Raw genomic sequence first — 55,536 nt, 5'->3', positions numbered from 1 at the left:
TACCGCACGGCGTTCTCCACGAGGTTCTCGACCACGCGCGCCAGCTCGTCGGGCTCGCCCAGCACCGGGAAGGCCCCCGCCCCCGCGAAGGTCACGGCGACGCCCCGCTCGGCGGCGAGCGGGGCCTGCATCTCGACCATCTGGCGGGCGAGGCTCCCGAAATCGACCGGCTTCGTCGGCGGCATGTGCTCGCGCAGCTCGATGCGCGAGAGCGAGAGCAGGTCGTCGATCAGCCGTGTCATGCGCTGGGCCTGGGCGCGCATGATGTCGAGGAAGCGCTCGCGGGCGGGCGCGTCGTTGCGGGCGGGCCCCTGCAGGGTCTCGATGAAGCCGAGCAGCGAGGCCAGCGGCGTGCGCAGCTCGTGGCTCGCGTTGGCGACGAAATCGACCCGCATCGCCTCCAGGCGCCGGGCCGCGGTGAGGTCGCGCAGGAACAGGACCACGTTCGGCCCCGACCCGTCCGGCATGGCGAGCGCGCCGACCTGCACCTCGAAGGCGCGCTCGGTCGGCACGCGGGTGGCGTAGGCGACCTTGAGGGGCTCGCCCGTGCGCAGAACCTCCTCGATGCCGTCGAGCACGTCGGGCGCGCGCAGGCCGAAGGAGAGCGGGTGGCGCAGGCGCATGGCCGGCAGCAGGGCGCGCGCCGCCGGGTTCGCCTCGATCACCACCGCGCGGCGGTCCACGAGGATGACCGGATCGGGCACGTGGGCGAGCAGCGCCTCGGCGATGACGTGGCGCTCGGCGCTCGGGCGCAGCGGCTCCGGCACGGTGGCGCTCCGGCGTCGCGCGCCCGCGAGGCCGCCGAGGCAGGCCGCCGCTAGGGCCGCCAGGACGAGGGAGCCGTCGAGGGCGCCGACGAGCCAGGCGGCCGCCAGCGTCAGGCCGGCGGCGAGCGCGGCGCCGGTCCAGGCGGCTTGGGAGACGGCGTCGCGGCCCATCTCACCCGGCCCGCACCGGCTAGCGGCCGCCCAGGCGGCGCTTCGCCTCGAAGGCGCCGAGCATCAGCAGGGCGACGCCGAAGGGCACGAGGTAGTAGCAGACCCGGAACAGGAGGAGCGAGCCGAGGACTTGGTCGCGCGGCAGGCTGGAGAGGGCGACCAAGATGGTCGATTCGAACACGCCCGCGCCCCCCGGCACGTTCGAGGCGATGCCGAGCATCGCGGCCAGCACGTAGATCGCCAGGAAGGTGGTGAAGCCGATGGTGAGCCCGTCCGGCAGCAGCACGTAGAGCACGGCCGCCGCCGCGCAGACGTCGCCGATCCCCACGATCATCTGGCCGATCGACACCGAGGCGCCGGGCAGTTCGAGCCGCCAGTGCCTCACGGTCACGCTGCGGCGCTTGGCCGAGACCCAGGCGAGGTAGCCGAGCACGGCGGCCAAAGCCGCCAGCCCCACGCCCTGGTTGATCCGGATCGACGTGAAGGCGAGCCCCGCGAGCTGGCCCGCCTCGATCACGAGGCTGAGGCCCAGCACCACGCCCATGCCGAGCCAGAAGGTGAAGCCCGCGATCACCGTGAGCGCGGCGATCTTGGCGGCGTTGAGCCCGTGGCGGGCGTAGATCCAGTAGCGGATCGTGCCCGCTGTGAAGAGCGCGAAGCCCAGCGTGAAGCTCACCGCGTAGCTCGTGAACGAGGCGAGCGCGGTGATCCCGTAGGGCACGCTCACCCGGAGCTGGCGTAGGGCCAGCGCGTCGTAGCCGGTGAGGAAGAGGTAGCTCACGAAGACGAAGCCGAAGGCGATGGCGAACTGCGTGCCCGTCTTCTCCGCCATCGCGGCGTGCAGGTCGGCCCAGGTGATGTCCTGCGCGAGGTGCCAGAGCACCCCGAGCGAGACCACGAAGAGCACGACGCTCGCGACCGTGCCGATCCAGGCGTAGCGGCGGCGGCCGCGCGGGCGCGCGGCCTCCGGCACGCCGGCCCCGCGCGCCGCGGCGTCGGCGTCGATGGCCTCGGCCCCCTCGATCGCCGGGCGATGCTGGCCCTGGACGTTCATGCCGATCGTTGTCCGCCTTCCTCCGGAGCGGCCGCCCGCCTCGCGACGAGACGACGGCGCCGGGCCGGCATCCGCGGACCTGCCCGGAAACCTGCCTGTGTGTCGGGTCCGCGGGCTCGGCCGCGGCTTGTCGCCCGCATGTAGGACCTGCGGCCGCCGATGACCAGCGACGCCGCGCGCCCTCCACGGTCCTGTGCGGCCGCGTCAGGAGGCAGCGATGCCCGCGCGAGATGTCCGCAGGATGACGGCGGCCTCCTCCATCCCCGCCCGGATGCGTTCCGGGACGGCGGGCGCTGTGCAGACGTAGGTCGGGCTCGGATGCGGCACGCCGACCACCGGCAATCCCGGCCGCAGGGCCTCGAACGCGGGACGCGCCTCCCCGGCGAAGCGCCCGGCCAGCACCGCCACCGCGAGGCCGGGCAGGAGGTCGAGGAGGGGGCCAAGGTAGGGTTCGGCCGCGCGCAGCTCCGCCCGGCGCGGGGCGCGGTTGAGCGCGCCGGGGGCGTGGATCACCCAGGGCACGACGTTCCAGATCAGGGTGTCGGCCCGGGGGATGCCGGCCTCGGCGAGGAAGCGGAACAGGTTCGCGGCGGTGCCGGTGGCGCTGTCGCGGGTGACGAAGCCGGTGCGGACGACCGCGGGGCCCGGCGTCTCCAAGAGGAGGAGCATCCGGGCGTTGACGCCGCCGTCGAGCGGATCGGGGTCGGGGACGGGCGCTCGCCGCTCGTCTGCTATGCGCCGGGCGAGCGCGCGGATGGGGGCGATGTGGGGGGCATCCACCAGGGCACGGCGCGCGGCGAGCGCCGCCGGATCGCGCAGGGATTTCGGCTGGTCGGGCGCGAGCCCGGTCATCCGGTCCCGTCGCGCAGCGCCGCGAGGTCCGGCGGCGGCGATCCGGAGAGGCGGAGGCGCTCGCGTCCTTCCTCTTGCGCCAGCCGCGCCTCCAAACCGGCCGGGCCGCCGAACTGGAAGCCGATCTGGCTGGCATAGGCGGCGCAGGCCCGGAGCTTGGCGGCTTCCCCCGCCGCATCGAGCGCGAAGACGATCTCGGGCAGGTCGACGAAGAGCGCGCCCAGGGGCTGCTTCGGCTCGGCCGTCCGCACCGTGTAGGGAAAATCGCGCCACCACAGGACCGGCAGGGCGTAGCCGAGCCCGCGCAGGGCTTCGACCATCCGCACGTGATCGACATGGCCGCCGATCGCCTGCGGGGCGAGGAGGAGGTCCGGCGCGGTCCCGGCGATCAGGTCCGCCAGGGCGGGGGCGAGCGTCTCGGCGATCGCGTCGTCCGCCCGCGGCGCCGCGAACAGCTCCGGCGCCGAGCCGTAGCCTCGGTGCGGCGCCTCGCGGAAGGGCAGGTGCACGGGCGGGGCGATGCCGAGATGGCGTGCGGCTTCCGCGTCCTCGGCCCGGCGTAGCGCCATGTAGTCGATCTCCGGCCCGAGCCCCTTGTCGAGCTGGCAGGCCAGCGCGAAGCCTCGCGGATCGGGCACCGAGGCGGTGAACACCGTCGCCATCACCACCCGCCAGCCGTTCGCTGCGAGCCGGTTCAGCGTCCCGCCGCACGAGAAGGCGGCGTCGTCGAGATGGGGCGAGAGGGCGAGGGCTGTGGGCAAGAGGCGTACGGTCTCGTGCGGTCAGAGCAGGTGCGGCTCGGCGCGGAAGCGGCAGGCCGGATCGTGCGGCAACGCCTCGGCGAAGTCCGTGTGCGGCGCCTCCGCCCGCACCGCGGCGTAGACCTCCATGATCTGCCGGCCGACCGCGCTCCACGAATAGACCCGGCGGCACTCCTCCAGTCCGGCTTGCGCGATGCGGCGGCGGAGCCGCCCGTCCTCCACGATCCGGGTGAGCGCGCGCGCCAGCGCCGGCACGTCGCCGGGGTTCACCAGCAGCCCGTTCTCCTCGTCGCGCAGGCAGTCCGAGACACCGACCGAGTGCGTGGAGACGCAGGCGAGCCCCGCCGCCATCGCCTCGAGAATGGTGTTCGAGAAACCCTCCGCGTAGGTCGGCGAGACGAAGACGTCGGCCGCCCGATAGAGGTCCGGCACCGTGGCGTAGTCGGCGTAGCCGGTGAAGCGGATCGCGTCCTCGGAGAATCCAAGGCGCTGGGCGAGCTCCCGCGACGGATCGACGTCCGGCCCGATGCCGGAGATGGTCGCCGCGAAGCGCGTCCCCTGCTCCCGGAGCAGCGCCAGCGCCTCGATGAAGTCGAGCACGCCTTTCCGGCGGTCGACGCGGCCGTGGTAGAACAGGCGCACCGGCCCCTCATGGGCGGCCGGCAGCCCGTCGCCCGTCCCCTGCGTGAAGCGCGCGGTGTCGACCGCGCCCGGCACGATGGTGAAGCGGGCCGGATCCGAGCCGAGGCGCTCGCAGACCTCCTCCACGAAGGATCGTCCGCCGATCAGCAGGGCGTTGGCGTGGGCCAGGACCTCGCACATCGCGACCCGGTGGGTCTCGCAGCAGGAGCCGACCCAGTGCCCGTCGCCGCCCTGGATCGAGACAACGTTCGGCACGCCGAGGCGCTTGGAGGCGAGGAGCGTCGCCCAGCCGGTCGGGTAGCCGTACTGCGCGTGGAGCACGTCGAAGGGGGCCCGCGCGTGCTCGGCACAGATCGTCCCGACCATCGTGTCGATGTCGCGCTCGAAGTCGCCGCTCTCCTGCTCGCCGAGCTGTTCGAGGCCGATCACGCGCACGCCGGGCACGGACGGGGGCGGGCCGCCGCCGTAGACGCGGGTGCCGAAGGCATCGCCCCGGTACTGCGAGATCATCGTGACGTCGTGGCCGGCCTGGACCAGTTCGCGCAGCAGGTTCTGCGCGTAGACGCTCATGCCGGATATCGCCGGGAAGTAGCGCCGGCTGACGAAGCAGATCCTCATTGCGGGCGGGTCTCCTGCACCGGCAGGTCCGCGCCGGGGCCGCGGCAGGCGCGCAGGTAGGCGAGCGCCTCGGGGATCATCCGGTCGGCCCGGTGGCTCTCGCGGGACAGCTCGACGCAGATCAGTTTCTCGTAGTTCACCGCTTCGAGCGCGTTCAGCACGCCCGGCACGTCCATGTCGCCCTCGCCGAAGGGCAGGTGGACGTGGACGCCGCGGGCCATGTCCTCGATCGCCACGGTGCCGATCCGGTCGGCGAACTCGTGCACGGCGGCTACCGGCTCGCGCTCGCCGGTGACGAGGCAGTGGCCGGTGTCGAGGGCGAGCCTGAGGCCCTCGATCCCCAGGGCGGCGTAGTCATCCAAGGTCTCGATCAGCATGCCGGGCTCGGGTTCGAGACAGGGCACGACGCCCTTGTCCGCGGCGTAGGCCACGACCTCGCGAAGCCCTTCCGAGAGCCAGCGGCGGGCCTCGTCGCGATCGACGCCGGGCTTGGGCACGCCGGCCCAGAACGAGACCGCCTCCGAGTGCAGCATCGCCCCGATATCGATGGCCCGCTTCAGGAAGCCGACGCGGCGGGCGCGGCCCGCGGCGTCGGCCGTCACCAGCGTCGGCTCGTGCTTGGCGGTGGGGTCGAGCAGGAAGCGGGCGCCGGTCTCGATCACCGAGCCGAGTTCGAGGCTCTGCAGGAGGCTGGATACGCGCCCCGCCTCCGCCGCCCAGTTCTCCGCGAACGGGTCGAGGTGGTGGATGTCGAGCGTCAGCGCCACGCCGTCGTAGCCCGCCGCCTTGATCAGCCGCAGGGCGTCGTCGAGCCGGTGGTTGGCGGCCCCGTTGGTGTTGTAGGCGAAGCGCAGGCTCATGCGGCGCGCCCCCTCTGCTCCAGCCGGAAGGGCGCGTGGTGCGATTCCGGCTCGCGGTAGAGCGGGTAGTGGCTGCCCACGATCTCCTCGGCCAGCGCGGTGTCGAAGAGCGGCTGGCCGCCGAAGCGCTCGATCGCCTCCGGCGTGAGACGCACCGGCCGCAGAGTCTCGCTGGCCTCGCCGAAGCGGATGAGCGGGTGCTCGCGCTCGAGGAGCTTGCGGGTGTTGCGCTCGCCGATCCGGTAGTAGCTCATGGTCTCGACCTCGAGCCCCGGCACGATCGCCTTGGCGACGCCGACGCCGCCGCCCGGCGGCGAGCAATCGACGTAGAGCACGTCGAAGCCGGCCTCCTCCAGCCGGTCGCAGGCGATCTTCCCGCGCGCGTGGCCGTCGGCGGCCTGCGTGCTCGGCAGTTCCGAGAAGCGCTTGGTGGAGCGCTCGGAATAGACCGTGCCGGCGAGGACGCCGTGCAGGCCTTCCGGCGGCAGCACGATCCAGTCGAGCATGGCCTTCAGCGCCCGGCTCTCCTCCAGGTCGAGGCTCGGCAGGGCCTTCTGGATGAAGGCGTCGACGTAGCCCGGCGGCGTGACCGTCCGGGCGAAGTCGAGGGGGCCGTGGCCGAAGCTCTTGCGCACGCGCGCCGCCTGGAATTCGAGCAGCGCCTTGCGCAGGGCCCGGTCGCGGTCCGGGTCGCAGGCCTCGCCGCAGGCCGAGAGGGCGATCGGGGCCGGCGCCCGGGCGAGGTCGGTGTCGTAGCCGACCACGTAGAGGTTGGTCAGGCCGAACTGGTCGGTGGCGAATTTCGGCAGGGCCCGGATGCCGAGGCTCTCCAGCCGCGCCAGCATCGCGGCGTTCTCGTCCGAGATCCCGTCCGCGAAGTCGAGCATCACGCCCTGGTCGAGGGCGCGGAACAGGAGGCCGTTGCCGTCGCGCTGCAGCAATTCCAGCACGCCGTGGCCGAGGGCGAAATCGAGGTCGGGGCCCGCGCCGAGGCCGTTGGTGATGAGATTCGTGAAGGGCGTGTAGCCCTCCGACAATTCGAAATAGTCGGTCGCCGCGATGTCGAGGGGCATCAGCACGGTCTCGCCCGTGCCGCGGCGGGTGGCGGGGGTCCATTCGAGCACCGTGCCGCGCCCGACCGGAGAGCCCGCGGGCAGGCAGAGCGTCAGCGGGTCGGCGACGGACCTCTCACCGAACACCCGGACGAGATCATCGTAGCTGCCGCGCTCCTTCTTGCGCGGCATGACGGCGAGCGAGGGCATCAGGTTCTCGGCGATCTCGGCCACCGCGCCGATCAGCGCCTCGTCGTCGGTGGCGCCGTAGCCGATGCCCGAGGGCATCGCGCCGACGAAGAAGGGATCGTCGAGGAAGAGCGAGACGAACCAGACCGGCACGCCGGTGCGGTCGAGGGGCGCGAGGTTGAAGCCGACGACGCGGCCCGGGGGCAGCACGTCGAGATAGGCCCGCACGGGGTCGGGCAGGCGCTCGGGCAGGCCCTCGATCCGGCGCGGGGCGCCGTAGCTGTAGGGCCGCGGCGCCTTGATGCGGGCGTGGCGGGCGCGGGCGTCCTGGTCCTGGTTGCCGGTCGTGGTCATGCATGCACCTCAGGACAAACGTGTTTGGGCTGCTTCACCGCCGCCCCTTTCCCGGGCGCATGGAGCGCGAGCGGAATGCGACCCGGGACCCAGCACGAGAAGGCGCGAAGCGTCCGCCTGCTGCGCCGGGGATGAAGATCGAGCCGCTGCGCGGCACCCCCTGTGCTGGGTCCCGGATCACCTTCCACTGCGTTCCAGGCGTCCGGGACAGGGGGGTGGCTTACGGGGTAGGGTGGGAGGACGTCGGCGCGCATCACGGTTCGAGCCTCCCGCCCCCGCCCCGGTCGCTCGCGTAGGCTCCTACGACGAGCCGCATCGTGTGGAGATCCCGCGCCGCCGCGTAGGCCTCGCGCTCCGCTGGCCGGCGCAGCGCCGAGCCGAAGGCGCGCACCTGCTCGGTGAAGGGCGAGGCGTCCCCGTCGAAGGCCACATCCTCGGGAAGGCCCGATGCACCGTCGATGAACGTGAGGCGGCCGCCGGCCACCTGCCCCATCGTGTTCTCGGCGACCATCTGGCCGCGTGTGCCGACCACCTCCAGGCGGCGGCGCGGCAGCGCGTCCGGGCAATTGTAGGCGACATGCAAGCTCGCCAGCACGCCGCTCTCCGTGCGGCCGATCAGCAGGGCGCCGTCGTCCACGCTGTAATCCTGCGCGCGCGCCTGCGTGAGGGCGGCGATCTCGCGGATCGACTCGTCCAGCAGGAAATCCACGAGGTCGAGACCGTGCGGCGCGAGGTCGATCAGCGCGCCGCCCCCGGCCCGGGCGGGATCGATGCGCCAGTTGTCGTGGCCTTCCTGCGGCGCCCAGTCCCGGTGCAGCCAGCAGGCGTAGACGATGCGCACAGCCGTCACGGTACCGAGGCGCCCGGTCCGAACCGCGTCCCGCATCAGGCGGTGGGCCGGGTGGTGGCGCTGGTCGAAGGCGGTGCCGTAGAAGATGCCGTGGGCCTGGACGGCCGCCGCCATCGCCTCGGCGTCGCTGAGCGAGGCCGCCATCGGTTTCTCGCAGAGGATCGCCTTGCCCGAGGCAGCCAGCGCCTCCACGGCCTCGCGGTGGAGGTGGTTCGGCGTCGCGACGTAGACCGCTTCCACCGCGGGATCGGCGATCAGGCCGGAGAGATCCGCGTAGGCCCGCGCCCCCTCGGCCTCGGCCGCCGCACGGGCCGCCTCGCCGGGATCGCAGACCGCGACCAGCCGGTGCCCGGCCTCGCGGATGCCGGGCGCCATGTAGTCGCGGGCGACCCAGCCGTAACCGACGATGCCCCAGCGGACGGGCTCCATCACCAGCGCTCCGGCAGATCGACGAACTCGCGCCGCCGCACCCGGTCGGATTCCGCCGCCTCCGGCACGCCGGTGAAGCGCAGGCGCTCGGGGCCCTCCGAGTGCGCCGGGTAGGTGACGAGGGGAGCGTACTCGGCCGCGTAGCGCTCCGAGGGCCAGCGGATCGCGAACCCGCCCGCTTCATCCGGCTGGTAGAGGGGGTTGAGGTGGAGCTCGGTGCCGGCCGGCGGCAGGGTCAGCCCGTCGATCACCGCGCGCGGGGCGGGCCGCATGCCGGGCCCGGCCACCACCGAGAAGGCCTCGCAGGCGCGCAGGTCCCCGGGCTCGCGGGGGCCCGGCGCGCGCGCCTCGACCAGCGCCCGCGTCAGCTCGGCGTCGTCGTAGACCAGCGCGTCGGGGAACAGCTCGGCGATGTCCTCGGCGGTGACCGCGCGGCCCGCCGAGAAGCCGGGACTCTCGGCGTTGTGGATGTGGCTGATCGCGAGCCAGCCGTCGTCGCCGGCCGTCTGGCGCAAGGCTTCGAGCAGGCGCGGCTTGTCGTCGAGGAAGTAGAAGGCGTCGTTGCAGACGACGAGGTCGACCGGCGCGCCCGGGATCGGCCAGTGCTCCGAGCCCGCGTCGAAGCAGACGAGCTGCGCCTTGTCGTCGACCACCCAGTGGCGTGCCACCCAGAGCTTGGCGAAGACCACGTCGGCGCCCGCGACCTTGCAGCCGCGCCGCTTCAGCGCGCGCAGGTAGTGGCCGATGCCGCAGGCGAACTCGAAGACGCAGATCGGCTCGTTCCAGTGCGCCTCCAGTAGCGCGAGGCCCGCCAGATAGGTCGGGTCGCTCCAGCGGTGCAGGAAGTAGTCGCCGACCCGGCCCCAGCCGAGGAGCCGTACCGCGTCCCGCAGGGTGGCGGTCGCGCGCGCCTTCACGAGCTGGCGGATCTCGCCCGGGTCGGCGGCCGGGCCGTTCCACCAGTCGTCCTGGTCGGCGAGCAGCGCGGCCAACGCCTCGTCGGGCTCGCCCGCGTCGAGATGGGCGAGCACGCGCTCGATCAGCGCGGCGCGGTTCACGCGCAGGTACGGGATGCCGTCGATGACCGGCCAGCGCGCGCCGGTCTCCTCGTCCGCGAGCGAGTGCGGACGGTCGGCGCGGAGCGGGTTGCCGGTCTCGGGGGAACGCAGAGCGAAGGGGATCATGGACTCAATCTATGCCCCGCACGGGAGACCCGCGACGCCGGGTCCGGAGCGGAGAGGTCCGCCCCGGATCGGTCCCGCGGGTTCCTCCCGATCACGGGATCCGCATATCGGCCAGAACGCGGTCGTGGAAACCCTTCACCGGGCCGGCATGCACGAGTTCCATGTCATCCAGCACCGTCTGCATCGTGAGCGAGGCGGCGTTGAGGTGCTGGGCGATCTGGAGCACGCGGTCGATGCAGTCGGCGGCGTGGAAGGCGCGGCCCTCCGCGGTCGCGTCGTCGGGCAGCACCGCGCGGGCGCGCACGACAGGCTCGCGCAGGGCGGGCTCGAGCGCGTCCAGCGCCCAGCGGGTGGTAGTCTCCATGATCGGCCCGAGATGGTCGCCCAGCAGCATCTCGCCGGTGAAGCCCGCATCCGGCATCGCGGCGTTGTGGAAGTGGTGCGCCATCGCGGCGAGGAACACGGTCGCGGGATCCGCCCGGTAGAAGGGGCTGAGCGCCACGCCGTAGACCGCCACCATCAGGCAGTGCTCGGCGTGGTTCTCGGGCGGCTCCAGGAGGATCCGGGCGCGGCCCGGGCAGGTGACGCCCGCCCGCGGCTGCTGGGCGAGCGCCGCGACGAAGCCCGGCAGCGGGCCCGGCACCACCCCGGTGCGGATCCGCAGCCGCTCGCGCAGGCGCGCGCGCAGCTCCGGGTCGAGCGCCTCCGTCACCGCGTCGAAGCCCGAGACCAGCACCTCCGCCACCGCGGCGTCGGAGAGCCCGGCCGAGGCCAGGAAGGCCGCGTCGAGGTCGCACAGGCGGGTGGCGGCGAGCGCGGTCGCGGTGATGTCGAGGGCGACGTCCTCCGGGCTCGCGCCACCGGTCAGCATGCCCCACCCTTGCGCGAACAGGCGCTCGGCGATGGAGCCGGTGCGGCCCGCGGAGCGGACGCGCTTGAGGTCGTTCAGCTCGACCAAGAGGTCCCGGAGTTCGAGCGGTGCGGCGGGGCCCGGCCGGGCCCCGCCCTCAGTGGCTGCGCGCATCAGTTCACGCCGAGCCAATCGTGCAGCATGCGCTCCTGCTTGCCGAAGGCGTGCTCCGGGCCGTGGCCGTTCTTGACCATCGGGGCCTTGAAGAAGGTCGAGAGCTGCTCCTGCACGCCGCCATCGCCGCGCTTCTTGGCGAGGTCGAGCACGCGGGCGATCTCGATGACGAGCGGAGCGGCCAGGATCGAGTCCTTGCAGAGGAAGTTCACCTTGATCTGCATGCGCTGGCCCATGAAGCCGGTGACGTCGATGTTGTCCCAGGCTTCCTTGTCGTCGCCGCGCGGGCGGTAATAGTGGATGTGCACGAGGTGGTCCTCGACCGGATAGCCGAGGATCGAGTCGAGCACCGTGCCCTTGGTGTTGAGCTTCGACTGCAGCGAGCTCGGGTCGTTCAGCGCCAAGCCGTCGCGGTTGCCCAGGATGTTCGTCGAGAACCAGCCGTCCACGTGCAGCGCGCGGGCCTTCAGCGCCGGGGCCAGAACCGTCTTCATCATGGTCTGGCCGGTCTTGCCGTCCTTGCCGGCGACCGGGACGTTGAGTTCACGCGCGAGTTCCAGCAGCGCCGGCACGTCGGCGGCCACCGAGGGCGTGAAGTTGGCGTAGGGGATGCCGCTCTTGATCGCCGCGTAGGCGTAGAGCATGGCCGGCGAGATCGACTCGTCGCTCGAATCCAGGCCCCGCTCGAACGCCTCGGCCGAGTTCAGGGTCGGGTCGGTGAGGTCGGGCCAGCGCTCGGTCGAGGCGAGGTTGACGACGACCACCTCGTCGAGGTTGCTCTCCTTCTGGAAGCGCCGCAGGTCGTTGGCGATGACCGAGACCGCCTCGCGGTGGTCCTTGGCGACGATGCGGTTCTGGCCGTCGATGTTCTTGCAGAACTTCGCGCTGCCGACCGCCGGCCAGGGCGTGATGCCCTTGAGGACCTGCGCGCCGTTCTCGATGTCCTGCCGGGTGAGGACGCCGTGGCCCGCCGCCGCGGAGGCGAGGTCGTCGCCGTTGAGGTCCCAGCCACCGAAGACGAGGTCCTTGTAGTCGGCCATGCCGGCGACGGAGACGCCGGCGAGCGGCAGCCCGTCGAGGCGGTTCGACCCGGACTTGATCATCTCGATGCCGGCGATGGCGGTGGTGGCGACGGCCCCACCCATGCCAACGAATGCAACGCCGACACGGCGACCGGTCTGCATGCTCATCGGAAGGGTACTTCCTTCATTCTCTGGCGCGGCGGCGTTGCTTCAACACGATCGGGCTGCCGCCGCGGGGCCCTGTAACTGGAGCGTACGGACCTGCTTCCAAGCCCGACTTGGACCTAGATGTGGCGCTGCTTGGCTGAACCGAGCCCGAACACGGCGCCGATTCGACGGAAATCCGAGGACGTAACGCCGCATCCCGGGTGCCACGGGAGGATCACGCCACGATCACGCGAGCGTCCCATTCTGGTCACGTCGGCTGTGGATAGAGCCGCCGCTGAACGAAAGCCCGGCCGAAGAACGCCGCGGCACAAGAAGGACCAGACATGGGGGTTTTCCCGGAGCCGGCGCGCCGCGCCGACGACGTGAGCCGTCTCGTGCCTTGCGAGACCTTTTGTGAGGATCAGGCCGTAGCGTGGCTGCCGCGGGCCGTGCGCGGACAAGAGCGCCGGAGCTTCGCCAACACCCGTTGGAGCGCGACGCTGGTCGCTGCCCTGCTGGCGGGGCTCGTCCTGCCGCAGACCGCCTTCGCGCCGGTCGCCGCGGCGCACGATCGCATCGACCTGAACCCGCGGGCCGCGCAGGCCTTCGAGGCGCGGGCGGCGGCCGAGACGGTGGGGGCTGCCAGTTCCACCGACGAAACGCCCGAGGACGAGACGGGTTCCGAAGGCGACTGGACCGGCGTGCCCCTCCCCGAGCAGGAGCCGGCGACGACCGCGCTGATCGAGAACGACCTCGCCGCGCTGCCGCAGCCGGTGAAGGACGCGCGCGAGGAGAAGATCAAGTTCGGCCCGATGAGCGTGCCGCGCCGGGTGGTGGACACCATCCTGCGGGCCTCCGACGAGGCCGGCGTCGATCCCGTCTACATGATGGCGCTCGCCGACAAGGAATCGAGCTTCGAGACCGACGTGAAGGCCGCGACCTCCTCGGCGCAGGGCCTGTTCCAGTTCGTGACCGCGACATGGCTGGAGATGATCCGCGACTACGGCGCCCGCTACGGGCTCGCCGACGAGGCCGCCGCCGTGCGGGGCCGCGGCGGCGCGATCTCGGTGGCGGACGGCATGCGCCAGCGCGTGCTGGGCCTGCGCAACGACCCCTACATCGCCTGCCTGATGGCGGCCGAGCTGGTGAAGCGCGACCGCGGCCGGATCGAGGCCCGGGTCGGGCGCGAGCTCAGCACGACCGAGCTGTACTTCGCCCACTTCCTCGGCACCGCGAGCGCCGGCCGCTTCCTCAGCCTGTCGAGCGACAGGCCCGAGGCCTCGGCCCAGAAGGCCTTCCGCTCCGCCGCGCGGGCGAACCGCAGCCTGTTCACCGAGAAGGCCGGCCGGGGCCGCCGCGGCCTCAGCGTGGCCGAGGTCTACGAGCGCATCGACGGCATGATGGACAAGCGGCTGAGCCGCTACGAGGGCGTCGCGGCGCTCGCCCGCCAGCCCGAGGCCGCGCCGGAAATCGCGGATGCGGCGCCGGTGCGCGTCGCCGAGCCCGCCGAGACCGGCCGCGTGCAGGTCACCGAGGCGCTGCCGGCGGGGCTGTGAGATCCCCGACGCTCCCCCTCCCCCCTCTGCGGGGGAGGGTCGAGATGCGATCTCAATGCGCCGTCTGCGCACCGCCGCGCTTCACATCCTTCAGGATCAGCGCCAGCGGCACGAGGCAGGCGGTCATCGCGCCGAGCACCCAGAACACGTCGATATAGGCCCAGTACGCCACCTGCGTGGAGAGCTGGCTGCCGATCCAGGCGATGGCCTGGTTCTGCGCGTCCGGCCCCGCCAGGCCGTGCTGCTGGAAGTAGCGCGTCGCCTGGGCCAGGGTCTCCTGGTAGGCCGGGCTCGACGGATCGACGGATTCCACCAGCCGGCTCTGATGGAACTGGCTGCGATAGGCCAGGATGTTCTGGGCGAGCGACACGCCCATCGAGCCGCCCACGTTGCGCGCCACGTTGATGAGCGCCGAGGCCTGATCCGTCCGGTCCTTCGGCAGGCCCTCGTAGGAGGCCGAGGTCACCGAGAGGAAGATCATCGGCAGGCCGATGCCGATATAGATCCGCGACCACGCGAAGAACCAGAACGTGGTGTCGCCGTAGATCCGGGTCAGGTCGTACATCCCGGCCGCCACGATCGCCCCGCCCGTCGCGATCAGCCATTTCGGCTGCACGACGGACGAGAGCCGCCCGACCAGCGCCATCATCGCCACCGTGACGAGGCCGCCGGGGCCCAGCACCAGCCCCGACAGGGTGGCGGTGTAGCCGTAATATTCCTGCGTGATCTGCGGGATGAACTGCGTAGTGGCGATCAGCACCGCGCCGGTGAACAGCATCACCACGAAGCAGGAGCCGAACTGGCGGCTGTTGAGCAGCCGCAGGTCGATGACCGGGTTCTTCCGGGTGAGCAACCACGGGATCATGGCGCAGAACGAGACCACGGTCAGCACGCCGAAGACGTTCATCAGCGTCGAGGTGCCGAACCAGTCCTTGCGCTGGCCCTCGTCGAGGACGACCTCGAGCGAGCCGAGGAAGAGCGCGACCAGCAGGAAGCCGACGAGGTCGAAGCGCACGCCCTTCCGCCGCAAGTCCCGGCGCTCGCGCTTGGCCGCCTCGCTGTCCTCGATCAGCCAGTACATGAGGCCGAGCGCGATCACGCCGATCGGCCCGTTGATCAGGAAGCACCAGTGCCAGGAGGCGTTGTCGGAGAGCCAGCCGCCGAGCGTCGGACCGATCACCGGCGCCACCACGATCGCGACGCCGTAGAGGGCGAAGGCCTGGCCCCGCTTCGCGGGCGGGAAGGAATCCGCCAGGATCGACTGCGCGAGCGGCGCCATGCCGCCGCCGCCGAGCCCCTGGAGCACCCGGAAGAGCAGCAGCGATTCGAGGCTCCAGGCGAAGCCGCACAGGATCGAGGCGAGGGTGAAGAGCGCCACGCTCCACATGAAGAAGGCCTTGCGCCCGTAGCGCTTGGCCAGGAAGCTCGAGGCGATCAGCGTGATGGCGTTGGCCACGAGGTAGCTCGTCACCACCCAGGCCGCCTCGTCGGGCCCGACCGCGAGGCCGCCCGAGATGTAGCGCAGCGCCACGTTGGCGATCGTGGTGTCGAGCACCTCCATGAAGGTGGCGAGCGCCACCACGAGGGCGATCGCCCAGGGGTTGTGGCCCCCCGGCGCCTTGGCCGATCCCTCGGCGGTCGCGCTCACCGCACGTGGGCCTTCGGCACCACCGACATGCCGGGCCCGATCGAGACGTCGGTCGGCCACGCGTCGACCACGATCTTCACGGGGATGCGCTGCGTCACCTTCACGTAGTTGCCGGTGGCGTTCTGCGCCGGGAGCAGGCTGAAGGCGGTGCCCGAGCCCGGCTGCACCGAGTCGATCCGGCCGGTGATCGTCCGGTCCGGATAGGCGTCGATCGTGACGGCGACGGGCTGGCCCGGGCGCATGTCGGTGACCTGGGTCTCCTTGTAGTTGGCGGTGATCCAGATCGCGTCGGGCACGAACATCGCGAGGCTTTGTCCGGCCTGAGCGTACGCACCGACGTCGCCGGTCAGGCGCACGACGCGGCCGGCCTGGGCCGCCGTCACGGTCGTATAGCCGAGGTTGAGCTTGGCCTGGTCGCGCTGGGCTTTGGCCTGGGCGAGCTGCGCCTCGGCGCTGGCGCGCTGGGCCTGGAGCGAGCCGACCTGCTGCCGGGCCGCCACCACGCTCGCCTCGGCGCTCGTCAGCGAGGCCTGGCGCTGCTGCAGGGTCGAGGTCGAGGATTGCGATTGCTGGATCGTGCCGGCGCCGCGCTCGGCGAGCTTCTGATAGCGGGCGGCGTCCTCCTCGGCGAACTTCAGCGCCGCCTGCGCGGTCTCGACCTGTGCCCTGGCCACCTCGATCTGCGCCCGCTGGGCCTCGATCTGCGCATCGACGTTCCGGATCGCGGCCTCGCCCGCCTGCACCTGCGCCTCGGTCTGCGCCAGTGCGACGCGGTAGTCGCGCGGGTCGATCCGGAAGAGCGTGTCGCCGGGTTCCACGTGCTGGTTGTCGGTGACCGGTACGGCCACGACGTAGCCACCGACCTTCGGGGCGATCGTGAAGCTGCGCGCGTCCACGAAGGCGTCGTCGGTGGTCTCGTAGGGATGGAGGTAGATCCGCCAGTAGACGAACGTGGCGACGCCGAGCGCCACGACCGCGAGCCCGCCGAGCACGAACCACCAGGGATGGCGACGCAGCACGCTCGGGCGCCGCGCCTCGGTCTCGTCCGCCTCGTCCTCGGCCGGGTCCGGCGCCTCCGCCCCCTCGCCCTCCGGCACGGCTTCGCGCGCGCCGTCGCCGGGCTTCCGGCCCGTCGGCTGGAGGTCGAGGATGTCGCGTGCGTCCTCCGGCTCGGACCGGCGCGCGAAAGCGTCGGCGGGCGCGGCCTGCCGCTGATCGTCAAGCATCGGTGGTGATTGCCGAAAAGGGACCCGCCCCCTCAGGGACGCGCCGCGTGTGAACCCGCCTCGACAGCGCAAAGGGACGGATGACACCAAAGTTCCATCCCGTGCCTTTGCGTCGCACGGAACGCCGCCCTCCGCTCGGCGTTGCGGCAGGCGTGCGGTCTGCCAGACCGCGACGCGGCCGGAGGACCATGGCATGGCTGGAACGTCCGACGCGTCGGGAGGAACGGGCCCGTCCGGCATTCCCCTCACCGGGCCGGCGCGCCTCGACGCGATGAGCACGGTGCTCGCCCGCAACTGGTGGCTCGTCGCCCTGCGGGGCGTGTTCGCCATCCTGTTCGGGGTCGTCGCCCTCGCGGCGCCCGCCGCCTTCGTGCTCTCGCTCGTGCTGTTCTTCGCGGCCTACATGCTGGTCGATGGGGTCTTCGGCATCGTCGCGGCCGTGCGAGCGGCGCAGCGCCACGAGCGCTGGGGTTTCCTGCTGTTCGAGGGGCTCATCGACATCCTGGTCGGCGTGACCGCCTTCCTGATGCCGGCTGCGGCGGTCTGGGCCTTCGTGCTGCTGGTCTCGATCTGGGCGCTGGTCTCGGGCGGGCTGATGATCGCGGCGGCCTTCCGGCTCCACCTGCATTACGGGCGCTGGTGGCTGGTTCTGGGCGGCGTCGTCTCGCTGTTGTTCGGGCTGGCGCTGCTGATCAATCCGGGCATGTCCGCCCTGGTGCTGACGTGGTGGCTCGGCGGCTACGCGGTGGCTTTCGGGGTGCTGCTCGTGATCCTGGCCTTCCGCCTGCGCGGCCGCCACGAGGCGGCGGGCCGGCCGATGCCGCTCGGGCGGCTCTGAGGCGGGCCGGCGCGCGGTCTTCCCTGCCCCGCAGAGGGAGAGGGAGCGCGCGCCGAGCGAGGGCGGGAGTCCCGGGGCGAGAACCTCGCCCCCATTGCGGCACCCGCCCGGCAACCGGATCCACGGTGAGGCTTTCGCGCCGTAGCGGCGCCCCGCGGGATTCGTCTAGAACGGCCGCGAGACAGCGTGACAGGCGGCACGGCCGCTGGCGGATGCGATGAACCCTCCCGATCCGGAACGCCCGGGCCCCGGCGCGCCGGACCCGCGGGCCGAACCCGACACCCGCGCGGCGGCCCGCGAGGCGGCCTCGGCCGCCCGCAGCCTCGCGCGCCAACTCGGCATCCTCGGCGCCGGCGCCGCCCGCGCGGCTCTCCGCGGCGGTGGCCGGCTCGGGCGCCGCGGCGCCGCGGGCCTCGGCGGCCTCGCTGGGCGCCTGAAGGCCCGACCCTCCTCCGTGGCCGGCGCGTCCCCGGAGGCCGCCCCCGCACCCGAGCGTCCCGCGGCCGCGTCGCGCCGGGCCTTCCGGCCCCGGCGGCGCACCCTCGCCCTGGCGGCCCTCGTCGTCGGGCTCCCGCTCGGCGCCCTGCTGCTCTACGTGCTGGCCGCCTTCCTGACCCTGCCGCCGCTGGGCTCGGTCTCGAACGATCCGGGCAGCCGCGCCCTCACCGTCGAGGCCGACGACGGGCGCGTCTTCGCCACCCGGGGCGCCTTCCGGGGCGAGCGGCTCACTGCAGCCGACCTGCCGCCGACGCTGGCCCAGGCCATCGTCGCCATCGAGGACCGGCGCTTCTACAGCCACTGGGGCGTGGACCTGCGCGGGCTCCTGCGCGCCGCGTGGCGCAACACGACCGGCGGGGGCGTGCGCGAGGGCGGCTCGACCATCACCCAGCAATATGTCCGCCTCACCTCGCTCTCCCAGGAGAAGACGCTCCGGCGCAAGATCCAGGAGGCCTTCCTGGCGCTCCGGGCCGAGAGCGAGATGTCGAAGAGCGACATCCTGGTCGGCTACCTCAACACCGCCTATTTCGGCGCGGGCGCCTACGGGGCCGACGCGGCGGCCCGGCGCTATTTCGGCAAGCCCGCCAAGCAGCTGACCCTGCCGGAGGCCGCGATGCTGGCGGGCCTCGTGCGCGCCCCCTCACAACTCGCCCCCACCCGCAATTTCGGCGGCGCCAAGGAGCGGGCCGACGTGGTGCTCCAGGCCATGGTCGAGACCGGCGCCATCTCCACCAAGGAGGCGGACGCGGCCCGCGCCAAGACCGTGACGCTGCGCACGCCGCCCGAGACGCCGCCGGGCACCAACTACTTCCTCGACATGGTGCAGGCGGACGCCCGGCGCCTCACCGACACGGGCGGCGACCTCACGGTGCGCTCGACCCTGAACCTCGACCTGCAGAGCCTCGCCGAGGGTGTGATCGCCCGCCGCCTCGACGCGGAGGGTGCGAAGAAGAAGGTCTCCCAGGCCGCCCTCGTGGCGCTCTCGCCGCAGGGCGCGATCCTGGCGATGGTCGGCGGGCGCGACTACGAGGACAGCCAGTTCAACCGCGCGGTCCAGGCCAAGCGCCAAGCCGGCTCGCTGTTCAAGCTCTTCGTCTACCTCACCGCCTACGAGCAGGGCCTGAGCCCGGACTCGGTGCTGGTCGACCGCCCGGTCCAGATCGGCGACTGGGAGCCGCAGAATTCCAACAATCGTTTCCGCGGCGCGCTGCCGCTCCGCAGCGCCTTCGCGCTCTCGGTCAACACCATCGCGGCCCAGCTCGGCGACGAGCTCGGCATCCCCGCCGTGATCGCGACCGCGAAATCGCTCGGCGTCACCTCTGATCTGCCGAGCGTGCCGAGCCTCGCGCTGGGCTCGGCCGAGGTGACGCTCCTCGAGATGACCCGCGCCTACGCGGGCGTGCTCGCCAACCGCACGCCGCTGGAGACCTACGCGGTCCACGCGATCCGGGGCGGCCAGCCGCAGCCGATCTACCTGCACCCGGACCAGGCCGCGACCCGGGGGCTGCCCGGTGACAGCCGGACCATGATGCTCGACTCGCTCCAGGCGGTGGTCGATTCCGGCACCGGCAAGGCCGCGAAGGTCCCGGGCCTCGCGGTCGGCGGCAAGACCGGCACGACGCAGGATTACCGCGACGCGTGGTTCATCGGCGTGACGCCCGAGATGGTGGTCGGCATCTGGGTCGGGAACGACGACAACAGCTCCATGAACCGGGTCGGCGGCGGCGATCTGCCGGCCGCGATGTTCCGGGACTTCGTGCAGCGGGCCTCCGCGCAACTCGCCAAGGGCCGCAAGCGCCCCTCGGCCGCCCGCGCGGAGCCGGCACCCGCCCCGGCCCCTACCCCCAATCCTTCGGCCCCGGTTCCGCCCGCCGCGATCCCCGCAGGCGCCGAGGCGCGCGGCGTGCCGGAGGTGATCGACACCGGCACCCTGTCGTTCCGCGGCCGGGTGGTGCGGCTTGCCGGCGTCGAGGGCCAGGGCGGCGCGCTCGCCCGCCAACTCGCCCGCTACCTGCGCCGCCGCGAGGTGAGTTGCGCCGCCGAGGGCGACGGCATGCGCTGCCGCATCGACGGCGACGACCTCGCCGCCCTGATCCTGGCGGCCGGCGGCGCCCGGGCGAGCGAGGACGCGCCGCAGGATCTGCTCGCCGCCGAGGAGCAGGCCCGCTCCGAGCGCGTGGGCCTGTGGGGGCGCGAGCGCTGAAGCGCGCCACAATTCTCCCTCCCCCCTCTGCGGAGGAGGGTGGCACCCGAAGGGTGACGGTCGGGACGAAGTCCCGCAGAGAGGGGAGGGACGCTGCAGGATCAGGCTATGCCCTGCATGAAGCCCGCACCTCTTCCGTGAGCGTGGTTCCCCTCACCCGACCCGGCCTGACGGCCGGCCCATCCTCCCCCGCAGAGGGGGAGGGAGAGTGACGCGGGTACGAAAAAGCCCTCCCCGCCGACGGCGAGGAGGGCCCGTCTCACACGGGGGCCGCCCGAGGCGGCCCCTTCTTTCACATCACGCCGCGATCGCCTGCGCCGACGGCCCGGCCTGCCGCACGTCGGCCTCGACGTGGCTCTCGAAGCGCTTGAAGTTCTCGTCGAACATCGCGACGAGCCGCGCGGCCGTCTCCACGAAGGCGCCCTTGTTGGCCCAGGTCTTCACCGGGGTCAGGATGTGGGGCTCGACGCCCGGCACCGAGACCGGCACCGCGAAGCCGAAATACGGGTCGCGGCGGAACTCGGCCTGGGCGAGCGAGCCGTCGAGCGCCGCACCGAGCAGGCGGCGGGTGACGCGGATCGGCATGCGGCGGCCGGTGCCGACGCCGCCGCCGGTCCAGCCGGTGTTGACGAGCCAGCAATCGACACCGTGCTCCGCGATGAGGTCGCGCAGGAGGTTGCCGTAGGTGCTCGGGTGCCGCGGCATGAAGGGCGCGCCGAAGCAGGTCGAGAAGGTCGCCTCGGGCCCCGTGAGGCCGCGCTCGGTGCCCGCCACCTTCGCGGTGTAGCCCGAGAGGAAGTGGTACATCGCCTCGGCGCCGGTCAGCTTGGCGATCGGGGGCATCACCCCGAAGGCGTCGCAGGTCAGCATCACGATGTTCTTCGGATGCCCGGCCCGGCCCGTGGCGCTCGCGTTCGCGATGAAGTCGAGCGGGTAGGCGCAGCGGGTGTTCTCGGTGAGCGAGGCGTCGTCGAAGTCCGGCACCCGGGTGAGCGGATCGATCACCACGTTCTCCATGACCGTGCCGAAGCGCTCGGTGGTGGCGTAGATCTCGGGCTCGGCGTTGCGCGAGAGCCGGATGGTCTTGGCGTAGCAGCCGCCCTCGAAGTTGAAGATGCCCTCGTTCGACCAGCCGTGCTCGTCGTCGCCGAGAAGCTGACGCGAGGAATCGTTCGACAGCGTGGTCTTGCCGGTGCCGGACAGCCCGAAGAAGATCGCCGAGCCGCCCTCGGCGTCGAGCGCGGCGTTCGCCGAGCAGTGCATGGGCATCACGCCCTTCCCGGGCAGGATGTAGTTGAGATAGGTGAAGACCGACTTCTTCATCTCGCCCGCGTAGGCCGAGCCGCCGATCAGCACGATCTTGCGGGTGAAGTCGATGGCGATGACCGTCTTCGAGCGGCAGCCGTGCCGGGCGGGGTCCGCCTGGAAGCTCGGCAGGTCGATGATCGTCATGTCGGGCACGTAACCCGCGATCTCCGAGCGGTCCGGCCGGATCAGCAGGTTGCGGATGAACAGCGAGTGCCACGCGAACTCGGTGAAGACCCGGGCCTTGACCCGGTGGGCCGGATCGGCACCGCCGTAGAGGTCCTGGGCAAAGAGCTCGCGGCCCTCGGCGTGCTTGAGGAAGTCCTGGTACAGGGTCTCGAACTGCTCCGGCGTGATCGCGCCGTTGTTGTCCCACCAGATCTCGTTCTCGGTGGCGGCGTCGCGCACCACGAACTTGTCCTTGGGCGAGCGGCCCGTATGGCTGCCCGTGGTCGCCACCAGGGCGCCGCCGCGGGCGAGCTGCCCCTCTTTGCGTGACAACGCCTCCTCGTAGAGGCGGGGCGCCTCAAGGTTCCAGTGGACGGCCTTCAGGTCACGGAGGCCGATCGCCTCGGCGCCGTGGCCCGCGTTGAACTCACCGATATTCGTCACGATCGTCTCTCCCGAGCCCCTGTTCGCGCCGTCTCCGCAATCCCGGGACGTACTCCCGGGATTGCTGGGAGCGTCCGTGCGGTCGTTCAGGACCGCCGCACGCTGGTTCTCCGCTCCCGACCCTGCCTTGGTCGGGCGGCGCGGGCCGCCCGGTCAATCCGAACTTTGGGCGTAGGTCCGCCCTGTGGGCTCCCAACGTCCGGAGCGCGGCCGGCAGGTGCCGGGCCGCCGCGCGGGAGTGGAGCCGACCGCCTGTCTGTATCCTGAACGATGGTCGCACGGGCGGGCGCGGGCGCGACGGAACGCCTATATTGTAATCCGGCGCACGACCTTCGCGCCGCCCTTTCGGCCGTCCCCCGGCCCCGCTATGGCGGGCGCGCCGCCTGCCGGAACGGCCCACCCCGACACGAGAGTCCCCGATGCCGCAAGCCGTCGCCGGTCCGGAGATCGAGCGCCTGATCCAGCTTCTCGCCCGGATGCCGGGGCTCGGGCCTCGGTCGGCCCGCCGCGCCGCGCTGCAACTCATCAAGAAGCGCGACACGCTGCTGGGGCCCCTCGCCGACGCCATGCGGGTGGCGGCCGAGCGCATCGTGGTCTGCCACGCCTGCGGCAACGTCGATACCAGCGACCCCTGCACGATCTGCCGCGACGCCGCCCGCGATCCCTCGACGCTCGTGGTGGTGGAGGACGTCTCCGACCTCTGGGCGCTGGAGCGCTCGGGCGCGGTCCAGGCGCGCTACCACGTGCTCGGCGGCGTGCTCTCGGCTCTCGACGGCGTGCGGCCGGAGCACCTCAACATCGCGACCCTGGTCGAGCGGGCGAGCGACCCGGCGGTCAAGGAGGTCATCCTGGCGCTCAACGCCACCGTCGACGGACAGACCACGGCCCACTACGTCACCGAGTCGATCCGCCACCTCGACCTGAAGGTCACCCGCCTCGCCCACGGCGTGCCGGTGGGCGGCGAGCTGGACTACCTGGACGAGGGCACCTTGATGGCGGCGATCCGCAGCCGTACGGCGTTCTGAGGCCGCGCGTCGCTCTCCCTCCCCCGCAGAGGGGGGGAAGGAGAACATCGGCGCCCCTTCATTTGACCGCTCCGGCGCCCCACCCTATTCGAAACGCTTCCTCAGACGCCCGCGCACCGTCCCGATCGAGCCATGGCCATCCTTCCCCTCGTCATCCTGCCGGATCAGCGCCTGCGCCTCGTCTCGGAGCCGGTCGGCACCGTCACCGCCGAGATCCGCAAGATCGCCGACGACATGCTGGAGACGATGTACGACGCCCCCGGGGTCGGGCTGGCCGGGATCCAGGTCGGCGTGCAGAAGCGGATCGTCACCATCGACACCTCGAAGGAGGAGGGCGCGCGCCGCCCGCAGGTCTTCCTCGACCCGGTGATCACCTGGGAATCCGAGGAGACGCGCGGCTACGAGGAGGGCTGCCTGTCGATCCCCGACTACTACGCCGAGGTGACCCGGCCCGACCGGGTGCGGGTGCGCTTCCGCGACCTCGACGGGCGGGAGCAGGAGATCGAGGCCGACGGCCTGCTCGCCACCTGCCTGCAGCACGAGATCGACCACCTCAACGGCGTGCTCTTCATCGACCACATCTCGAAGCTGAAGCGCGACCGGGTGATGAAGAAGTTCGCCAAGGCGGCCAAGCGCGACGCCGCCTGAGAGCCCTGCCATGCGCGTCGTCTTCATGGGCACCCCGGATTTCGCGGTGCCGACGCTGGCGAGGCTGGCCGAGGACGGCCACGCGATCACCGCCGTCTACACCCGCGCGCCGGCCCGGGGCGGGCGGGGCATGGCCGTGCGCCCCTCCCCCGTCCAGGCGCTCGCCGACACGCTCGGCCTGCCGGTGCTGACGCCCGCGAGCCTGAAGGGGCCCGAGGCCGCCGAGACCTTCGCGGCCCACGACGCGGACGTCGCCGTCGTCGTCGCCTACGGCATGCTCCTGCCGCCCGCGATCCTCGCCCTGCCCCGCCACGGCTGCCTCAACCTGCACGGCTCGCTCCTGCCGCGCTGGCGCGGCGCCGCCCCGATCCAGCGCGCCGTGATGGCGGGCGACCCCGAGAGCGGCGTCGGCGTGATGCGCATGGAGGCCGGGCTCGATACCGGCCCTGTGGCGCTCGAGGCGCGGGTGCCGATCACCCCCGGCCTGACCGCGGGTGAATTGCACGACGCGCTGATGCCCCTGGGCGCCGACCTGATGGGACAGGCGCTGCGCCGGCTGGAGGCGGGCGACCTCGCCTTCGCGCCGCAGCCGGAGGCGGGCGTCGTCTACGCCCACAAGATCACCAACGACGAGGCGCGGATCGACTGGTCTCAGCCTGCCGAGGCGGTGGTCCGGCAGGTCAACGGCCTGTCGCCCTTCCCCGGCGCCTTCTTCGAGGCCGATCTCGGCAAGGGTGCGGAGCGCGTGAAGGTGCTGCGGGCGCTGCCCACTTCCGGCTCCGGCGCGCCCGGCACGCTCCTCGACGAGGGCTGCACCGTGGCCTGCGGCACGGGCGCGGTGCGCCTGCTCGAACTGCGCCGGGCCGGCAAGGGCGGGGTCGCGAGCGGCGCGGAGTTCCTGCGCGGGGTTCGGCTGGAGCCCGGCGCGCGGCTCTCCACCTGAGATGCCCCGCTACAAGCTCGTCATCGAGTACGACGGCGCGCCCTTCCGCGGCTGGCAGCGGCAGGCGGAGGACCCCTCCGTGCAGGCGGCCCTCGAAGAGGCTGTGCTGCGCTTCTCGGGCGAGACCGTCCGGCTCACCTGCGCCGGGCGCACCGATGCGGGGGTGCACGCGATCGGGCAGGTGGCGCATCTCGATCTCGCCAGGGACTGGCGCACCGACACCGTGCGGGACGCGCTCAACGCCCATCTCCGGCCGCAACCCGTGGCGGTGCTCTCGGCCGAGATCGTGCCGGAGACCTTCGATGCCCGCCACTCGGCGATCCGGCGGCACTACCGCTACCGCATCCTCAACCGGCGCAGCCCCGCGGCGCTGACCCGCGCCCATGTCTGGCAGGTGCCCTGGGCCCTCGACCCGGAACTGATGCACGCGGCCGCCCAGCGGATGCTCGGCCGCCACGACTTCTCGGCCTTCCGCGCGGCGGAGTGCCAGGCCAACAGCCCCGTGCGCACGCTGGAGCAGCTCGACGTGGCGCGAGTGCGCTTCGGCCTGTTCGACGAGATCGTCGTGGCGACGGCGGCGCGCTCCTTCCTGCACCATCAGGTGCGGGCGATGGTCGGCACGCTGATGCTGGCGGGCTCGCGCCGCCTCTCGGCCGACGACGTCGCCGAGATCCTGGCGACGCGGGCCAAGCACCGCTGCGGCCCGCTGGCCCCGGCCTGCGGGCTCACCTTCGCGGGCGTGGACTACGCCTGATCCGAGCCCGACGCGCCATCCTTTTCCCGGACGCCTGGAACGAAGTGGAAGGTGATCCGGGATCCAGCGAGCAGAGTGCCGCGAAGCGGCTCGATCTTCATTCCCCGTCGCTGCATGCGGACGCTGCGCGTCTCCTTGTGCTGGATCCCGGATCACCCTCCGCTGACGCTCCGGGCGTCCGGGAAAGGGGCGGCGCCATTCCAGCCGGTGCACCGGAGGCGGCCCTCACCGCCTCCGCTTGATCGAGCCCACGGTCTGCATCTGGGCCTGCGCGTCGGCGCGGTCGTCCTCGCTCGCGGCCGCCCAGTTCTTCTCGTAGAGCGTGACGATCCACTCGTCCTTGCGCCCCTGCGCGCCCTCGCGGGCGAGCGCCAGCCACATCAGGCCGCGCACCCGCTGCACCGGCACGCCGCCCATCCCGTTGACCAGGATGTCGCCCAGGAGCGCCTGGGCCGGGTGGTGGCCCTTCTCCGCCGCGAGGTTGAACCAGCGGGCCGCCTGCCGCGCGTCGGCATCGACCCCGGTCCCCTCCAGGTAGAGGCGGGCGAGGTTGTACTGCGCGTTCGGGTCGCCGAAATAGGACGCCGCGTAGTTGAACATGTCGTAGGCCCGCGCCGGGTTCGGGCGCACGTAGGTGCCCTTGATCCCGTCGAGGAAGTAGGCCCCGAGCGCGTTGAAGGCGCTCGCGGTCACGCCCGAGATCTGCGCGTCCGGCGCGTCGTCGGTGCCGGCATCGGCGATGCGCGAGAAGTACTCGAAGGCCTTCAGGTCGTCGTGCGGCACGCCGTCCCCGTCGGCGTACATGCGGCCGAGCTTCCACAGGGCGAGCGCGTGGCCCTGCCCCGCGGCGTATTCGAGCGCGCGCGCGGCGCCTTCCTTGTCGCCCGCGTTGTACTCGCGCACGCCCGCGCGGAGCGCATCCTTGGCCGAGCGGTAGGTCTTCTCGGGCACGGGGGTGCGGGCGGTGGCGTCGAGCGCGCGCGGGGCCGGGACCGAGGCGAGCGTCATCGCGGCCGCGAGCCCGGCGAAGCCGAGGAGGCGCAGGATCTCCGCGCGCGGGTTGGACAGGCCGGGCCGACACGGATCGGCCCCGGCCGGCCGCGCGGGCCAGCTGAGGTCGGACCTAGACGTCCGCATAGGTCTGCGTCTCCTTGGCGCCGCCCGGATGGGTCACGGCGCCGGTCACAGCCGGGCCGACGCCCTGCGCGTATTTCCAGAGATAGCCGGAGGTCGCGGTGTTGGCGCGCGGGGCCCAGGCCTTGCGGCGCTCGGCCAGCTCCGCGTCGGAGAGCGCCACGTCGAGGGTGCCCTGGATCGCGTCGAGCGTGATCAGGTCGCCGTCGCGGATCAGGCCGATCGGCCCGCCGACCGCGGCCTCGGGCCCGACATGGCCCACGCAGAAGCCGCGGGTGGCGCCCGAGAAGCGCCCGTCCGTGATCAGCGCGACCTTGTCGCCCATACCCTGGCCGTAGAGGGCAGCGGTGGTCGAGAGCATCTCGCGCATGCCGGGGCCGCCGCGCGGGCCCTCGTAGCGGATCACCAGGACCTCGCCCTCCTTGTAGGTCCGGCTCTGCACCGCCTGGAAGCAGGCCTCCTCGCCGTCGAAGACGCGGGCCGGGCCGGTGAAGACCTGATGCTCGGCCGGCATGCCCGCGACCTTCACGATCGCGCCCTCGGGGGCGAGGTTGCCCCGCAGGCCCACCACGCCGCCGGTCGGGGTGATCGGGGCGTTGGCCGGGCGGACCACGTCCTGGTCCGGGTTCCAGGCCACCTTCTCGAGGTTCTCCGCGATGGTGCGGCCGGTGACCGTCAGGCAGTCGCCGTGCAGGTAACCGTGGTCGAGGAGCGTCTTCATCAGGAGCGGGATGCCGCCGACCTCAAACATGTCCTTGGCGACGTAGCGCCCGCCGGGCTTGAGGTCGGCGATGTAGGGCGTGCGCCGGAAGATCTCGGCCACGTCGAACAGGGTGAATTCGATGCCGCACTCGTGGGCGATCGCCGGCAGGTGGAGCGCCGCGTTGGTCGAGCCGCCGGAGGCCGCGACGGTGGCGGCGGCGTTCTCCAGCGCCTTGCGGGTGACGATGTCGCGCGGGCGGATGTTCTTGGCGATGAGCTCCATCACCTTCTCGCCGGCCGCGGCGCAGAACTTGTCGCGGATCTCGTAAGGGGCGGGCGCGCCGGCCGAGTAGGGCAGCGCCAGCCCGATCGCCTCGGACACGGTCGCCATGGTGTTGGCCGTGAACTGCGCGCCGCAGGCGCCGGCCGAGGGGCAGGCGACCTGCTCCAATTCGTCCAGGTCCTCCAGGCTCATGTCGCCGACCGCGACCTTGCCGACCGCCTCGAACAGGTCCTGCACGGTGACCGGCCGGCCCCGGAAGGAGCCCGGCAGGATCGAGCCGCCGTAGATGAAGATCGACGGCACGTTGAGGCGCACCATCGCCATCATCATGCCGGGCAGCGACTTGTCGCAGCCGGCCAAGCCCACGAGCGCGTCGTAGGCGTGGCCGCGCATGGTCAGCTCGACCGAGTCCGCGATGACCTCGCGGGACGGCAGCGAGGCGCGCATGCCGGCATGCCCCATGGCGATGCCGTCGGTGACCGTGATGGTGCAGAACTCGCGCGGCGTGCCGTGGGCGGCGGCCACGCCCTTCTTCACGGCCTGGGCCTGGCGCATCAGCGAGATGTTGCAGGGGGCGGCCTCGTTCCAGCATGAGGCGACGCCGACGAGCGGCTGATGGATCTGCTCGCGGGTCAGGCCCATGGCGTAAAGATACGAGCGGTGCGGCGCGCGGTCAGGACCTTCCGTCACGTGCCGGCTCGGCAGCTTCGACTTGTCGTTCACGCGCGCGTCCATGACCCGGGCCCTGTCCGTACTCAGCGACGATTCTCGGATGTGGGGTGCGCGCGGCCGTTCCACATCGCCTTGCGGCGCTGTGCGAAGGGTCGAAACGCTGTCCGGAATCCCTCGTAACAGCGCGGTAAAGCGTTGCAGAATCTGCCGTTTACCGCTGATGCTGAGGTGGTCCCGGTTTATGGCGGGAACGCGGCGGTTCGGGGCAGCACTCAGGGCAAACCCGGGATGCTTTCGCGGTGTTGCGACCTCGCCACAGCCACGCTTGCGGGCGAATACCGATGAGGCGCCGGGCTAACCTTGGACGAGCGCCGCCGGAAGGTCCGGAGCTTCGAGAGCGCGGTCGCTCTCGTCCTTCAGGTGCACGCCGGTGAGGCCGCGGCTGAGCGCCTGACCGATGAGCCAGGCGAGCTTGAAGGCCGCCGCGTCCGGCGCGAGGCCGGCCGCGCGCACGTTCGAGATGCAGTTGCGCTCGGCGTCCGACCGGCCGGGACGGGGTCCGAAGGTCAGGTAGATCCCCAGGCTGTCGGGGGAGGACAGGCCCGGCCGCTCGCCGATCAGCACGGCGACGGCGCGCGCCCGCAGGGCCTCGCCGACGGCGTCGCCCAGCGCGACGCGGGCTTGCCCCGCGACGACGACCGGCGCGAGGCGCCAGCCGGCCTTCTCCGCGTGCGGCCGGAAGGCTTCGAGGACGGGCACGGCGTTCTCGTGGATCGCCCGGGCCGAGAGCCCGTCCGCAACCACGAGGGCGAGGTCGCAGGGCTCCCCGGCGGCCGCCGCCAGCGCGTCGCGGCTCTCCGGGGCGAGGCTGCGGCCGAGATCGGGCCGGCGCAGATAGGTGGCGCGGTCCTCGGCCCGCGAGGCGGCGGCGCGCACGGTCAGGCCGAGCGCCTCGATCCCGGCCCGGACCGCGTCGGCATCCATCGGGGTGTGGACGGCGTCCCGCGCCTGGGCGTGGGCGAGGCCGAAGCCGAGGACGCTGCGGGTGGTCTGGCCGCTGCCGGCCCGGCCGAGGCCGATCCGCGCGGGCGTCAGCCGGGCGAGCCGCGCCCAGATCTCGGCCTGATCGCTCACGCGGCGAGCCCCGGTGCGTCGGCGAGCAGGCGGTTCTCTGCCCCTGTCAGCAGGGTCCCGGCCCCGTCCGTGAGGCCGATCGCGTGGAGCCAGGCCTCGAACTCGGGCGCCCGCTTCAGGCCCAGCACCTCCCGCAGGTAGAGCGAGTCGTGGAAGGCGGTGGACTGGTAGTTCAGCATCACGTCGTCGGCGCCCGGCACGCCCATGATGTAGGTGCAGCCGGCAGCCCCCAGCAGCGTCAGGAGCGTGTCCATGTCGTCCTGGTCGGCCTCGGCGTGGTTGGTGTAGCAGACGTCGACGCCGAGCGGCACGCCCATCAGCTTGCCGCAGAAATGGTCCTCCAGCCCGGCCCGGATGATCTCCTTGCCATCGTAGAGGTATTCGGGCCCGATGAAGCCCACCACCGTGTTGACGAGGAGCGGCCGGAAGGGCCGCGCCACCGCGTAGGCGCGCGCCTCCAGGGTCTGCTGGTCGATGCCGTGATGCGCGTCGGCCGAGAGGCAGGAGCCCTGGCCAGTCTCGAAATACATGCCGTTGTCGCCGAGGCTGCCGCGCTTGAGGGACAGCATCGCCTCGTGCGCCTCCTTGAGGAGATCGAGCGTCACGCCGAAGCTCGCGTTGGCGGCCTCCGTGCCGGCGATCGACTGGAAGACCAGATCGACCGGCAGGCCCCGCTCCATCGCCTCCAGGGTGGTGGTGACGTGGGTGAGCACGCAAGCCTGCGTCGGGATGGCGTGGCGCTGGATCAGCGCGTCGAGGAGGTGCAGGAGGTCGCCGAGCGCCTGGACCGAATCGGAGGCCGGGTTGATGCCGATCACCGCGTCGCCGCAGCCGTAGGAGAGCCCGTCGAGGACCGCCGCGGTGATGCCGGCCGGGTCGTCGGTCGGGTGGTTCGGCTGCAGCCGCACCGCGAGCGTGCCGGGCAGGCCGATCGTGTTGCGGAACTTCGTCACCACCCTGCATTTGCGGGCGACCAGGATCAGGTCCTGGTTGCGCATGATCTTGGAGACGGCCGCGGCCATCTCGGGCGTGACCGCGGGGGCGATGCGGGCCAGCGTCTCCGGGGAGGCGGTGAGCAGGAACTCGCGGAAGTCGCCGACCGTGAGGTGGCCGATCTCCGCGAAGCCGGCCGCGTCGTGGGTGTCGAGGATCAGGCGGGTGACGGCGTCGGCCTCGTAGGGGATCAGCGGCCGGGCCAGGATCTCCTTGAGCGTCACCTCGGCGAGGCACCAGCGCGCGGCCCAACTCTCCTCCGCGGACTCCGCCGCGATGCCGGCGAGCCGGTCGCCCGAGCGCGGCGGCGTCGCCTTGGCCATCAGGGTGGCGAGGTCGGCGAAGGCCCAGGTTCGGGGGCCGACGACGTGGCGGTAGGCCATCGGGGGACCTCTCGGGCTCGTGACGTTGGCTGAACGTTGGCTGAGCGTATCAGACCGGGCGGGCTTGGCGATGCCCCTTGTCCTCGCGTTCCCAGCGCCTGCGCTCTCCCTCCCCCCAGACGGGAAGGGAGCATCCGCGGAGGATCACAGGACAACAGGATCCAGCTATGCCGCCCCGGCATGCGGCGCCGGCACCTCCGTCGAGATCGCGTCGACGGTGCGCGGCATCGGGCTGCCCGAACCGTCCGAGCGCTGGATGCGGATCTGCTGGTTGACCGGCTGCATGTTGCCGTAGGGCGTCGAGAAGGCGATCTCGGCGGCATCCCGGCCGACGCCGATGCGCACCAGCCCGTCGAGATCGGCCTGACGGGTGGCGTCGAACAGCCACCAGCGCCCGTCGAGATAGGCCTCGAACACGGCGTGGAAGTCGCTCGGCACGAGGCCGTGGGCGTAGCAGCTCACGAAGCGGGCCGGGATGCCGAGCGCCCGGCAGAAGGCGGTGCCGAGATGCGCGAAGTCGCGGCAGACGCCGGCCCGCTTCAAGAGGCTCTCGTCGGCGGTGGTCTCGCCGTCGCTGGCGCCCGGCTGGTAGGTGATGTGGTCGTGGATCCAGTTGCAGATCGCGTTGACGCGCTGGTGCCCCTTGGGGAGCGCGCCGAACTCGGCCAGCGCGAAGGGCGCGAGCCGGTCCGAGGAGACGAAGCGGCTCGGCAGCAGGAACGGCAGGATGTCCAGCGGCAGCGCCGAGACCGGCGTCTCGTTGATCGTCGCCGGGTCGGCCCGGTGCACGGTCAGATCGACCTCGGCATTGTACTCCAGCGTGAACTGACCCATCGGCACGTTGACGCCGAGGTAGCGGTTCTGGAGATCCGGCGTGATGTAGACCTCGCGTTTCAGGTCCGGCGTGAGAACGAGGCTCTCGCTCAGGATCTCGACGCTCTTCAGCTTCGCGACCTCGAGGTTGAAGATGAAGGTGGTGTCCGAGAGGATGTTGTAGGACAGGGTGCAGCCGAGGGTGTAGCGCATCGGGACGGGATCTTTCGGGGGGCGGCTCTCAGCCGGAGCAAAGTGCCCGCCCCCGCCCCGGTTCCGCCCACCGCTGCACGAAGAAGCGCCGCTGTCTCAGGCGTTTGCCCGCGGTTGCAGCACCACCGTCAGGGAGCGCACCCCCTGCGCCCCGTGGATCAGCACGCCCTCGATGTCGGCGGTGGCCGACGGCCCTGTATGCAGCACCGCGTAGGCGGCCTGCCCGAATTCGGGGCGCAGGTAGGCTGCCTGAACGTTGGGCAGGATGTCGGCGGGATCGAGCAGCACCACGAGGTGCTGGGCGAGGTAGGCCACCGCGTTCACGATCAACTGACCTTCCGTGAACAGCACCGAGCCCGTCTCCGCGATGCCGAACACGGCGCGCACCACCGCCACGTCGACGTCGTCCACGTCCCGCGGCCGGGCGACCGCCTCGAGATCGCGGTTGCCGGCGAGTTCGGGCACCGCGGAGGCGACGACCTTCGCCCCGTCCAGGCGCTCGCGCACGCCCGCGAAGACGTCGTCCGCCCCGGGCTCGGCGATGCGACCGCCCATGCGCTTCAGGCGCTCGCCGAACTCGGCCACGAGGTCGTCGCCGACGAGCGGCGTGAACCGCGGCACCGCGGGCAGCGGGTGCTCGCCCGCCGGCCGGTTCTTCCGGATCTCGGCCAGGATCGCGTCGCGCGCGCTCATTTGGCGCCGTCCTTCATGCGGTTCTCCCTGTACCAAGCGTGGAAGCTCTGCCGGGGAGCGTCGGGCATCTCGCGCTTCTTCCCCCAGGTGTTGAGCGGGTTGTAGACGGCGAAGCGCGGCAGCACCTTGAGCGCCGAATCCGCCGCGCCGATCGCCGCCCGGTAGGCCGCAGGCCTTGAGAGCACGGCGCCCGCGGCCTTCATCATGCCCTGCTTGAGCATCGGGATCTGGTGCTCCTCGGCCAGCACCTTGCGCCAGGCGAAGATCTGCTCGTGGATGTTGATCTTCACCGGACAGACGTTGGTGCAGGAGCCGTTCATGGTCGAGGAGAACGGCAGGGTCGAGTACTTCCGCTTGTTGAAGGTCGGATCGATGATCAGCCCGATCGGGCCGGCATAGGTCGCCCCGTAGGAGAGGCCGCCCGAGCGCCGGTAGACCGGGCAGGTGTTCATGCAAGCGCCGCAGCGGATGCATTTGAGCGAGGTCCAGAACTCTTCCATCCCGAGCCGCGCGGCGCGGCCGTTGTCGACCAGCACGTAGTGCATCTCGGTGCCGGCCCGGGGCCCGCGGAAGTGCGAGGTGTACTGGGTGATCGGCGAGCCGAGCGCCGAGCGCGCGAGGATGCGCAGGAACACGCCCAGGTGCTCGACGCGGGGGATCAGCTTCTCGATGCCGATCGAGTGGATCTGGAGCTTCGGCACGTTGCCGGAGAGGTCGGCATTGCCCTCGTTGGTGCAGGTGACGACCGTGCCGGTCTCGGCCACCGCGAAGTTGCAGCCGGTCAGCCCCGCATCGGCGTTCAGGATGTAGGGTCGGGTGGTCTCGCGCTGGCTCTCGGCGAGGTAGTGGGCGTCGTCGTTGTCCGGGTCGGTCCCGAGCGTGCGGGCGAAGACTTCGGCCACGTCGAAGCGGGTCTTGTGGGCGGCCGGCACCACGACGTGGCTCGGCTCCTCGTTGTCGAGCTGCTGGATGCGCTCGCCGAGATCGGTCTCGATGATCTCGACGCCCTCGCCCTCCATGAAGTGGCGGAATCCACACTCCTCGGTGAGCATCGACTTCGACTTCACCAGCGTCCTGGCGCCGTGGTCGCGCAGGATGCCGAGCACGATCCGGTTGTGGTCGGCCCCGTCCTTCGCCCAGTGCACGTGGACGCCGTTGGCCTTGGCCGCCGCCTCGAACTGCTCGAGATAGGTGTCGAGGTTCGCGAGCGTGTGCTGCTTGATCTGCGAGGCGAGCTCCCGCAGCTCCTCCCATTCGGGAATGCCGTGGGCGGCCGTGTCGCGCTTGCGGCGCAGGTCCCACAGCCGCTCGTCGTGGGCGGCGGCGTGCAGCGGCGCGGCGAGGAAGCGCTCGGCGGCCTCGCCCTGGTCGATCGGCCGGTCGCCCCGGATCTTGGCGCCGCGGGGCTGGGGCTCGCGCTGGGCGGGCGCCTGGATCGGCTTCGAGGTGCCCTCGGCGTGGTCGAGGCGGCGCCCGTCCTGACCGCGCTCGCTCGCGTCGTCGGGCGCGCGCACGGCCGGGTTGACGACCCCCTCGCGCTCGCGGGGGTGAAGCTCCTCGCTCATGCGGCGGCTCCGTTCAGCACCTGGGCGATGTGGATGTACTTGAGCGGCAGGCCGAGGCGCTCGGCGCAGCCCTTCTGGTGCATCAGGCAGGAGGAATCGGCCGAGACCACGTACTCGGCCCCGGCCCGTTTCTGGTCGGCCACCTTGTCGTAGCCCATCTTGGCCGAGACCGCCGGCTCGAAGACCGAGAAGGTGCCGCCGAAGCCGCAGCACTCGTCGGGCCGAGCGAGGTTCACGAGCTCCACGCCCTCGACCTTCTGCAGCAGGTTCAGGGGCTTGGAGAAATACGGCAGGTTCAGCTCGGACGGGCGCGCGTGCCCGATGCCGCGCAGCGCGTTGCAGTTGGCGTGGTAGGCCACCTTGTGGGGAAAGCGCGCCCAGGGCAGCGCCTCGACCTTCAGCACGTCGTGCAGGAACTCGACCAGCTCGTAGGTGCTCGCGCGGACCTTCCGGACCTCGTCGGTCTGCGGGATCGCGGTGAGGTGCTCGCGCACCTGATGCACGCAGCTTCCCGAGGGGGCGACCACGTAGTCGAAGCCGGAGAAATTCCTGACGAAGAGCGCCTCGGTCGCGGCCGCCTCCTGGTGGCAGCCGGTATTGGTCATCGGCTGGCCGCAGCAGGTCTGGTCGTAGGGGTATTCCACCTCGAGGCCGAAGCGCTCCAGGAGTTCGAGCGTGGCGATGCCGACCTCGGGCTCGAAGGCGTCGACGTAGCAGGGGACGAACAGTCCGATACGCATGGCGGCTCCCGGCTCGCCAGCCCCCCGCTCACGTAGGCGTGTGGAACGGTTCGAAACTGGCCGTCCCGGTCTAGCGGATGAGGTTCGTCTTGGCGAGGTCGAGGACCGCGTCACCGCGTCCGCTCATCACGGCGCGCAGCATGTAGAGGCTGAAGCCCTTCACCTGCTGCCCGTCGATCTTCGGCGGGATCGACAGCTCGTTGCGCGCCACCGTGACGTCGAGGAGCGAGGGGCCGTCGAAGGCCAGGAACTCGCTGACCGCGCCCGGCAGGTCGCCCGGATCCTCCACCCGCAGGGCGAAGATGCCGGCCGCGCGCGACATGGCGGCAAAATCCGGGTTGTCGAGGGCGACGCCGGTCTCGAGGTAGCCCGCGGCCTTCATCTCCATCTCGACGAAGCCGAGCGAGCCGTTGTTGAACACCACCACCTTGAGCGGCAGCCGGTGCTGGCGCAGCGTCAGGAAGTCGCCCATCAACATGCTGAACCCACCGTCGCCCGCGAGCGCGATGACCTGCCGGTCGGGCTCGGCCGCCTGCACGCCGATGCCCTGCGCCATGGCGTTGGCCATCGAGCCGTGCACCCAGGAGCCGATGAGGCGGCGGCGCCCGTTCATCGTGAGGTAGCGCGCCGCCCAGACGGTCGGCGTGCCGACATCGGCCGTGAACACGGCGTCGTCCGCGGCCGCCTCGCTGATCACGCGGGTGAGGTATTGCGGGTGGATCAGCCCGCTGCCCGGCCGGCCGGTGGCGAGCTCGTCCAGCCCCTCGCGGGCCCGGGCGTAGTGCTTCAGGCTGGCGTCGAGCCAGGCGCGGTCGCTCTTGCCCGCGAGCTTCGGCAGGAGGGCCTGGATCGTCGCCCGCACGTCGCCGACGAGGCCGCGATCGATGCGGCAGCGCCGCCCCAATTCGTGCGGGCGGATGTCGACCTGCGCGACCTTGGCGTCCTGCGGGTAGAACTGCTTGTAGGGGAAGGCCGTGCCGAGCATCAGCAGGGTCTCGCAGCCCATCATCGCGGCGTAGCCCGAGGAGAAGCCGATCAGCCCGGTCATGCCGACATCGTAGGGGTTGTCGTACTCCACGTGGTCCTTGCCGCCGAGCGCGTGCACGATCGGGCTCTTCAGGGCCTCGGCGAGCTGCATCAGCTCCGCGTGCGCCCCGGCGCAGCCGCGCCCGCACAGCAGCGTCACGCGCTTCGAGCCGTTCAGGAGCTCCGCGAGCGCGTCGAGGTCGGAATCGGCCGGGCGCACCATCGGGCGCGGCGGGATCAGGCCGGCGCGGGGCGTCACGCCGCGCTTGGGCGCATCCTTCATGGCGACGTCGCCCGGGATCACCACCACGGCGACGCCCCGCTGGCCGATGGCCGCGCGCATCGCGTTCTCCAGCACGAACGGAAGCTGGGCCGGGTCCGAGACCAGCTCGCAGTAATGACTGCAATCGCGGAACAGCGCGGTCGGGTTCGTCTCCTGGAAGTAGCCGGAGCCGATCTCGGCCGAGGGGATGTGGGCGGCGATGGCGAGCACGGGCGCGCCCGTGCGGTGGCAATCGTAGAGGCCGTTGACGAGGTGGACGTGGCCCGGCCCGCAGGAGCCGGCGCAGACGGCGAGCCCGCCGGTGATCTGGCTCTCGGCGCCCGCCGCGAAGGCGCCGGCCTCCTCGTGGCGGACGTGGATCCAATCGATCGTGCCCCGCGCCCGGATCGACTCGGTGATGGCGTTCAGGCTGTCGCCGACGACGCCGAAGATCCGGCGGACGCCCGCCTCCTGGAGGGTCTCGACGACGAGGTCGGCGACGTTGGTGATGCGCATGGGCAGTGGCTCCCGTATCCGCGGGCCGAACCCGTGAGAACCGGGGCGGTTCCTCGCCTTCGCAGGGCATCAGCCATCTATTCGGCGCAGGGTTCCCGGCCGGATGACACTATTGTGCGTTATCCTGCATCCCGCAGCTTGGCGAAGCGCTTCAATATGCGCTCCCGGCGCAGGCGCGACAGGCGCTCGATCCAGAAGACGCCGTCAAGCTGGTCGATCTCGTGCTGCAGGCAGGCCGCGCGAAAACCCTCGGCGCGCTCCTCTTGGCCGACGCCGTCGAGGTCCTGGAAGCGCACCCGCACCCAGGCGGCGCGCTCGACGTCGTCGGCGACCCCCGGCATCGAGACGCTGCCCTCGCGGCCGGCCGCGCGCTCGGGCGCGGCCTCCACGACCTCCGGGTTGCAGTAGACGCTCGCCGGGCCGCCGGGCTCGGGGCGCAGCACCACGAGGCGGCGCAACTCGCCGACATGCGCCGCGGTGAGCCCCGCCGCCATCGCGGCGTCGAGGCTGGCGGTGAGATCGGCGGCGAGTGCCCGCAGATCGTCGTCGAAGGTCTCGACGCGCGCGCAAGAGCGGCGCAGCCGCGGATCGGGCCAGAGGATCAGCGGCCGCGCCGGCACGGCGTCGTGCTCAGCGCACCAGCGCCAGGGAGGCGCCGGACTTGGTCAACTGGCCGTCGAGGCTGCCGCCGCCCTGGCGCAGGCGCGCCGCCACGGTGCCGCCGGCCTGGTAGAGGTAGACCTCGCCGTCGCGAAAATCCCAGGCCGAGACCTTGGCGAGATCCTTGTTCGGGCAGCCGCCGGCGCTGGCCTTGTAGAGGTCGAGGGCGGGCGCGCTCGACAGGGTGACCTTGCAGGCGGCGCCGGTGGCGTCCTTGGCCTCCCAGGTGCCGACCACGGCCGAGCGCCCGCCAGCGACGACCGGCGGCGGGGCGGGGGGCGGGACGACGGGCTCCGGGATGACGTTCGAGCCGGGCGGTGCGGCGGTCGCGACCTGGGTTCCGGGGGCGACGACCGGCTCGTCGGGCGCGGCGGCGGCGCCGGGCGGGGGCGCGAGCGGGCTCGTGGTCACGGCGCCCGAGGGCACGGCCGGCACCGAGGTGTCGAGGGCGGCCTGGGGCCCGGGTCCGCGGGTGCGCGGCGCGTCGAGGCGCTTCGAGGCGCAGGCGCCGAGGCTGGCTGCGAGCACCAGAACGGCGGTTGTCGACAGAAACGGACGCGTCATCGACCTCGGATCCCGTGGGGCGCCCCCTCGCGGCGCGCGGTCCCTGCCTCGCCATCAAATGCGATGCCCGCAAGGCGGTGCCGGGTCGGGCCCTCTGGGAAGCGGGGACGGGGCGGGATTTCCGCCGGACTGTGGCGCCCCGGTCGCACCCGCGCGTCTCGAGCAGGTCCGAGACGAAACGGCCTGGATGCCGCCACCCCGGCCGCCGGGAGCCAACAGGGTCGTGGATCCCAAAGGTCGAGACCTTTGGCGGGTGCAGGGTGGAACCCTGCATTTGGAACCTCCACCCCGGCTTTGCCGGGTCGGCGATCCCAAGCCAGGGGCTTCGCGCCCCTGGACCTCGCCCAAGGGGCTCGCCCCTTGGGGATCCCGGGACCTAGACCGCGCGCTCGACCATCATCTTCTTGATCTCGGCGATGGCCTTGGCCGGGTTCAGGTTCTTCGGGCAGGTGTTGGCGCAGTTCATGATCGTGTGGCAGCGGTAGAGCCGGAACGGGTCGTGCAGGCTGTCGAGCCGGTCGCCGGTGTTCTCGTCGCGCGAGTCGATCAGCCAGCGATAGGCCTGCAGCAGGGCCGCCGGGCCGAGGAAGCGGTCGCCGTTCCACCAGTAGCTCGGGCAGCTCGTGGTGCAGCAGGCGCACAGGATGCACTCGTAGAGGCCGTCGAGACGGGCGCGGTCCTCCGGCGTCTGGCGCCACTCCTTCTCGGGGGCGGGCGTCTCGGTCTGGAGCCAGGGCTCGATCGCGGCGTGCTGGGCGAAGAAGTTGGTCAGGTCCGGGACCAGATCCTTCAGCACCGGCATGTGCGGGAGGGGATAGATCCGCACCGCGCCGTCCTTGTCCTTGCGGGTGAGGATCGGCAGGGCGTTGTCGGGGCTCTTGCACTCGTCGATGCCCATCGTGCAGGCCAGCGTGTTCTGGCCCTCGATGTTCATCGCGCAGGAGCCGCAGATGCCCTCGCGGCAGGAGCGACGGAAGACCAGCGTCGAGTCGACCTTGTTCTTGATCCACAAGAGCGCGTCGAGCACCATCGGCCCGCAATCGTCGCGGTCGACCTGATAGGTGTCGATCCGCGGGTTGGCGCCGTCGTCCGGGTTCCAGCGGTAGATGCGGAAGGTCTGCAGGTTCTTCGCCCCGGCCGGCGCCGGCCAGGACTTGCCCTCGCGGACCTGCGAGTTCTTGGGGAGTGCGAACTGAGCCATAATTCTGCTTTCAGCGAAGACGGTCAGAGAGACGTGTCGGAGGCGAGGACGCGAACCCGCACGCGGTCGTCCTCGATCGTAACGATGGCGCCCGTGCCGAGCGGGGCCTGATGTTCGGTGATCACGCGCACTACCAGGGGCAGGTGGCGTTCCATCTCCACCCGACCGCAGCGGATCTGGATGACGCTTGGCGCGATCAGCGCCTGCCGCGTCAACGCCGCGCCGAAATCGAGATCGCGGGTGAGCACGACCGCGTCGTTCGCGCGCGCCCACGCCATGATCGCGTCATCGGCAGCATCCTGTGGGCCGAGCGCACTCCAATGGACGGCATCGACCCCCTTCCCGTGCAAGCCGGCGATCCAGGCGACCGACAGGTTCATGTCAACGACGAGTTTCATTCTGCCGCAGCCAGCGCGACATCGCGGAAACTCGCCAGCGAGGCTCCGAAGCGGAGCGCTTCGAGAATGTCCTCACGCTCCAGATACGGGTACCCGGCGAGCAGTTCGTCGACCGTCGTTCCGCCGCCCAACTCGCCGAGGATCATACTCACGGTCACGCGCATGCCGCGAATGCAGGGCTTGCCCCCCATGACGGCGGGGTCGACCGAGATCCGGGGGAAGCTCTGGAAGGTATGCATCATGACAGACCTCCTCGACGCGGCACGTGGGCGGAAGCGCTACGGGTGCGTCGCGCGAACCAGGAACGATTCGCGCGACGCGGTCATAAAAATCAATACACGCGCGCCTTCGGCTCGATGTACTGGATCTCGTTCGACATCGTGTAGGTGTGGACCGGGCGGTAATCGATCGTGGTCCGGTGCGCGCTCTCGTCGAGCCAGGAGAGGGTGTGCTTCATCCACTCCTTGTCGTCGCGGTCCGGGAAATCCTCGCGGGCATGCGCCCCGCGCGATTCCTTGCGGTTGGCGGCCGATTCCATCGTCACCACCGCCTGGCCGATCAGGTTGTCGAACTCCAGGGTCTCGAGGAGGTCGGTGTTCCAGACGAGCGAGCGATCGGTGATCTTCACGTCGGCGGCCGCGTGCCAGACCTTGTTGATCAGGCCGCGCCCCTCCTCCAGCACCTCGCCGGTGCGGAAGACCGCGCAGTTGTTCTGCATCGTCTTCTGCATCTCCAGGCGCAGCTCCGCGGTGGGCGTCGCGCCGTCGGCGTAGCGGAAGCGGTCGAGCCGGCTGAGCGCCTTGTCGGTCGCCTCCTTCGGCGCGTCCGGGATCCGGCCGTTGGCCTCGACGATGTCGGCGCAGCGCAGGCCAGCCGCGCGGCCGAACACCACGAGGTCGATCAGCGAGTTCGAGCCGAGGCGGTTGGCGCCGTGCACCGAGACGCAGGCCGCCTCGCCGATCGCCATCAGGCCCGGCACGACGGTGTCCGGGTCGCCGTTCTTAAGGGTCAGCACCTCGCCGTGATAGTTCGTCGGGATGCCGCCCATGTTGTAGTGCACGGTCGGCAGGACCGGGATCGGCTCCTTCGTCACGTCCACGCCCGCGAAGATCTTGGCGCTCTCCGAGATGCCCGGCAGGCGCTCGTGCAGGATCTTCGGGTCGAGGTGGTCGAGGTGGAGGAAGATGTGATCCCCGCCCTTGCCGACGCCGCGGCCGGCCCGGATCTCCATGGTCATCGAGCGCGAGACCACGTCGCGCGAGGCGAGGTCCTTGGCGGACGGCGCGTAGCGCTCCATGAAGCGCTCGCCCTCGGAGTTCGTCAGGTAGCCGCCCTCGCCGCGCGCGCCCTCCGTGATGAGGCAGCCCGCGCCGTAGATGCCGGTCGGGTGGAACTGCACGAATTCCATGTCCTGCAGCGGCAGGCCGGCGCGCAGTACCATGCCGCCGCCGTCGCCCGTGCAGGTATGGGCCGAGGTCGCCGAGAAGTAGGCGCGGCCGTAGCCGCCGGTCGCCAGGATGGTCATCGCGGCGCGGAAGCGGTGGATCTCGCCGGTGGCCTGATCCATCGCGATGACGCCGCGGCAGCGGCCGTCCTCGTCCATCATCAGGTCGAGGGCGAAGTACTCGATGAAGAAGTTGGTCTGGTTCTTCACCGCCTGCCCGTAGAGGGTGTGCAGCATGGCGTGGCCGGTGCGGTCGGCCGCCGCGCAGGTGCGCTGGGCGGTGCCCTTGCCGTAATCGGTGGTCATGCCGCCGAAGGGCCGCTGGTAGATCTTGCCTTCCTCGGTCCGCGAGAACGGCACGCCCCAATGCTCGAGCTCGTACACCGCCGCCGGGGCGTTGCGCACGAGGTACTCGATCGCGTCCTGGTCGCCGAGCCAGTCCGACCCCTTCACGGTGTCGTACATGTGCCAGCGCCAGTCGTCCGGGCCCATGTTGCCGAGCGAGGCCGAGATGCCGCCCTGCGCCGCCACGGTGTGCGAGCGGGTCGGGAAGACCTTGGAGATGCAGGCGGTGCGCAGGCCGGCTTGGCTGCAGCCGACGGTGGCGCGAAGCCCCGCGCCGCCGGCCCCGACGACGACGACGTCGAAGCTGTGGTCGTTGATGGTGTAGGCGGGCTGCGACCCGTTGGTGCCGTTGGCGGCCATGGAAGAGCTCCTGTCGTTCGGGTCAGACGAGGCGGCCCAGCCCCACGCGCAGGATCGCGTAGAAGCAGGCCACGGCGACGACGACCGTGTAGATGGTGTTGGCGAACAGAGCGGTGACGCGCAGCGCCTTGTCGTGGACGTAGTCCTCGATGATCACCTGCATGCCGACGCGCATGTGCAGCGTGACCGAGAGGACGGTGAGGATCAGGACGATCGCCACGAGCGGGTGCCCGATCAGCGCCACCGCCTCCGGGTAGGGGCGGCCGGCCATCATCGCCACGATGATCACGAAACCGATGATCAGCGGAGGGTTGGCGGCGGCGGTGAGGCGCTGGAACCACCAGTGGTCGGCCCCGTGCCCGGAGGCGCCGAGGCCGCGCACGCGGGCGCGCGGGGTGCGGATAGAGACGTTCGTGTCCTGGCGGTTGTCGGCCATCTCTGCCTCCGTCAGCGCAGCGTCAGGGCGGCGGCCCAGATCACGAGAGTGAGGGCCACCGAGCCGATCAGCGTGAAGCGCGACAGGTTCATGCGGGTGGTGCGGTCGAGGCCGACGCCGAAATCCCAGACGAAGTGGCGCAGGCCCCCCAGCATGTGGTGCATCAGGATCCAGGTGTAGCCGAACAGCACGATCCGCCCGATCCACGAGCCGAAGAACCACGCCACCCAGCCGTAGGCCGCCGGGCCGGAGGCGAGGGCCACCAGCCAGATCGCGACCAGCGCCGTGCCGCCGTAGAGGGCGGTGCCGGTGATGCGGTGGGCCACCGACATCGCCATCGTCCAGGTCACGCGGTAGATCTGGAGGTGCGGCGAGAGGGGTTGGGCCGTGGTCGGCCGGGCGGTGGGTGCCATCGTGTCGGGCCTCGCAGTTGCGAACTGAAGCGTCTCTAAACTGGTAGGGCTAGGCCGCCGAGGGGCAAGCCGCAATGCGGCATGAACGATCCGGCGGATCTGTCACGCTTATGATTCTGAATACGATTTCTTCGTACTCGCCCCTGCGCCCGCCTCATGGCAGCCACCCGAGCGCGCGCCACCAGAGGTAGTTCAACGGCGCTGCAACAACGAGTGATGCGGTGCCGAAGGCGACGGTGAGGCGGGTGGCGTCCCGCAGGGACACGCCGCCCAGCTCGCGCGCGAACACGATCGGCGGCGCTTGGTAGGGGAAGAACACGGTACTGTAGCCCACGACCTGAATCATCACCACGGTCAACGCGGGCAGCCCGCTTCCCGTCGCCATCTCGCCGGCGAGGGCCGTGTAGAGCGCGGGCGCGCCGTTGGCGGTGACGAGGAGCGTCAGCGCGGTGGCGATGCCGGTGAGCACGGCGTAGTTCTGGGCGTCGGCGCCCGGCTCCAGGGGGGCGACGGCGAGCAGGGCGTGGCCGAGGCGGGCGCCGAGCCCGGTCTCGTTGACGAGCGCCACGAGGCCGAGCAGGGCCGCGATGTAGAAGCAGGTGCGCAGCGAGACCTGCCCGAAGGCGTCGGCCGGGATCACGCCCACGCGCGGCATGATGCAGAGCGCGGCGGCCGCGAGCCCGATCCAGGCCGGGGCGATGCCGTGCAGGCTGTCGGTCGCCCAGAGCGCCAGGGTCGCGACGAGGAGTGCGGCGAGCCGCCGTTCCGCGCCCGAGAGCGGGGCCGTGGCGGCGGCGCCGTCGCGCCGGGGCTCCAGCCGGTCGGGGAAGAGGCGCACGACGAGGAGCGTCAGGAGGCCGCCCTTCGCGACCGCCAGGACCGGGCCGTGCAGCCAGAGATAGGGCAGGTAGGAGAGATGCAGCCCGAGCAGGCTCTCGGCGGCGCCCGCCATGACGAGGTTCGGCACGTTGGCGGGCAGGATCGCGGCCGAGAGGTTGGGCGTCGCCACGCCCACGGCCAGCACGGCGGCGGCCCGTCCCGGCCGCCCGGGGCCGAGGCCGAACCGGTCGCACAGCGCCAGCGTCACCGGGATCATCAGGGCGATGCGCCCGAGATTGGAGGGCATCACGAAGGCGAGGGCGACGCTGAAGGCGACGAGTCCGCCGATGAAGCGCGGGTAGGAGCCGCCGAGCCGGCCGGAGAGCCCCTGCGCCAGGCGCGCCCCGAGCCCGGTGCGGGTCATCGCCTGCCCCACCACCATGCCGGCGAGCACCAGCCAGAAGGCGGAGGCCGCAAACCCCGAGAACACGGTGGCGGGCGCCCCGAGCTTCAGGAGCATCGCCAGCGCGAAGAAGACGAGGACCGTGACGATCTCGGGGATCAGCGCGGTCGCCCACAGGCCCATGCAGAGCACGAGCAGGGCGCCGGTCGCCCAGATGGCCGCCTCTCCGTGCATGGATGAACCCCCGTTCGAGGCCGGCAGCATTCTGCCGGTCTGGAACCGTTCGCAATTCGGGACTCGTTGACGGAGCCTTCGTGGAAGGCGAAGGCAAGGGCTCGGAAATCCCCCGCAGAGTGAGGAGGGAGAGCGACGCGCTTCGCCCCTCACGGATGCTGGAGCCACGATGATGCGCTTCGACCTCGTCGATCTCTCGCTGTTCCGCCACGTGGTCGAGGCCGGCTCGATCACGCACGGGGCGGCGCGGGCGCATCTCGCACTCGCCGCCGCCTCGACACGGATCCGCGGGTTGGAGGAGAGCCTCGGCGCCGCCCTCCTCACCCGCAGCCGCCTCGGCGCCAGCCCGACGCCGGCGGGGCGGGCGCTTCTCGCCCACGCCCGTACGATCCTGGCGGCGGTCGAGCGGATGCAGACCGAGCTCTCGGCCTTCTCCGGCGGCACGGTCGGGCAGATTCGGGTGGTGGCGAACACCAACGCGCTGACCGAGTTCCTGCCGGAGGCCCTCTCGGCCTATCTGGCGGCGCATCCCGGCGTCAGCGTCGACATCGACGAGCACACCTCGGACGAGATCGTCGGGCTGGTGGCCGAGGGCGCGGCCGATCTCGGCATCCTCTCCGGCACGGTCGACACGGCTGCGCTGCAGACCTTCCCGTTCCGGCAGGACCGCTTCGTGGTGGCGGCGGCGAGCGGCCACCCGCTGGCGGGGCGGGAGGCCGTGTCCTTCGCGCAGGTGCTGGAGCACGATCTCGTCGGTCTCGACCGGGCGAGCGCCATCACGCGCTTCCTCGCCGAGCGCGCGGCGCGGATCGGACGCCCGATGCGGCTGCGGGTCCAGTTGCGGGGCTTCGATGCGGTCTGCCGGCTGGCCGACGCCCGGGTGGGGCTCGGCATCGTGCCGGAGAGCACGGCGCGCCGCGCCGCCCGCGGGCTCGACATCGCCGTGGTGCCGCTGACCGATCCCTGGGCCAGCCGCGACCTCACCTTGTGCCTGCGCGACCTTGCGGCGCTTCCGGCCTTCGCGCAGGCCTTCGTGGCGCATCTGCGGGCCTGACGCGGGGGGCGGCTTGGCGTAGCCTCTCGCCTTTCGGATGGAGCGAGAGGAGCGGGCTGGCGTGATCGCGACGGTGGATTCGGTGGCCCCGCGGCGCGGGGCGGCGCTGCTCCTCGAGGTGCTGCGCTCGGAGGGCGTGCGCTACATCTTCGGCAATCCGGGCACCACGGAGCTGCCCCTCATCGACGCGCTCACCGAGACGCCGGACATCGCCTACGTGCTGGCCCTGCAGGAGGCGAGCGCGGTCGCGATGGCGGACGGCTACGCGCAGGGCGCGCGGCGCCCGGCCTTCCTCAACCTGCACACGGCGGGCGGGCTCGGGCACGGCTTCGGCAACCTGATCAACTCGCACGTCTCGGGCACGCCGCTGGTGGTGACGGCGGGCCAGCAGGATTCGCGGCACGCCATCACCGACCCGCTGCTCTCGGGGGACCTCGTCGCCATCGCGACGCCCGCGGTGAAATGGGCGCGCGAGGTGACGAACGCCGACCAGCTCGCGATCCTGCTGCGGCGCGCCTTCCACGACTGCAACGCCGCGCCCTCCGGCCCCGTCTTCCTGTCGCTGCCGATGGACGTGATGGAGGCGATGACGGCGGCGCCCGCGGGCGCGGTCTCGACCATCGACCGCTGCGCCACGGCGGGCTCGCTCGACCGCCTGGCCGACCACCTCGCGGCGGTGCCGCCCGGCCGGTTGGCGCTGATCGCGGGCGACGAGATCGATTCGAGCGACGCCTCGTCCCAGGCGGTGGCGCTGGCCGACCGCCTCGGCGCTCCCGTCTACGGCTCGTCCTGGCCGGCCCACATCCCCTTCCCGACGGCGCACCCGCTCTGGGCCGGAAACCTGCCGACCAAGGCGACGGAGATCGCAGAGATCCTGGGAGGTTACGACGCAGTCTTCGCGCTGGGTGGCAAGTCGTTGATCACGGTCTTGTACACCGAGGGCTCGGCGGTGCCGGCCTCGACGCAAGTGTTCCAGCTCTCGGCGGACGTGCGCGACCTCGGTCGCACCTATACCACGACGCTCTCGATGGTCGGCGACATCCGCGCCTCGCTCGACGCGCTGCTGCCGCTGCTGGAGCCCCGCCTCGCGCCCCAGGCGGAGGCCTACGCGAAGCTGCGTGCGCGGGCGGCGGAGGCGCGGGTGGCCCGGCGCGCCCGGCTCGCGGAGGCGGCGGATGCCGCCTTCGCCGACCCGGTGATCGCGCCGCTGGTCGCGGCCCGCGAGGTGGCGCGCGCGGTCGGTCACGATGTCGCGATCGTGGACGAGGCGCCCGCGACGCTCACCCACCTGCGCACCTTCCTCGACAGCCCGAACACCCACCAGTACGCGGCCATGCGCGGCGGCGTGCTCGGCTGGGGCATGCCGGCCGCGGTCGGCTTCTCGCTCGGCCTCGACCGCGCGCCCGTGGTCTGCGTGGTCGGGGACGGGGCCGCGATGTACTCGCCCCAGGCGCTCTGGACGGCGGCGCACGAGCGCCTGCCGGTCACCTTCGTGGTGATCAACAACGCCGAGTACAACATCCTGAAGCGGTTCATGAAAACGCAGACCCACTACGCCTCCGTGCGGGCCAACCGCTTCATCGCGATGGACCTCGTCGATCCGCGCATCGACTTCCCGTCCCTGGCCGCCTCGATGGGCGTGCCGGCCCGGCGGATCGAGCGGGCCGGCGACATCGCGCCCGCGATCGAGGCGGGGATCCGCTCAGGGAAACCGAACCTCGTGGAGGTGGTGGTTCAGGCGACGTGATACGGTTACCGTTCGATCGCCTCAGCGCGCACGGGTCCCCCCCTCTCCCCGCGCGCGGGGAGAGGGGAAGCGCGGCATCTTAAAGCGGTAGGAGAGGATGTTTGCTGGGTGGATCAAGCACTTGATGCTTGATCCTCGCAAGGTGCGTGAGACTGTGCGCTGTCCGGCCCTGGCCGCTGGGCGTTCCAGATCGCTTCGAGCAGTTCCAGCGCGTCCTCGGTGTACGCGATGTCCCCGGTCCAGTAGCGGACGAGGACGTCGAGGTTCTTCTCGACCCAGGCTTCCTGGGCCCGCTCCTCGCCCGGGCCCAGGCGATGCCCGTCCACGAACCGGTAGGGCCGGAGCGCGTAGGATCCCATCTGGGCGTTGCGCACCTTCGGGTTGGGCGAGACCTTCACGCGGACGTCGTGCTGGGCGCCGTCGCGCTGCGAGATGAAGACGATGAAGGGCAGGCCCGTTCTCTGAGACCGCAGATTGGCCATGCCGAACGTCGCCTGCCCCTGAGGCTCGTCGGTGTGGCGGGTGCTCCGGAAATTCATCCCGGCCTCCTCGATCCGCCGCCGTCTGAGCCGGAATGGTGCGCCGCCCCGTTCTAGAAATCCAGGTCCGCGTAGTGCGGCGCGGGCGGCATGCCCGGCACACGGTCGGCGAGCAGGCTGCGGAACGAGGGCCGCGACTTCACCCGCGCGTACCAGTCCCGCGCCGTCTCATCGTCGTCCCAGGGCACGTCGCCGAGATAGTCCACGCAGGAGAGATGCGCCGCCGCGGCCAGATCCGCGTAGGTGAGGTGGTCGCCCGCGATCCAGCGACGCCGGGCCATCAGGTAGCCGATGTACTTGAGGTGGTAGCCCACGTTGATCCGCGCCGCCCGGATCGCGTTCATGTCCGGCGCCCCGCCCCCGTCGCGGCTCGACATGAAGCGCTTCGAGATCTTCTCGGTGACGAGGTAGCCCGTCACCTCGGCGTCGAACTTCACAAGGAACCATTCGAGCAGGCGGCGCACCTCGACCCGGTCGGCGGTCGCCTCCGGCATCATCCGCCGGCCGGTCAGGCCGAGGCCCCGGGTCTCGTCGAGATACTCGGCGATGATCCCGGCGCCCGGCACCACGAGGCCGCCCTGCTCCAGCAGCACCGGCGTCTGGCCGGCCGGGTTGAGCATCAGGAACTCGTCCCGCCGCTCCCAGGGCTTCTCCTCGGCGAGCACCGGCTCCATGCCCATCTCGGCGAGCACGAGCCGGATGAAGCGGGAATTGGCGCAGAAGGGAAAGTGATAGAGCGTCGCCATCGAGGCCGTTCGAAACGGGCGGGGTGCCGGCCGGACGCACCGCAGGAAAACTTCGCGGGACCGGGCAGGAGGATGAGATATGTCCCGATCGTTGCCGACCCCTTAACACGCCGGCCTCTCTCCGGTAACTGCCCGTCAACCTTGGCGGCCGTTCGCTGGGTCTTGCGTTCCCTGGATCTTGGCGGCCGCCCACTCTTTCGGGCTATGCGGGCCCGCTCACCGGACAATCGAGGCGGACAGACATGGATGCGATGAGCATCGCGAAGGCGGTCGTGCTCGCGGTCGTCGAGGGCGCCACCGAGTTCATCCCGGTCTCCTCCACCGGCCACCAGCTCCTCGTCGGGCACTTCATCGGCTTCCACTCGCCCAACAACACCTTCGAGGTGCTGATCCAGCTCGGCGCCATCCTGGCGATCCTGGCCGTGTATTTCCGGCGGCTGCTCGCCATCGCGACCGCCCTGCCCCGCGACCCGAACGCGCGCCGCTTCGTGCTGGCGATCCTGCTGGCCTTCCTGCCGGCGGCGATCATCGGCGGCCTCTTCTCGAAGCTGATCAAGGCCTACCTGTTCAACCCCTGGATCGTCTGCGCCACCCTGGTGGCGGGCGGCCTCGTGCTGCTCGTCCTCGACGACACCGAGCTGGAGGTGAAGAAGACCGACGTCTACGATTTCAGCCTGCCCATGGCGCTGAAGATCGGCGTGTTCCAGTGCCTCGCCATGATCCCGGGCGTGTCGCGCTCGGGCGCCACCATCGTGGGCGCGATGCTGATGGGCGCCGACAAGCGCTCGGCCACCGAGTTCTCGTTCTACCTCGCCATGCCGACCATGGCGGGCGCCTTCGCCAAGGACCTGCTCGACAACTACAAGAACCTCAACGCCGACGACACGGGCCTGATCGTGATCGGCTTCGTGGTGGCCTTCTTCGCGGCGCTGATCGTGGTGCGCACCGTCCTCGACTACGTCGCGCGGCACGGCTTCTGGCTGTTCGCGTGGTGGCGCATCATCGTGGGCGCGCTGGGCTTTGCGGGGCTCATCATCCTGGGTTGAGACCATTTGCACGGGCTCGGCCGATCGGGCGATTGCCACGCTTGTCCCGGTATGCGAGGGCAGGTGACGAAGAACGGGCGGATGTAACCGTCCGCCCGAGGATTCGCAGGGCCCGCCGCGCATGGAAGACAGACCGCTCGCCGACCTCTTCGAGCCCGCCACCCGCGAGCGCTGGCTCGGCCTCGTCGCGGGCGTGCTCAAGGGCGCCGACTTCGAGAAGCGCCTCGTCTCGAAGACCGCCGACGGCCTGCGCATCGAGCCCCTGTACGACCCGGCCGAGCCCACCCCCCAGCCGGTGCGCACCCCCGGCCCGTGGCGCGTCGTGCAACGGATGGACCACCCCGACGTGGCCGCCGCCAATCGGCAGGCGCTCGCCGACCTCGAGGGCGGCGCCGACGCGCTCGCGCTGGTCTTCGCGGCGGCGCCGACCGCCCGCGGCTACGGCCTCTCCGCAACGGACGTGGACGCCCTCGACGCGGCGCTCCAGGGCGTGATGCTGCCGCTGATCGCGCTGCGCCTCGAGGCGGGCGGGCAGGCGCTCGAGGCCGCCGGCCTGATCAAGGCGCTGGCGGAGCGGCGCGGCGAGGATCTGGCCGGCCTCGACCTCGACCTCGGCATCGACCCCGTGGGCAAGCTCGCCGCCACCGGCAGCCTCGGCGCGGTCTGGTCCGACATCGTGCCGAAGCTCGGCGCGACGCTCCGCGACTTCGACGCCGCGGGCTTCCGCGGCCGGGCGCTGCTCGCTGACGGGCGGCCCTACCACGAGGGCGGCGCGGGCGAGGTGGACGAACTCGCCGCGGTGCTCGCCACCGCCGTGACCTACCTGCGCGCCCTGGAGGCCGAGGGGCACCCGCTGGAGCGGGCCCGCGACGCGGTCGGCGTGCTGCTCGCCGCCGATGCCGACGAGTTCCTGGGGCTCGCCAAGTTCCGCGCCATGCGCCGGCTCTGGGCCCGCGTCGAGCAGGCCTGCGGGCTCGACCCGAAGCCGCTGCGCCTCCACGCCGAGACCGCGTGGCGGATGATGACCCGGCGCGACCCCTTCGTGAACATCCTGCGCACCACCCTGGCGACGGCCGCGGCCGGGCTCGGCGGCGCCGATGGCGTGGCCGCCCTGCCCTACACCCAGGCGCTCGGCCTGCCCGACGCCTTCGCCCGGCGCGTCGCCCGCAACAGCCAGATCGTCCTCCTGGAGGAATCCGGCCTCGCCCGGGTCTCCGATCCGGCCGCCGGCGCGGGCGGGTTCGAGGCGCTGACCGCCGAACTGACCGAGCGGGCCTGGGAGGCCTTCCAGACGATCGAGCGGGAGGGCGGCATCGTCGCCTCGCTGAGCGTCGGCAAGCTGCAGCGCCGCATCGAGGCGGTGCGCGAGACCCGCGCCCGCAACGTCGCCACCCGCCGCGAACCGCTGACCGGCGCGACCGAGTTCCCGCACCTCTCCGAGAAGCCCGTGGCGGTGCTCGACGTCGCTCCCGTGCCGGCGCCGGCCGCCTCCGAGTTCGGGACCGGCGCGGCGGTCGCCTGCGATCCCCTGCCCTCGGGGCGCCTCGCCGAGCCCTTCGAGGCGCTGCGCGACGCCTCCGACGCGGTGCTCGCCAAGACGGGCGCCCGCCCAGCGGTGTTCCTGGCCAATCTCGGGCCGCTCTCGGCCTTCAACACCCGCGCCACCTTCGCTGCCAACGCCTTCGCGGCGGGCGGCATCGAGGCCCTGTCGAACGAGGGCTTCGCGGACGAGGCGGCGCTCGCGGCGGGCTTCCGGGCGTCCGGCGCCCGGATCGCCTGCCTCTGCTCGTCGGACGCGGTCTACGCCGAGCGCGCGGTCGCGGCGGCCCGCGCCCTCAAGGAGGCGGGGGCCGGCACGGTCTACCTCGCCGGCAAGCCCGCCGACCCGGACGCGCTGAAGGCGGCCGGCGTCGACGGCTTCCTGCAGGCGGGCGGCGACCTCCTGGCCTTCCTCGCCGAGGCGCTGCGGCGGGCCGTGACGGGCTGAGGCGCGGGAGCCGCGCCGCACGGTCGCAACCGAAACCGGTCTGACGAGTTTCAGCCACGCTCGGCGCGCACCGCGTCGGGCGCTTGGCACGGACCACTCGGACACCCCACCATGAAGCACCTCGCCCTCGCCGCCGCCGCCCTGACGCTTGCCGCAGCGGGCATCGGCTCGGCCGACGCGGCACGGCGCTCGCCCCAGGTGCCGGACCGCTTCGACGGCAACTGGAGCATCGAGGTCGTCACCGAGTCGGGGGCCTGCGACCGGGCCTACCGCTACGGCGTGCGCATCAACCGGGGCGAGGCGAGCTATCCGGGCGGCGACTTCCAGGTGAGCGGCCGCGTCGCGCCGAACGGCCAGGTGCGGGCCACCATCTCGAACGCGCTCGGCAGCGCCAACGTGGTCGGTCGCCTCGCCAAGGACGGCTACGGCAGCGGCACCTGGACCGCGTCCGGCAGCAGCCAGTGCCGCGGCCGCTGGAACGCCGAACGCCGCGGCTGAGAACCGTTCCGTCGGCGCGGTGCGGCGGAACGTCGCAGATCCTGCGCGCCGGTCGAAGGGGCTCACGGCGCCGGCCCGGCGATGCTGCGCCGCGGCGTCCGGAGCCCTGTTCCGGTCGCAATCGCGTGGAAGAGTCCGGGCTGTCCGATGCCCTTCGAGACCTTCCGCATGAAGACCGCGCTTCTCGGTTCCCTCGCCGTCCTCGCCCTCCTCTCCGCGGCCGAGGCCCGGCCCCGCCCGAGGGCCGACGCGGACGCCGTCCTGACCCCGTTGCGCGAGGCCGCGACCGACTGCTTCGCCGAGACCGTGATGTCGAATCCCGGTGCGATGAACCACGCCCGCGCCGGGCGCTGGTATCAGGCCGCCGGCGTGATCGGCTTCCTGTGCCGGCCCGAGGTCGACGCCATGGTGCGGGCCCACGACCGGGCCTACGGACCCGGCACCGGCGACCGCTACTTCAAGGGCGGCTACGCCCGGCACCTCGACCGGCAGCTCGCCGCCCGCCTCCAGCCGCTGCTGGAGCGCAAGGCGGTCGCCAGCGCCGAGCCGCCCGCCGAGAAGGCGGAGCCCGAGGAGACCGGCGCGCATTGAGCGGCGCTCAAGCGGCCTCCGGGCGCTCTGCCCGCCCGCGATAGGACAAGGCTTCCGCGAGATGCAGCCGGCGCACCGTCGCCTCGCCGTCGAGGTCGGCGAGCGTGCGGGCGAGGCGCAGGGTCCGGTGGAAGCCCCGGGCCGAGAGGCGCAAGGACTCGGCGGCTGAGCGGATCAGCGCCGCGCCCTCCGCATCGGGCCGCGCCACCTCCTCGATCAGCGTCGCCGGGCAGGTCGCGTTCGTGGTCGCGTTTGAGAGGCCGCGCGCGGCGTAGCGCTCCCCCTGCAGCCTGCGCGCCGCCGCGACCCGGGCGGCGGCCTCGGCCGAACCCTCCTCCGGCGGCGGCAGGATCAGGTCGGCCGCGCTCACCGCCGGCACCTCGATGCGCAGGTCGATCCGGTCGAGGAGCGGACCCGAGATGCGCGCGCCGTACTGGGCCATGCAGCGCGCGTTCGGCCCTCGGCGGCAGGCGTAGCCCGGCTCCAGCGCCTGCCCGCAGCGGCAGGGATTCATCGCGGCGACCAGCTGGAAACGGGCCGGGTAGACGACCCGGTGGTTGGCCCGCGCGATCATGATCTCGCCGGTCTCCAGGGGCTGGCGCAGCGAGTCGAGCACCTGGGGCGTGAACTCGGGCAGCTCGTCGAGGAACAGCACCCCCCCGTGCGCCAGCGAGGCTTCGCCCGGCCGGGCGCCGAGCCCGCCGCCCACGAGCGCGGCCATCGAGGCCGAGTGGTGCGGCTCGCGGAACGGGCGCCGGGTCGAGAGCGCCCCGCCGCGCAGCTCGCCGGCCACCGACTGGATCATCGAGATGTCGAGGAGTTCGCGGGGGGTGAGCGGCGGCAGGATCGAGGGCAGGCGCGCGGCCAGCATCGACTTGCCGGCGCCCGGAGGCCCGTTCATCAACAGGTTGTGGCCGCCGCTCGCGGCGATCTCGAGCGCGCGCTTGGCGCCCTCCTGGCCCTTGATGTCGCGCAGGTCCGGCAGCGGCCCGTGGGCGGCCGCGATCGCCGGCTCCGGCCGGGCCATGACCTGGCTGCCCTTGAAGTGGTTGGCGAGCTGGATGAGCGAGCGCGGCGCCAGCACGTCGAGGTCGCCGCCGGCCCAGGCCGCCTCCGGCCCGCAGGGCGCCGGGCAGATCAGCCCGAGGCCGCGCGCGCCCGCCGCGATCGCCGCCGGCAGCGCGCCGTTCACCGCCGTGATCGTGCCGTCGAGGGCGAGTTCGCCGAGCACGCAGTAGCCGCCGAGCGCGTCGGCCGGGATCGCGCCGATCGCCGCCATCACGCCCAGCGCGATCGGCAGGTCGTAGTGCGAGCCCTCCTTCGGCAGGTCGGCGGGCGCGAGGTTGACGGTGATGCGCTTGGCCGGCAGCGCCAGCCCGGAGGCGATCAGCGCGCCGCGCACGCGCTCCCGCGACTCGGCCACCGCCTTGTCGGGCAGGCCGACCACCGCGAACTGCACCGAGCCCGGGATGATCTGCACCTGCACGTCGACGGCCCGCGCCTCGATGCCCTCGAAGGCTAGCGTGAGAAAGCGGCGGCATGAAAAAAACGTTGTTCACACAGGTATTTAATGATCACCCTCCCCTGCCCTTTTCGATCGCGGAAGCACCACGGAAGCAGCCGGTGAAAATGCGGGTGCTTAGATGGCGTGGCTGCGGCGCGGCGGTTCTAGCGCTAGCCACCTGCCTCGCCGCCGCGCCGGCCCGGGCCGACGGTGCCAATGTCGCTGGCTACGGTGCTCTGTCCTGTGCGCAGGCTGTCGCTGCCCTCGACAACGTCGCGGAGCGCCACGGCATCGTGCAGTGGACGCTCGGCTTCATGTCCGGCGCCAACGCTGCGCAGATGATCCATGCCGGCACGTTCCGAGACCTGACGAACCTGAACGCCGAGTTGGTGGCGGGATCCCTCCGTGCCGCCTGCGCCGAGACGCCTGGGGCGCCGCTCGTCACGGCAGCCGAGAAGCTGTTCAGTTCTCGGCTTGTGCGAACGGCACCGAAGCAGCGGTGAGGCTCCCGGGAGCGTCGGATAGGCAACGGCATGGCGTCCTGCCGCCGAGGAAGATCAGCCGTTCACGGTCCGTTGATGTGGCCGGCCGACAACTTGAAGCAGGTCGTCCGGCGCCAGCGGAACTATTAGCTTGGCTATTCGTTCTGCTCGCATGGAACACTACAAGTCGACCTTCGCCGTCACGGGCATTGCCGTGCTGGGCCTGATGGCCGCTGCAGGTATCCTGCATCCCGGCAACTTCGAGCGGCAGGTTCAGCCGGCTGCCAAGGGCCACGCGGTGGCCGCGGCCCCGACGGCTTGGGTCGATCCGCCGGCGAGCCGCAGCGTCGCTCTGCGGCGGGCGGCGCCGCTGTCCGACATGGCCGCGTTGATGAAGTCCGAGCCGACGGTGGCGCTCTCCGCCGACTACGCGATGGTGCAACCGCTGCCGGCTGAGCTGACGCTGGTGGCAACCACCGCCCGCAGCGCGCGGGCGTCGCATGGGCCCAAGCTGGCGCGGCGCGCAGTTACCACGCGCCAGGCCGCTCTGACCCGTCCGGCCGCAGACGAGGCGAGCGCCGCGCAGCAGCCGAGTAGCGCCGATTCCCCCAGCCAGAAGATCGACCCGATCGGCGATCTGCTGCGCGGCCTCGGCCTCACTGACAAGGGCTGAGGTCTCGCGGGCGGCGTGAATCACAGAAGCGTCGCCAGCCCGACCGCTGCTCCGCCGACCACGATCAGCGCACAGCCCGCCACGATCTCGCCAGCGCGCCGCAGAATCCCCAGCACCGGCGCGATGGGCTCGCGCGGCGGTTCGACGGGCGGGAAGTCGACGTTGAGCTCGCGCGCCGCTCTCGCCGCGCAGGCGTGAACCGCCGCGTCCGCGAGCCCGTCGTGCTGGATGTGCCAGCGCAGATGCCGCAGCAGCGCCAGGGTGCCGAACCGCGTTGAGCACGGCGTTGCGAGCAGCCGGGCCAGCGCCTGCTCCTTCTCGGCATGGGCCTGCAGCACCTTCGCCTCTGGCGCCATCTGCCACACCGCCCACGCCTCATCGTGGGCGTCGATCGCGGCCAGGACCGGATCGGCGTGGAAGGGCACATGCTCGATCAGACGCGGGGCGGCCGGCGGCAGGGGCTGGCTGAAATCGGGGAAGCGGGCGTGCGTCATCGTTCGGGCTCCGGTGCGGGCTCGTTGGTCGGCTTCGTGATGGCGGGGGTGGTCGTCGGCGCCGGCGCGGTGGCGCGGCGGTCAGGTGCGGGCGGCTCGAGTGCGACGTGGGCTGCTGGTCAGTGAGCGGCGCGGCGGCGGGCGGCCCTAGCGGCCTGCCACACGCCAGTGAGGGCGGCGGAGAGGCACACGCCCCACGCCTCGCCCGTGACCTCTCGGCGGCACTGCGCCGAGTAGACGGCGGCGGCCATGATGGCGCGGCGGTCGTAGGCGCCGTTCACGACGAGCGGGCGGCTGCCCTGATCGCGGCGGGCTCGCGTGGCGGCGAGCTTAGCGAAGGTAGCGGCGCGGCAGATGGCTGCGCGCTCGCCCGGGGCGAACTGCTGCCGATCGGCGTGAAGGGCGCGGAGTGCGCTGTTCCAGGATAGGGTGCGGGACATCGGGAGATCCGTTGAACCGTTGGAGGCGTGGTGATACTTATGGATCAGCACGCGACTTTAGTCAAACGTTCGGATCGCAATGAGCCAAAAGGATCAT

At 71.8% G+C, this 55,536-nt stretch carries 52 protein-coding genes (1 of these 52 only partly in view); 15 read left to right on the top strand and 37 right to left on the bottom strand.

What is annotated here, in order from left to right; translation table 11 throughout:
• From MFF56_RS23765 to MFF56_RS23715, 11 genes are all read right to left on the bottom strand, one after another.
• Window positions 1-938, bottom strand: partial view of an ATP-binding protein gene (locus tag MFF56_RS23765; RefSeq protein WP_066926754.1) — the 5' portion only. It extends 334 nt beyond the left edge of the window; 938 of the gene's 1,272 nt are visible here — the first part of the coding sequence; its start codon is at window positions 936-938; its stop codon lies beyond the left edge, outside the window.
• Between the two features lie 19 nt (window positions 939-957).
• Window positions 958-1,992, bottom strand: a complete 1,035-nt coding sequence (locus MFF56_RS23760) for a putative bifunctional lysylphosphatidylglycerol flippase/synthetase (protein ID WP_066926752.1) — start codon at window positions 1,990-1,992, stop codon at window positions 958-960.
• Window positions 1,993-2,196: 204 nt separating this feature from the next.
• The gene (locus MFF56_RS23755; RefSeq protein WP_066926750.1) at window positions 2,197-2,844 is read right to left on the bottom strand and encodes a uracil-DNA glycosylase; all 648 of its coding nucleotides are present in this window, start codon (window positions 2,842-2,844) and stop codon (window positions 2,197-2,199) included.
• On the bottom strand, window positions 2,841-3,605 hold the full coding sequence (locus tag MFF56_RS23750; protein ID WP_238231411.1) for a PIG-L deacetylase family protein: 765 nt from the start codon (window positions 3,603-3,605) through the stop codon (window positions 2,841-2,843). The genes MFF56_RS23755 and MFF56_RS23750 overlap by 4 nt, the downstream gene beginning before the upstream one ends.
• Before the next feature lie 21 nt (window positions 3,606-3,626).
• Entirely contained in the window at window positions 3,627-4,865 is a 1,239-nt protein-coding gene (locus MFF56_RS23745) for a glycosyltransferase family 4 protein (protein ID WP_066927751.1), read from the bottom strand.
• On the bottom strand, window positions 4,862-5,725 hold the full coding sequence (locus MFF56_RS23740; protein ID WP_066927753.1) for a sugar phosphate isomerase/epimerase family protein: 864 nt from the start codon (window positions 5,723-5,725) through the stop codon (window positions 4,862-4,864). Before MFF56_RS23740 ends, MFF56_RS23745 begins: the two co-directional genes overlap by 4 nt.
• Window positions 5,722-7,320: a YcaO-like family protein gene (locus tag MFF56_RS23735; protein ID WP_066927755.1), complete on the bottom strand. Its 1,599-nt coding sequence runs from the start codon at window positions 7,318-7,320 to the stop codon at window positions 5,722-5,724. Before MFF56_RS23735 ends, MFF56_RS23740 begins: the two co-directional genes overlap by 4 nt.
• 253 nt (window positions 7,321-7,573) lie before the next feature.
• Window positions 7,574-8,599, bottom strand: coding sequence for a Gfo/Idh/MocA family protein (locus MFF56_RS23730; RefSeq protein WP_066927757.1), 1,026 nt, complete (start codon window positions 8,597-8,599; stop codon window positions 7,574-7,576).
• Complete coding sequence (locus MFF56_RS23725) at window positions 8,599-9,783, bottom strand: class I SAM-dependent methyltransferase (RefSeq protein ID WP_066927760.1); 1,185 nt, start codon at window positions 9,781-9,783, stop codon at window positions 8,599-8,601. Before MFF56_RS23725 ends, MFF56_RS23730 begins: the two co-directional genes overlap by 1 nt.
• A gap of 91 nt (window positions 9,784-9,874) precedes the next feature.
• Complete coding sequence (locus MFF56_RS23720; protein ID WP_066927762.1) at window positions 9,875-10,807, bottom strand: hypothetical protein; 933 nt, start codon at window positions 10,805-10,807, stop codon at window positions 9,875-9,877.
• Window positions 10,807-11,997 (bottom strand): inositol-3-phosphate synthase, encoded by a 1,191-nt coding sequence (locus MFF56_RS23715; protein ID WP_066927764.1) that lies wholly within the window; start codon window positions 11,995-11,997, stop codon window positions 10,807-10,809. The genes MFF56_RS23720 and MFF56_RS23715 overlap by 1 nt, the downstream gene beginning before the upstream one ends.
• Window positions 11,998-12,320: 323 nt before the next feature.
• Between MFF56_RS23715 and MFF56_RS23710 the strand changes: the two genes are divergently transcribed.
• Window positions 12,321-13,532, top strand: coding sequence for a transglycosylase SLT domain-containing protein (locus MFF56_RS23710; protein WP_066927766.1), 1,212 nt, complete (start codon window positions 12,321-12,323; stop codon window positions 13,530-13,532).
• A 52-nt stretch (window positions 13,533-13,584) separates the two neighbouring features.
• Here MFF56_RS23710 and MFF56_RS23705 read toward each other — a convergent pair whose 3' ends face one another.
• Complete coding sequence (locus MFF56_RS23705) at window positions 13,585-15,180, bottom strand: DHA2 family efflux MFS transporter permease subunit (protein ID WP_066927768.1); 1,596 nt, start codon at window positions 15,178-15,180, stop codon at window positions 13,585-13,587.
• On the bottom strand, window positions 15,177-16,406 hold the full coding sequence (locus tag MFF56_RS23700; protein ID WP_066927770.1) for an HlyD family secretion protein: 1,230 nt from the start codon (window positions 16,404-16,406) through the stop codon (window positions 15,177-15,179). The genes MFF56_RS23705 and MFF56_RS23700 overlap by 4 nt, the downstream gene beginning before the upstream one ends.
• Window positions 16,407-16,599: 193 nt before the next feature.
• Here MFF56_RS23700 and MFF56_RS23695 point away from each other — a divergent pair, with 193 nt between their 5' ends.
• Window positions 16,600-17,244: an HdeD family acid-resistance protein gene (locus tag MFF56_RS23695; RefSeq protein WP_066927772.1), complete on the top strand. Its 645-nt coding sequence runs from the start codon at window positions 16,600-16,602 to the stop codon at window positions 17,242-17,244.
• A 217-nt stretch (window positions 17,245-17,461) separates the two neighbouring features.
• A complete protein-coding gene (locus MFF56_RS23690; protein ID WP_238231409.1) occupies window positions 17,462-19,945 on the top strand; it encodes a PBP1A family penicillin-binding protein in 2,484 nt (827 codons plus the stop codon).
• Between the two features lie 297 nt (window positions 19,946-20,242).
• Here the strand turns inward: MFF56_RS23690 and MFF56_RS23685 are convergent, their stop codons facing one another.
• On the bottom strand, window positions 20,243-21,862 hold the full coding sequence (locus tag MFF56_RS23685; protein WP_238231407.1) for a phosphoenolpyruvate carboxykinase: 1,620 nt from the start codon (window positions 21,860-21,862) through the stop codon (window positions 20,243-20,245).
• A 419-nt stretch (window positions 21,863-22,281) separates the two neighbouring features.
• Here MFF56_RS23685 and recR point away from each other — a divergent pair, with 419 nt between their 5' ends.
• The 4 genes from recR to truA all read left to right on the top strand — a co-directional run bounded on the left by recR (window position 22,282) and on the right by truA (window position 25,232).
• On the top strand, window positions 22,282-22,887 hold the full coding sequence (gene recR / locus MFF56_RS23680) for a recombination mediator RecR (protein WP_066919861.1): 606 nt from the start codon (window positions 22,282-22,284) through the stop codon (window positions 22,885-22,887).
• 132 nt (window positions 22,888-23,019) lie between these two features.
• The gene (def, locus tag MFF56_RS23675; protein ID WP_066919863.1) at window positions 23,020-23,535 is read left to right on the top strand and encodes a peptide deformylase; all 516 of its coding nucleotides are present in this window, start codon (window positions 23,020-23,022) and stop codon (window positions 23,533-23,535) included.
• A 10-nt stretch (window positions 23,536-23,545) separates the two neighbouring features.
• Window positions 23,546-24,478, top strand: coding sequence for a methionyl-tRNA formyltransferase (fmt, locus tag MFF56_RS23670; RefSeq protein ID WP_066919865.1), 933 nt, complete (start codon window positions 23,546-23,548; stop codon window positions 24,476-24,478).
• A 1-nt stretch (window position 24,479) separates the two neighbouring features.
• Window positions 24,480-25,232 carry a tRNA pseudouridine(38-40) synthase TruA gene (truA, locus tag MFF56_RS23665; RefSeq protein WP_066919867.1) on the top strand — a complete coding sequence of 251 codons (753 nt, stop codon included), beginning with the start codon at window positions 24,480-24,482 and terminating at the stop codon, window positions 25,230-25,232.
• Between the two features lie 225 nt (window positions 25,233-25,457).
• Here the strand turns inward: truA and MFF56_RS23660 are convergent, their stop codons facing one another.
• The 18 genes from MFF56_RS23660 to MFF56_RS23575 form a co-directional block, all read right to left on the bottom strand.
• Window positions 25,458-26,369 (bottom strand): tetratricopeptide repeat protein, encoded by a 912-nt coding sequence (locus tag MFF56_RS23660; protein WP_066919869.1) that lies wholly within the window; start codon window positions 26,367-26,369, stop codon window positions 25,458-25,460.
• Window positions 26,356-28,086 carry a dihydroxy-acid dehydratase gene (gene ilvD, locus MFF56_RS23655; RefSeq protein WP_066919871.1) on the bottom strand — a complete coding sequence of 577 codons (1,731 nt, stop codon included), beginning with the start codon at window positions 28,084-28,086 and terminating at the stop codon, window positions 26,356-26,358. Before ilvD ends, MFF56_RS23660 begins: the two co-directional genes overlap by 14 nt.
• A 291-nt stretch (window positions 28,087-28,377) precedes the next feature.
• On the bottom strand, window positions 28,378-29,157 hold the full coding sequence (eutC, locus tag MFF56_RS23650; RefSeq protein ID WP_066919873.1) for an ethanolamine ammonia-lyase subunit EutC: 780 nt from the start codon (window positions 29,155-29,157) through the stop codon (window positions 28,378-28,380).
• Complete coding sequence (locus MFF56_RS23645) at window positions 29,154-30,533, bottom strand: ethanolamine ammonia-lyase subunit EutB (RefSeq protein ID WP_066919875.1); 1,380 nt, start codon at window positions 30,531-30,533, stop codon at window positions 29,154-29,156. The genes eutC and MFF56_RS23645 overlap by 4 nt, the downstream gene beginning before the upstream one ends.
• Before the next feature lie 165 nt (window positions 30,534-30,698).
• Window positions 30,699-31,559 (bottom strand): transglutaminase-like domain-containing protein, encoded by an 861-nt coding sequence (locus MFF56_RS23640; RefSeq protein WP_066919878.1) that lies wholly within the window; start codon window positions 31,557-31,559, stop codon window positions 30,699-30,701.
• Between the two features lie 96 nt (window positions 31,560-31,655).
• Complete coding sequence (locus MFF56_RS23635; RefSeq protein ID WP_238231404.1) at window positions 31,656-32,252, bottom strand: LutC/YkgG family protein; 597 nt, start codon at window positions 32,250-32,252, stop codon at window positions 31,656-31,658.
• Entirely contained in the window at window positions 32,249-33,817 is a 1,569-nt protein-coding gene (locus MFF56_RS23630; RefSeq protein ID WP_238231403.1) for a lactate utilization protein B, read from the bottom strand. Before MFF56_RS23630 ends, MFF56_RS23635 begins: the two co-directional genes overlap by 4 nt.
• A complete protein-coding gene (locus tag MFF56_RS23625; protein ID WP_066922564.1) occupies window positions 33,814-34,557 on the bottom strand; it encodes a (Fe-S)-binding protein in 744 nt (247 codons plus the stop codon). Before MFF56_RS23625 ends, MFF56_RS23630 begins: the two co-directional genes overlap by 4 nt.
• Before the next feature lie 70 nt (window positions 34,558-34,627).
• Complete coding sequence (gene poxB, locus MFF56_RS23620; RefSeq protein ID WP_066922566.1) at window positions 34,628-36,361, bottom strand: ubiquinone-dependent pyruvate dehydrogenase; 1,734 nt, start codon at window positions 36,359-36,361, stop codon at window positions 34,628-34,630.
• A 119-nt stretch (window positions 36,362-36,480) separates the two neighbouring features.
• Entirely contained in the window at window positions 36,481-36,981 is a 501-nt protein-coding gene (locus tag MFF56_RS23615; RefSeq protein WP_066922568.1) for a peptide deformylase, read from the bottom strand.
• A gap of 10 nt (window positions 36,982-36,991) precedes the next feature.
• A complete protein-coding gene (locus MFF56_RS23610) occupies window positions 36,992-37,585 on the bottom strand; it encodes an AprI/Inh family metalloprotease inhibitor (RefSeq protein WP_238231401.1) in 594 nt (197 codons plus the stop codon).
• A gap of 376 nt (window positions 37,586-37,961) precedes the next feature.
• Window positions 37,962-38,786, bottom strand: coding sequence for a succinate dehydrogenase iron-sulfur subunit (locus MFF56_RS23605; RefSeq protein WP_066925412.1), 825 nt, complete (start codon window positions 38,784-38,786; stop codon window positions 37,962-37,964).
• Between the two features lie 23 nt (window positions 38,787-38,809).
• Complete coding sequence (locus tag MFF56_RS23600; protein ID WP_156453908.1) at window positions 38,810-39,184, bottom strand: DUF5615 family PIN-like protein; 375 nt, start codon at window positions 39,182-39,184, stop codon at window positions 38,810-38,812.
• The gene (locus MFF56_RS23595) at window positions 39,181-39,426 is read right to left on the bottom strand and encodes a DUF433 domain-containing protein (RefSeq protein WP_066925406.1); all 246 of its coding nucleotides are present in this window, start codon (window positions 39,424-39,426) and stop codon (window positions 39,181-39,183) included. Before MFF56_RS23595 ends, MFF56_RS23600 begins: the two co-directional genes overlap by 4 nt.
• Window positions 39,427-39,515: 89 nt before the next feature.
• Window positions 39,516-41,333, bottom strand: coding sequence for a succinate dehydrogenase flavoprotein subunit (sdhA, locus tag MFF56_RS23590; protein WP_066925403.1), 1,818 nt, complete (start codon window positions 41,331-41,333; stop codon window positions 39,516-39,518).
• A gap of 22 nt (window positions 41,334-41,355) precedes the next feature.
• Window positions 41,356-41,769, bottom strand: a complete 414-nt coding sequence (sdhD, locus tag MFF56_RS23585) for a succinate dehydrogenase, hydrophobic membrane anchor protein (protein ID WP_066925401.1) — start codon at window positions 41,767-41,769, stop codon at window positions 41,356-41,358.
• An 11-nt stretch (window positions 41,770-41,780) separates the two neighbouring features.
• Window positions 41,781-42,182: a succinate dehydrogenase, cytochrome b556 subunit gene (sdhC, locus tag MFF56_RS23580; protein ID WP_066925398.1), complete on the bottom strand. Its 402-nt coding sequence runs from the start codon at window positions 42,180-42,182 to the stop codon at window positions 41,781-41,783.
• Between the two features lie 154 nt (window positions 42,183-42,336).
• On the bottom strand, window positions 42,337-43,638 hold the full coding sequence (locus MFF56_RS23575) for an SLC13 family permease (protein WP_066925395.1): 1,302 nt from the start codon (window positions 43,636-43,638) through the stop codon (window positions 42,337-42,339).
• 169 nt (window positions 43,639-43,807) lie between these two features.
• On the opposite strand from MFF56_RS23575, the gene MFF56_RS23570 reads away from it, so the two are divergent.
• Entirely contained in the window at window positions 43,808-44,692 is an 885-nt protein-coding gene (locus tag MFF56_RS23570; protein ID WP_238231399.1) for a LysR family transcriptional regulator, read from the top strand.
• Window positions 44,693-44,753: 61 nt separating this feature from the next.
• On the top strand, window positions 44,754-46,439 hold the full coding sequence (locus MFF56_RS23565; protein ID WP_238231397.1) for a thiamine pyrophosphate-binding protein: 1,686 nt from the start codon (window positions 44,754-44,756) through the stop codon (window positions 46,437-46,439).
• 113 nt (window positions 46,440-46,552) lie between these two features.
• Here the strand turns inward: MFF56_RS23565 and MFF56_RS23560 are convergent, their stop codons facing one another.
• Together MFF56_RS23560 and MFF56_RS23555 are read right to left on the bottom strand one after the other, a co-directional pair.
• Complete coding sequence (locus MFF56_RS23560) at window positions 46,553-46,978, bottom strand: hypothetical protein (RefSeq protein WP_066925389.1); 426 nt, start codon at window positions 46,976-46,978, stop codon at window positions 46,553-46,555.
• Between the two features lie 53 nt (window positions 46,979-47,031).
• Window positions 47,032-47,724 carry a glutathione S-transferase family protein gene (locus MFF56_RS23555; RefSeq protein ID WP_066925386.1) on the bottom strand — a complete coding sequence of 231 codons (693 nt, stop codon included), beginning with the start codon at window positions 47,722-47,724 and terminating at the stop codon, window positions 47,032-47,034.
• A gap of 242 nt (window positions 47,725-47,966) precedes the next feature.
• On the opposite strand from MFF56_RS23555, the gene MFF56_RS23550 reads away from it, so the two are divergent.
• The 4 genes from MFF56_RS23550 to MFF56_RS23535 all read left to right on the top strand — a co-directional run bounded on the left by MFF56_RS23550 (window position 47,967) and on the right by MFF56_RS23535 (window position 51,846).
• Window positions 47,967-48,770 carry an undecaprenyl-diphosphate phosphatase gene (locus MFF56_RS23550; protein WP_066925384.1) on the top strand — a complete coding sequence of 268 codons (804 nt, stop codon included), beginning with the start codon at window positions 47,967-47,969 and terminating at the stop codon, window positions 48,768-48,770.
• 121 nt (window positions 48,771-48,891) lie between these two features.
• The gene (locus MFF56_RS23545; protein WP_238231395.1) at window positions 48,892-50,757 is read left to right on the top strand and encodes a methylmalonyl-CoA mutase subunit beta; all 1,866 of its coding nucleotides are present in this window, start codon (window positions 48,892-48,894) and stop codon (window positions 50,755-50,757) included.
• Between the two features lie 111 nt (window positions 50,758-50,868).
• Complete coding sequence (locus tag MFF56_RS23540; RefSeq protein ID WP_066925819.1) at window positions 50,869-51,255, top strand: large exoprotein involved in heme utilization or adhesion; 387 nt, start codon at window positions 50,869-50,871, stop codon at window positions 51,253-51,255.
• A gap of 168 nt (window positions 51,256-51,423) precedes the next feature.
• Window positions 51,424-51,846, top strand: a complete 423-nt coding sequence (locus MFF56_RS23535; RefSeq protein WP_066925832.1) for a hypothetical protein — start codon at window positions 51,424-51,426, stop codon at window positions 51,844-51,846.
• Window positions 51,847-51,853: 7 nt separating this feature from the next.
• Here MFF56_RS23535 and MFF56_RS23530 read toward each other — a convergent pair whose 3' ends face one another.
• Window positions 51,854-53,353, bottom strand: a complete 1,500-nt coding sequence (locus MFF56_RS23530; protein ID WP_283207442.1) for a YifB family Mg chelatase-like AAA ATPase — start codon at window positions 53,351-53,353, stop codon at window positions 51,854-51,856.
• A 32-nt stretch (window positions 53,354-53,385) separates the two neighbouring features.
• On the opposite strand from MFF56_RS23530, the gene MFF56_RS23525 reads away from it, so the two are divergent.
• A complete protein-coding gene (locus MFF56_RS23525; protein WP_238231391.1) occupies window positions 53,386-53,853 on the top strand; it encodes a hypothetical protein in 468 nt (155 codons plus the stop codon).
• A 151-nt stretch (window positions 53,854-54,004) separates the two neighbouring features.
• Window positions 54,005-54,505: a hypothetical protein gene (locus tag MFF56_RS23520; protein WP_238231389.1), complete on the top strand. Its 501-nt coding sequence runs from the start codon at window positions 54,005-54,007 to the stop codon at window positions 54,503-54,505.
• A 20-nt stretch (window positions 54,506-54,525) separates the two neighbouring features.
• Here the strand turns inward: MFF56_RS23520 and MFF56_RS23515 are convergent, their stop codons facing one another.
• Both MFF56_RS23515 and MFF56_RS23510 read right to left on the bottom strand, forming a co-directional pair.
• Entirely contained in the window at window positions 54,526-54,999 is a 474-nt protein-coding gene (locus MFF56_RS23515) for a hypothetical protein (RefSeq protein WP_238231386.1), read from the bottom strand.
• A 119-nt stretch (window positions 55,000-55,118) separates the two neighbouring features.
• Window positions 55,119-55,439 carry a hypothetical protein gene (locus MFF56_RS23510; protein WP_238231384.1) on the bottom strand — a complete coding sequence of 107 codons (321 nt, stop codon included), beginning with the start codon at window positions 55,437-55,439 and terminating at the stop codon, window positions 55,119-55,121.
• Window positions 55,440-55,536 lie beyond the last annotated feature (97 nt).

Origin of the sequence: Methylobacterium hispanicum, assembly GCF_022179285.1 — a bacterium.
Lineage (GTDB): Bacteria > Pseudomonadota > Alphaproteobacteria > Rhizobiales > Beijerinckiaceae > Methylobacterium > Methylobacterium hispanicum.
The sequence above is the reverse complement of the archived record's forward strand: the minus strand, read 5'-3'. Positions and strand labels throughout refer to the sequence as shown.

Excerpts from the sequence above, each read along its gene's own strand:
- MFF56_RS23600 (WP_156453908.1), bottom strand. The coding sequence starts at position 39,184 with ATGAAACTCGTCGTTGACATGAACCTGTCGGTCGCCTGGATCGCCGGC.
- MFF56_RS23720 (WP_066927762.1), bottom strand. The coding sequence starts at position 10,807 with ATGCGCGCAGCCACTGAGGGCGGGGCCCGGCCGGGCCCCGCCGCACCG.
- sdhD (WP_066925401.1), bottom strand. The coding sequence starts at position 41,769 with ATGGCCGACAACCGCCAGGACACGAACGTCTCTATCCGCACCCCGCGC.
- def (WP_066919863.1), top strand. The coding sequence starts at position 23,020 with ATGGCCATCCTTCCCCTCGTCATCCTGCCGGATCAGCGCCTGCGCCTC.
- MFF56_RS23700 (WP_066927770.1), bottom strand. The coding sequence starts at position 16,406 with ATGCTTGACGATCAGCGGCAGGCCGCGCCCGCCGACGCTTTCGCGCGC.
- MFF56_RS23535 (WP_066925832.1), top strand. The coding sequence starts at position 51,424 with ATGAAGACCGCGCTTCTCGGTTCCCTCGCCGTCCTCGCCCTCCTCTCC.
- MFF56_RS23735 (WP_066927755.1), bottom strand. The coding sequence starts at position 7,320 with ATGACCACGACCGGCAACCAGGACCAGGACGCCCGCGCCCGCCACGCC.
- MFF56_RS23730 (WP_066927757.1), bottom strand. The coding sequence starts at position 8,599 with ATGGAGCCCGTCCGCTGGGGCATCGTCGGTTACGGCTGGGTCGCCCGC.
- MFF56_RS23740 (WP_066927753.1), bottom strand. The coding sequence starts at position 5,725 with ATGAGCCTGCGCTTCGCCTACAACACCAACGGGGCCGCCAACCACCGG.
- sdhC (WP_066925398.1), bottom strand. The coding sequence starts at position 42,182 with ATGGCACCCACCGCCCGGCCGACCACGGCCCAACCCCTCTCGCCGCAC.
- MFF56_RS23570 (WP_238231399.1), top strand. The coding sequence starts at position 43,808 with ATGATGCGCTTCGACCTCGTCGATCTCTCGCTGTTCCGCCACGTGGTC.
- MFF56_RS23575 (WP_066925395.1), bottom strand. The coding sequence starts at position 43,638 with ATGCACGGAGAGGCGGCCATCTGGGCGACCGGCGCCCTGCTCGTGCTC.
- MFF56_RS23520 (WP_238231389.1), top strand. The coding sequence starts at position 54,005 with ATGGAACACTACAAGTCGACCTTCGCCGTCACGGGCATTGCCGTGCTG.
- MFF56_RS23525 (WP_238231391.1), top strand. The coding sequence starts at position 53,386 with ATGAAAAAAACGTTGTTCACACAGGTATTTAATGATCACCCTCCCCTG.
- MFF56_RS23725 (WP_066927760.1), bottom strand. The coding sequence starts at position 9,783 with ATGATCCCCTTCGCTCTGCGTTCCCCCGAGACCGGCAACCCGCTCCGC.
- MFF56_RS23635 (WP_238231404.1), bottom strand. The coding sequence starts at position 32,252 with ATGAGCGCGCGCGACGCGATCCTGGCCGAGATCCGGAAGAACCGGCCG.
- MFF56_RS23515 (WP_238231386.1), bottom strand. The coding sequence starts at position 54,999 with ATGACGCACGCCCGCTTCCCCGATTTCAGCCAGCCCCTGCCGCCGGCC.
- MFF56_RS23660 (WP_066919869.1), bottom strand. The coding sequence starts at position 26,369 with ATGCGGACGTCTAGGTCCGACCTCAGCTGGCCCGCGCGGCCGGCCGGG.
- MFF56_RS23715 (WP_066927764.1), bottom strand. The coding sequence starts at position 11,997 with ATGAGCATGCAGACCGGTCGCCGTGTCGGCGTTGCATTCGTTGGCATG.
- MFF56_RS23690 (WP_238231409.1), top strand. The coding sequence starts at position 17,462 with ATGAACCCTCCCGATCCGGAACGCCCGGGCCCCGGCGCGCCGGACCCG.
- fmt (WP_066919865.1), top strand. The coding sequence starts at position 23,546 with ATGCGCGTCGTCTTCATGGGCACCCCGGATTTCGCGGTGCCGACGCTG.
- recR (WP_066919861.1), top strand. The coding sequence starts at position 22,282 with ATGCCGCAAGCCGTCGCCGGTCCGGAGATCGAGCGCCTGATCCAGCTT.
- poxB (WP_066922566.1), bottom strand. The coding sequence starts at position 36,361 with ATGCGCATCACCAACGTCGCCGACCTCGTCGTCGAGACCCTCCAGGAG.
- MFF56_RS23695 (WP_066927772.1), top strand. The coding sequence starts at position 16,600 with ATGGCTGGAACGTCCGACGCGTCGGGAGGAACGGGCCCGTCCGGCATT.
- MFF56_RS23625 (WP_066922564.1), bottom strand. The coding sequence starts at position 34,557 with ATGCGTATCGGACTGTTCGTCCCCTGCTACGTCGACGCCTTCGAGCCC.
- MFF56_RS23755 (WP_066926750.1), bottom strand. The coding sequence starts at position 2,844 with ATGACCGGGCTCGCGCCCGACCAGCCGAAATCCCTGCGCGATCCGGCG.
- MFF56_RS23760 (WP_066926752.1), bottom strand. The coding sequence starts at position 1,992 with ATGAACGTCCAGGGCCAGCATCGCCCGGCGATCGAGGGGGCCGAGGCC.
- MFF56_RS23545 (WP_238231395.1), top strand. The coding sequence starts at position 48,892 with ATGGAAGACAGACCGCTCGCCGACCTCTTCGAGCCCGCCACCCGCGAG.
- truA (WP_066919867.1), top strand. The coding sequence starts at position 24,480 with ATGCCCCGCTACAAGCTCGTCATCGAGTACGACGGCGCGCCCTTCCGC.
- sdhA (WP_066925403.1), bottom strand. The coding sequence starts at position 41,333 with ATGGCCGCCAACGGCACCAACGGGTCGCAGCCCGCCTACACCATCAAC.
- MFF56_RS23645 (WP_066919875.1), bottom strand. The coding sequence starts at position 30,533 with ATGGCCTACCGCCACGTCGTCGGCCCCCGAACCTGGGCCTTCGCCGAC.
- MFF56_RS23550 (WP_066925384.1), top strand. The coding sequence starts at position 47,967 with ATGGATGCGATGAGCATCGCGAAGGCGGTCGTGCTCGCGGTCGTCGAG.
- MFF56_RS23595 (WP_066925406.1), bottom strand. The coding sequence starts at position 39,426 with ATGATGCATACCTTCCAGAGCTTCCCCCGGATCTCGGTCGACCCCGCC.
- MFF56_RS23560 (WP_066925389.1), bottom strand. The coding sequence starts at position 46,978 with ATGAATTTCCGGAGCACCCGCCACACCGACGAGCCTCAGGGGCAGGCG.
- ilvD (WP_066919871.1), bottom strand. The coding sequence starts at position 28,086 with ATGGACGCGCGCGTGAACGACAAGTCGAAGCTGCCGAGCCGGCACGTG.
- MFF56_RS23510 (WP_238231384.1), bottom strand. The coding sequence starts at position 55,439 with ATGTCCCGCACCCTATCCTGGAACAGCGCACTCCGCGCCCTTCACGCC.
- MFF56_RS23540 (WP_066925819.1), top strand. The coding sequence starts at position 50,869 with ATGAAGCACCTCGCCCTCGCCGCCGCCGCCCTGACGCTTGCCGCAGCG.
- MFF56_RS23555 (WP_066925386.1), bottom strand. The coding sequence starts at position 47,724 with ATGGCGACGCTCTATCACTTTCCCTTCTGCGCCAATTCCCGCTTCATC.
- MFF56_RS23610 (WP_238231401.1), bottom strand. The coding sequence starts at position 37,585 with ATGACGCGTCCGTTTCTGTCGACAACCGCCGTTCTGGTGCTCGCAGCC.
- MFF56_RS23710 (WP_066927766.1), top strand. The coding sequence starts at position 12,321 with ATGGGGGTTTTCCCGGAGCCGGCGCGCCGCGCCGACGACGTGAGCCGT.
- MFF56_RS23745 (WP_066927751.1), bottom strand. The coding sequence starts at position 4,865 with ATGAGGATCTGCTTCGTCAGCCGGCGCTACTTCCCGGCGATATCCGGC.
- MFF56_RS23640 (WP_066919878.1), bottom strand. The coding sequence starts at position 31,559 with ATGCGCTACACCCTCGGCTGCACCCTGTCCTACAACATCCTCTCGGAC.
- MFF56_RS23630 (WP_238231403.1), bottom strand. The coding sequence starts at position 33,817 with ATGAGCGAGGAGCTTCACCCCCGCGAGCGCGAGGGGGTCGTCAACCCG.
- MFF56_RS23605 (WP_066925412.1), bottom strand. The coding sequence starts at position 38,786 with ATGGCTCAGTTCGCACTCCCCAAGAACTCGCAGGTCCGCGAGGGCAAG.